At 56.6% G+C, this 57671-nt stretch carries 45 protein-coding genes and 2 pseudogenes (2 of these 47 only partly in view); 20 read left to right on the forward strand and 27 right to left on the reverse strand.

The features are described from left to right. The 3 genes from EOHIBHHM_RS26050 to EOHIBHHM_RS26060 form a co-directional block, all read left to right on the forward strand. Window positions 1-297, forward strand: the 3' portion of a protein-coding gene (locus EOHIBHHM_RS26050; RefSeq protein WP_497259132.1) for a DUF7995 family protein. It extends 195 nt beyond the left edge of the window; only the last 297 of its 492 coding nucleotides appear in the window; the start codon falls outside the window, past its left edge; its stop codon occupies window positions 295-297. Window positions 298-465: 168 nt separating this feature from the next. Then, the gene (locus EOHIBHHM_RS26055; RefSeq protein WP_497259134.1) at window positions 466-729 is read left to right on the forward strand and encodes a DUF7389 domain-containing protein; all 264 of its coding nucleotides are present in this window, start codon (window positions 466-468) and stop codon (window positions 727-729) included. 53 nt (window positions 730-782) lie between these two features. Beyond that, window positions 783-1004, forward strand: coding sequence for a DUF8129 domain-containing protein (locus EOHIBHHM_RS26060; protein ID WP_497259136.1), 222 nt, complete (start codon window positions 783-785; stop codon window positions 1002-1004). 19 nt (window positions 1005-1023) lie between these two features. On the opposite strand, the gene EOHIBHHM_RS26065 is transcribed toward EOHIBHHM_RS26060, so the two are convergent. Beyond that, entirely contained in the window at window positions 1024-1407 is a 384-nt protein-coding gene (locus EOHIBHHM_RS26065) for a hypothetical protein (protein WP_497259138.1), read from the reverse strand. Between the two features lie 135 nt (window positions 1408-1542). On the opposite strand from EOHIBHHM_RS26065, the gene EOHIBHHM_RS26070 reads away from it, so the two are divergent. Beyond that, entirely contained in the window at window positions 1543-1842 is a 300-nt protein-coding gene (locus EOHIBHHM_RS26070; RefSeq protein ID WP_497259140.1) for a hypothetical protein, read from the forward strand. Window positions 1843-1947: 105 nt separating this feature from the next. Then, window positions 1948-2955, forward strand: coding sequence for a DUF6610 family protein (locus tag EOHIBHHM_RS26075; protein WP_497259142.1), 1008 nt, complete (start codon window positions 1948-1950; stop codon window positions 2953-2955). A gap of 84 nt (window positions 2956-3039) precedes the next feature. Here the strand turns inward: EOHIBHHM_RS26075 and EOHIBHHM_RS26080 are convergent, their stop codons facing one another. Beyond that, a complete protein-coding gene (locus tag EOHIBHHM_RS26080; protein WP_497259144.1) occupies window positions 3040-3447 on the reverse strand; it encodes a TRAM domain-containing protein in 408 nt (135 codons plus the stop codon). A gap of 202 nt (window positions 3448-3649) precedes the next feature. Here EOHIBHHM_RS26080 and EOHIBHHM_RS26085 point away from each other — a divergent pair, with 202 nt between their 5' ends. Continuing rightward, on the forward strand, window positions 3650-4576 hold the full coding sequence (locus tag EOHIBHHM_RS26085) for an ArdC-like ssDNA-binding domain-containing protein (RefSeq protein ID WP_497259146.1): 927 nt from the start codon (window positions 3650-3652) through the stop codon (window positions 4574-4576). A 52-nt stretch (window positions 4577-4628) separates the two neighbouring features. On the opposite strand, the gene EOHIBHHM_RS26090 is transcribed toward EOHIBHHM_RS26085, so the two are convergent. The 3 genes from EOHIBHHM_RS26090 to EOHIBHHM_RS26100 are packed head-to-tail and all read right to left on the reverse strand — an operon-like array spanning window position 4629 to window position 5865. Continuing rightward, complete coding sequence (locus tag EOHIBHHM_RS26090; protein WP_497259148.1) at window positions 4629-5153, reverse strand: transposase; 525 nt, start codon at window positions 5151-5153, stop codon at window positions 4629-4631. A gap of 41 nt (window positions 5154-5194) precedes the next feature. Continuing rightward, window positions 5195-5368 carry a winged helix-turn-helix domain-containing protein gene (locus EOHIBHHM_RS26095; protein ID WP_497259150.1) on the reverse strand — a complete coding sequence of 58 codons (174 nt, stop codon included), beginning with the start codon at window positions 5366-5368 and terminating at the stop codon, window positions 5195-5197. Continuing rightward, window positions 5365-5865: a helix-turn-helix domain-containing protein gene (locus EOHIBHHM_RS26100; RefSeq protein ID WP_497259152.1), complete on the reverse strand. Its 501-nt coding sequence runs from the start codon at window positions 5863-5865 to the stop codon at window positions 5365-5367. Before EOHIBHHM_RS26100 ends, EOHIBHHM_RS26095 begins: the two co-directional genes overlap by 4 nt. Between EOHIBHHM_RS26100 and EOHIBHHM_RS26105 the strand changes: the two are divergent. Further along, window positions 5828-6533 (forward strand): annotated as a pseudogene (locus tag EOHIBHHM_RS26105) (hypothetical protein). The gene EOHIBHHM_RS26100 and the pseudogene EOHIBHHM_RS26105 overlap by 38 nt on opposite strands. A gap of 205 nt (window positions 6534-6738) precedes the next feature. Here the strand turns inward: EOHIBHHM_RS26105 and EOHIBHHM_RS26110 are convergent. From EOHIBHHM_RS26110 to EOHIBHHM_RS26120, 3 genes are all read right to left on the reverse strand, one after another. Continuing rightward, a complete protein-coding gene (locus EOHIBHHM_RS26110) occupies window positions 6739-7017 on the reverse strand; it encodes a hypothetical protein (protein WP_497259154.1) in 279 nt (92 codons plus the stop codon). Between the two features lie 119 nt (window positions 7018-7136). Next, window positions 7137-7595 (reverse strand): HTH-type transcriptional regulator Lrp, encoded by a 459-nt coding sequence (gene lrp / locus EOHIBHHM_RS26115; protein ID WP_497259156.1) that lies wholly within the window; start codon window positions 7593-7595, stop codon window positions 7137-7139. 289 nt (window positions 7596-7884) lie between these two features. Next, entirely contained in the window at window positions 7885-8931 is a 1047-nt protein-coding gene (locus EOHIBHHM_RS26120) for a TrmB family transcriptional regulator (protein ID WP_497259809.1), read from the reverse strand. 197 nt (window positions 8932-9128) lie between these two features. Between EOHIBHHM_RS26120 and EOHIBHHM_RS26125 the strand changes: the two genes are divergently transcribed. Then, window positions 9129-11885: a glycoside hydrolase family 97 protein gene (locus EOHIBHHM_RS26125; protein ID WP_497259158.1), complete on the forward strand. Its 2757-nt coding sequence runs from the start codon at window positions 9129-9131 to the stop codon at window positions 11883-11885. Window positions 11886-13193: 1308 nt separating this feature from the next. Here the strand turns inward: EOHIBHHM_RS26125 and EOHIBHHM_RS26130 are convergent. The 5 genes from EOHIBHHM_RS26130 to EOHIBHHM_RS26150 all read right to left on the reverse strand — a co-directional run bounded on the left by EOHIBHHM_RS26130 (window position 13194) and on the right by EOHIBHHM_RS26150 (window position 19742). After that, window positions 13194-13721, reverse strand: coding sequence for a DUF7342 family protein (locus EOHIBHHM_RS26130; protein ID WP_497259160.1), 528 nt, complete (start codon window positions 13719-13721; stop codon window positions 13194-13196). A 451-nt stretch (window positions 13722-14172) separates the two neighbouring features. Continuing rightward, window positions 14173-15114 (reverse strand): isocitrate lyase/PEP mutase family protein, encoded by a 942-nt coding sequence (locus EOHIBHHM_RS26135; protein WP_497259162.1) that lies wholly within the window; start codon window positions 15112-15114, stop codon window positions 14173-14175. A gap of 57 nt (window positions 15115-15171) precedes the next feature. After that, window positions 15172-15804 carry an isochorismatase family protein gene (locus tag EOHIBHHM_RS26140; RefSeq protein ID WP_497259164.1) on the reverse strand — a complete coding sequence of 211 codons (633 nt, stop codon included), beginning with the start codon at window positions 15802-15804 and terminating at the stop codon, window positions 15172-15174. Window positions 15805-15825: 21 nt separating this feature from the next. Beyond that, entirely contained in the window at window positions 15826-17682 is a 1857-nt protein-coding gene (locus tag EOHIBHHM_RS26145; RefSeq protein ID WP_497259166.1) for a hydantoinase B/oxoprolinase family protein, read from the reverse strand. Further along, complete coding sequence (locus tag EOHIBHHM_RS26150) at window positions 17679-19742, reverse strand: hydantoinase/oxoprolinase family protein (protein ID WP_497259168.1); 2064 nt, start codon at window positions 19740-19742, stop codon at window positions 17679-17681. The genes EOHIBHHM_RS26145 and EOHIBHHM_RS26150 overlap by 4 nt, the downstream gene beginning before the upstream one ends. 130 nt (window positions 19743-19872) lie before the next feature. On the opposite strand from EOHIBHHM_RS26150, the gene EOHIBHHM_RS26155 reads away from it, so the two are divergent. Continuing rightward, window positions 19873-20523 (forward strand): helix-turn-helix domain-containing protein, encoded by a 651-nt coding sequence (locus tag EOHIBHHM_RS26155; RefSeq protein WP_497259170.1) that lies wholly within the window; start codon window positions 19873-19875, stop codon window positions 20521-20523. 148 nt (window positions 20524-20671) lie between these two features. Next, window positions 20672-20875: pseudogene (locus EOHIBHHM_RS26160) on the forward strand (transcriptional regulator TrmB); the annotation flags it as partial. 793 nt (window positions 20876-21668) lie between these two features. Here EOHIBHHM_RS26160 and EOHIBHHM_RS26165 read toward each other — a convergent pair. From EOHIBHHM_RS26165 to EOHIBHHM_RS26190, 6 genes are all read right to left on the reverse strand, one after another. Beyond that, complete coding sequence (locus tag EOHIBHHM_RS26165; protein WP_497259172.1) at window positions 21669-22652, reverse strand: ornithine cyclodeaminase family protein; 984 nt, start codon at window positions 22650-22652, stop codon at window positions 21669-21671. A gap of 351 nt (window positions 22653-23003) precedes the next feature. Next, entirely contained in the window at window positions 23004-24449 is a 1446-nt protein-coding gene (locus EOHIBHHM_RS26170) for an aldehyde dehydrogenase family protein (protein WP_497259174.1), read from the reverse strand. A 317-nt stretch (window positions 24450-24766) separates the two neighbouring features. Further along, complete coding sequence (locus tag EOHIBHHM_RS26175; protein ID WP_497259176.1) at window positions 24767-25720, reverse strand: hypothetical protein; 954 nt, start codon at window positions 25718-25720, stop codon at window positions 24767-24769. Further along, the gene (locus EOHIBHHM_RS26180; protein WP_497259178.1) at window positions 25720-27450 is read right to left on the reverse strand and encodes a hypothetical protein; all 1731 of its coding nucleotides are present in this window, start codon (window positions 27448-27450) and stop codon (window positions 25720-25722) included. Before EOHIBHHM_RS26180 ends, EOHIBHHM_RS26175 begins: the two co-directional genes overlap by 1 nt. Window positions 27451-27566: 116 nt before the next feature. Further along, window positions 27567-28700 carry a dipeptidase gene (locus tag EOHIBHHM_RS26185; protein ID WP_497259181.1) on the reverse strand — a complete coding sequence of 378 codons (1134 nt, stop codon included), beginning with the start codon at window positions 28698-28700 and terminating at the stop codon, window positions 27567-27569. A gap of 138 nt (window positions 28701-28838) precedes the next feature. Next, entirely contained in the window at window positions 28839-30497 is a 1659-nt protein-coding gene (locus EOHIBHHM_RS26190) for a BCCT family transporter (protein WP_497259183.1), read from the reverse strand. Window positions 30498-30683: 186 nt separating this feature from the next. Here EOHIBHHM_RS26190 and EOHIBHHM_RS26195 point away from each other — a divergent pair, with 186 nt between their 5' ends. Next, window positions 30684-31457, forward strand: a complete 774-nt coding sequence (locus EOHIBHHM_RS26195; RefSeq protein WP_497259185.1) for an IclR family transcriptional regulator — start codon at window positions 30684-30686, stop codon at window positions 31455-31457. A gap of 238 nt (window positions 31458-31695) precedes the next feature. Here the strand turns inward: EOHIBHHM_RS26195 and EOHIBHHM_RS26200 are convergent, their stop codons facing one another. The 3 genes from EOHIBHHM_RS26200 to EOHIBHHM_RS26210 all read right to left on the reverse strand — a co-directional run bounded on the left by EOHIBHHM_RS26200 (window position 31696) and on the right by EOHIBHHM_RS26210 (window position 35486). Next, window positions 31696-31944 (reverse strand): TFIIB-type zinc ribbon-containing protein, encoded by a 249-nt coding sequence (locus EOHIBHHM_RS26200; protein WP_497259187.1) that lies wholly within the window; start codon window positions 31942-31944, stop codon window positions 31696-31698. Window positions 31945-32066: 122 nt separating this feature from the next. Continuing rightward, window positions 32067-34367: a GH32 C-terminal domain-containing protein gene (locus tag EOHIBHHM_RS26205; RefSeq protein ID WP_497259189.1), complete on the reverse strand. Its 2301-nt coding sequence runs from the start codon at window positions 34365-34367 to the stop codon at window positions 32067-32069. A gap of 867 nt (window positions 34368-35234) precedes the next feature. Continuing rightward, window positions 35235-35486: a hypothetical protein gene (locus EOHIBHHM_RS26210; protein WP_497259191.1), complete on the reverse strand. Its 252-nt coding sequence runs from the start codon at window positions 35484-35486 to the stop codon at window positions 35235-35237. A 123-nt stretch (window positions 35487-35609) separates the two neighbouring features. On the opposite strand from EOHIBHHM_RS26210, the gene EOHIBHHM_RS26215 reads away from it, so the two are divergent. The 5 genes from EOHIBHHM_RS26215 (at window position 35610) to EOHIBHHM_RS26235 (ending at window position 44357) form a co-directional block, all read left to right on the forward strand. Then, a complete protein-coding gene (locus EOHIBHHM_RS26215) occupies window positions 35610-37556 on the forward strand; it encodes an ABC transporter substrate-binding protein (protein ID WP_497259193.1) in 1947 nt (648 codons plus the stop codon). Between the two features lie 117 nt (window positions 37557-37673). Then, on the forward strand, window positions 37674-39893 hold the full coding sequence (locus EOHIBHHM_RS26220) for a GH32 C-terminal domain-containing protein (RefSeq protein ID WP_497259195.1): 2220 nt from the start codon (window positions 37674-37676) through the stop codon (window positions 39891-39893). A gap of 176 nt (window positions 39894-40069) precedes the next feature. Continuing rightward, entirely contained in the window at window positions 40070-41080 is a 1011-nt protein-coding gene (locus EOHIBHHM_RS26225) for an ABC transporter permease (RefSeq protein ID WP_497259197.1), read from the forward strand. Beyond that, window positions 41067-42074 (forward strand): ABC transporter permease, encoded by a 1008-nt coding sequence (locus tag EOHIBHHM_RS26230; protein WP_497259199.1) that lies wholly within the window; start codon window positions 41067-41069, stop codon window positions 42072-42074. Before EOHIBHHM_RS26225 ends, EOHIBHHM_RS26230 begins: the two co-directional genes overlap by 14 nt. 45 nt (window positions 42075-42119) lie before the next feature. Continuing rightward, complete coding sequence (locus EOHIBHHM_RS26235) at window positions 42120-44357, forward strand: ABC transporter ATP-binding protein (RefSeq protein ID WP_497259201.1); 2238 nt, start codon at window positions 42120-42122, stop codon at window positions 44355-44357. Between the two features lie 207 nt (window positions 44358-44564). Here EOHIBHHM_RS26235 and EOHIBHHM_RS26240 read toward each other — a convergent pair whose 3' ends face one another. Continuing rightward, window positions 44565-44945, reverse strand: a complete 381-nt coding sequence (locus tag EOHIBHHM_RS26240) for a hypothetical protein (RefSeq protein ID WP_497259203.1) — start codon at window positions 44943-44945, stop codon at window positions 44565-44567. Between the two features lie 710 nt (window positions 44946-45655). Between EOHIBHHM_RS26240 and EOHIBHHM_RS26245 the strand changes: the two genes are divergently transcribed. Further along, entirely contained in the window at window positions 45656-45925 is a 270-nt protein-coding gene (locus EOHIBHHM_RS26245) for a hypothetical protein (protein WP_497259205.1), read from the forward strand. 52 nt (window positions 45926-45977) lie between these two features. Here the strand turns inward: EOHIBHHM_RS26245 and EOHIBHHM_RS26250 are convergent, their stop codons facing one another. Beyond that, window positions 45978-46976: a transposase gene (locus EOHIBHHM_RS26250; RefSeq protein WP_497259207.1), complete on the reverse strand. Its 999-nt coding sequence runs from the start codon at window positions 46974-46976 to the stop codon at window positions 45978-45980. 114 nt (window positions 46977-47090) lie between these two features. Further along, window positions 47091-49325: a TrmB family transcriptional regulator gene (locus EOHIBHHM_RS26255; RefSeq protein ID WP_497259209.1), complete on the reverse strand. Its 2235-nt coding sequence runs from the start codon at window positions 49323-49325 to the stop codon at window positions 47091-47093. A 184-nt stretch (window positions 49326-49509) separates the two neighbouring features. Between EOHIBHHM_RS26255 and EOHIBHHM_RS26260 the strand changes: the two genes are divergently transcribed. Continuing rightward, a complete protein-coding gene (locus EOHIBHHM_RS26260; RefSeq protein ID WP_497259211.1) occupies window positions 49510-53727 on the forward strand; it encodes a GH32 C-terminal domain-containing protein in 4218 nt (1405 codons plus the stop codon). A 207-nt stretch (window positions 53728-53934) separates the two neighbouring features. On the opposite strand, the gene EOHIBHHM_RS26265 is transcribed toward EOHIBHHM_RS26260, so the two are convergent. Together EOHIBHHM_RS26265 and EOHIBHHM_RS26270 are read right to left on the reverse strand one after the other, a co-directional pair. Further along, window positions 53935-54932, reverse strand: a protein-coding gene (locus tag EOHIBHHM_RS26265; RefSeq protein WP_497259213.1) for an IS630 family transposase whose coding sequence is annotated in 2 segments (ribosomal slippage) — window positions 53935-54443 and window positions 54443-54932 — 999 coding nt in all. Because the reading frame shifts where the segments join, the coding sequence is not laid out codon by codon here. Between the two features lie 892 nt (window positions 54933-55824). Then, window positions 55825-56292: a hypothetical protein gene (locus EOHIBHHM_RS26270; RefSeq protein WP_497259215.1), complete on the reverse strand. Its 468-nt coding sequence runs from the start codon at window positions 56290-56292 to the stop codon at window positions 55825-55827. Window positions 56293-56470: 178 nt separating this feature from the next. Here EOHIBHHM_RS26270 and EOHIBHHM_RS26275 point away from each other — a divergent pair, with 178 nt between their 5' ends. Next, window positions 56471-57472 carry a Cdc6/Cdc18 family protein gene (locus EOHIBHHM_RS26275; protein ID WP_497259217.1) on the forward strand — a complete coding sequence of 334 codons (1002 nt, stop codon included), beginning with the start codon at window positions 56471-56473 and terminating at the stop codon, window positions 57470-57472. Window positions 57473-57544: 72 nt separating this feature from the next. Next, window positions 57545-57671, forward strand: the 5' end (the start) of a protein-coding gene (locus tag EOHIBHHM_RS26280; protein WP_497259219.1) for a hypothetical protein. Its footprint extends 551 nt past the window's final position; 127 of the gene's 678 nt are visible here — the first part of the coding sequence; it begins with the start codon at window positions 57545-57547; its stop codon lies off the right edge, out of view.

The following is a 57671-nucleotide window of genomic DNA, read 5'->3' on the forward strand; positions in this document are numbered from 1 at the left end:
CCAGTCGATTCCGACGAGGGAGCAGAACTCCTTGAACGAGGATGGAGCGCAACAATCGAAGAGTTCGAGCGGAATCTCGAACGAGTGCGAGCCGCCGTCGACGAGTTCTCTACTGAGGAACTCATGCGCGACAAAGAGCTCGCTCGACACGCCTGCTACAATCTCGGAGCCTACCGAGGGCCGTCGCTCTTCCTGTACGATGAGTACGGCGGGGCGATTCGCCATCGCGACCAACTGGATTGTGTCCTTGAATCCGACGATCAGGTGTGGATCATCCCGGCAGATGTCCACTACTGAGCCAGGAATCGCCCGACAGAACGGACCACTATAGTCTTAACCAACAGAGCGCGGGAGCCGCCGTTTCTGTTGGTTAAGGAGATGGCGAACCTGCTGACTCGGTGAGCGCCGAGTGAGTTTTTCGCCCCCAGAGGGGTGCGGGGGACAGAGACCCCTCGCAGTAAACCGATGACTGACGACAACCCAACAGCGACGGAGTCGAATCGAGAGGAAGCAACCCAGACCGAATACGTCGAGCGCAGTGACGTCGGCGTGTCACTGACGGTGAAACTGAAGCGTGGAACGGCGACGCGAGACCAGGACGAACTGACGGCCAAGGTCAAGGCACGAACGCTTGCAGAGGCCCGTGACGACATGGACACGCTGCGAGCGTATCTGCACGACCTCGCCGAAGACGTTCGGCAGATTCAGCCCGACGACGAGGCGGAATAGAGCGCTCAGAGAGGTGGTTTTTCGCGCCTCCAGATGGCTGGAGGCGAAGCTCAATGAGCAACGACTCGGCCGAATCAACAGCATCGACTGGCCTCACACCCGAGCAGCGTCTCGAAGCGCCAACCACCCACCTCGTCGACGCAGGTATCGCGACCATCCACGACATGGCCACGCTTCGAGCCTGTGTCGCCTACGAGAACGCGAATCAACAGCGTGTGCGGATTCTGCGGCGACTCGCAGAGCGGGCACAGGAGATTCAGACAGAAGAGGAATAAGTTAGGTCGATTCCGGAAGTCAATCGTGCCGCAACTCGTTGAGAGCAATCAGCACGTACAGCAAGCCGACGAGGCGTGTCCCCTGATACACCCAGGGTTTCCAGTTGCAGCTGTTGGCGTCGGTGTACGCCAGCGGTGCCGCATAGTCGATATAGGCGCGTGGGGAGACCAAGGCGAGAACCCCGATGAGGCCGAGAAATTTCTTGAATGCCGAATACGAGTCGTCACTGCGCCACATGACGAGTAAAAAGGCAAATCCTTCAATCCGTGCACCAGGAACAACCCATGACCGCAACTCACACTCATCTGGATTGTCGAGTGCAATCTGCTCGGCGGCTTCGATCAGCGCGTCTGGTGCGCAGAGTTCGACGATTCCGATCAGTGTGAGTATCTTGCGGAGCATGACTAAGATTAGTCGTACACCATCATAACACGTCGTCTGTATTCTCTCCTACCGGAGAGGTCTCGTGACCATCGAGGGCAACAACTGGTTCCCGGAGAGTTTTTCAAGCCTCAGAAGGCTGGAGGCTCGATTCAAATGAGCAACCGACCAGACATCTCGGTGCATCGGCAGACAGCTTTTGATGACGACGGCCAGCTCGAAGTGACCGAAACGAGCGTCGAAACCTCGCTCGAGGACTTCGGTGCGGAGGTCGATCATCGCGACCGCGAGTCACGACGTGACCAACCAGCGGCGAGCGAGTTCGGCGTCGACGACCGCCCGGAAGTCACCCGTTCATCTGAGGGCGACCAGTCGACGCTCTTCGCAGATCTCGACGAAAACCAGCAGACGCTTGCCGGCAACGAGGCGGCCGCTCGCTGCTTGTTTGAGGAGTAACCAACAGAGTGGGGCTGATTCCGGTCTTGTTGGGTAATGCATCCCGCGGCGGTATTTATCCGCCCCTGAGAGCTGCGGGGCGGCGGTGCCTCGCAGGTGACTCCTGTGTCCATTCACGACTTCTCCGGCGCAACCAGCGACAGCGCGACAAACACCTACGCCGACGCTCGACAGGCAGAGTACGTGGCGTTTCTTCATCGTGTGCCGTTCGCCATCGACGCGTTGAACCTCGGGTTTCTCACCGGCTTTCGAGAGGACTGTAGCTACCAACAACAGCAGTTTCTCGACCTCGAGTTGCCAGTCGGCATGCTCGATAACGATTTCAGAAATCCAGATCTCGCTCGCTACACGGAGCGCGTCCTCGAACACGAACCCGGCGTCGGTATCATCGGCGACGCCTACGATCGTGCCGAAGCCCAGTCGTACGTTCGGGCGGTGCGAGACCTCCAAGAGCGCGTTCCCGACACAGAGTTCGTCATCGTGCCGAAGTGCAAAGCGACACTTGAGGAGATACCAGACGACATCGTCGTCGGTTACTCCCGTGGCTACGCGGATATTCTGGCACACGAATTTTCTGATCCGGTTGACTGGCGAGGCCGTCGAGTCCACATTCTCGGAGGCAGTCCACCCAAGCAACTCACCGTCATCGACCAACTGACGCAACCGACGCTGACAGGCGACCCGCCTGCCGACATCGTCGGCCTCGATTGGAACGGACTCCATCGCGGTGCGCAGTTCGGCGAGTTCTGGACGGACAGTGGGTGGGACGACAGCGGTCGCGACGCCGACCACCTGACAGTTCGAGCAACGGTCCGGCACGGGCTTGGCCATGTCCGTTCGTTTTGGGAGAGTCAAGGCGTCTGGCCGGAGAGACCAACCGAGCACGCTGACCAGCCACAGTATCAGCGCCCGACACCGGCCAACCTTCACTCATCGGTCTGTACCGAGTGTGAAGACGACGTCTGGACGGGGTCGCGTGGCCCATTCGTCGCGGAGTACGATACTGGGGACGTTTGTGGGTACTGCTGTTACGACTGCTACTTCACCCATCGCACTCGAAACCATCTCGAGGAGGTCATGGGCGAGGCCAGTGTCTACATCCCGCCAGCATAGTATTATCTCGGGTTCCAAGTTCGCTTAGAGCGCGAGTTTCTCCGAGCGTCACCCACATGTACCAAGACCGATGTCCGGCCTCGGTTACTCGTAGTAGGGTTTTCGCTCAATTACATCTGCGAAGCCGACTGACTCGCTCACATCAGTGACTTCCACAGTTACTCGTTCACCTTGTTCAGTGTCAGGGATGATGAGAACGTATCCACGGTCAGTACGGGCAATGCCATCGCCCTGTTCTCCGATGTCTTCGATGTCGACGGTCCGCTGATCCCCTTTCTCAACTGGTGCGAGGTTCTCTCGATGCTGCACCGCTTCGTGGGTTGACGGAGTGTCATCAGTAGTATCAGCTGCAAAGACAGCCACGCGGTGAACATCACCCACTTGGACATCGCCTATTGTCACTTCTTCTTTCGGCACTTCGAGAACGTATGAGCCTCGCTGCTCATCCACCCGGGCGCTGAAGAGGCAAAGTAAGTCATCTGGAATTTGCATGTGTAACTCTCGTCTGAGAGTCTTGTTGCTCTCTCATCTTAACTTGGTGATTAGCAGTAGGGAGGACACGTCTACGGCATCGTTGTGAGCTCAGGTAGTGAGGCACTGAGCCGAAGACTGAGAAACCGCTCCTCGCCGGCGAATTTTTCTGCCCCCGAAGGGTGCGGGGCATTCCAAAACTGGAGTGCTCGCGAGACAACTCATGGCGACGAGTGACTACGCAGCGGTGTCGTTCGACGACTCCGACACCCGACGTGACGAGATGCACAGTACCATCGAACAGTGGATCGACGACCTTGTCGACTCCGTCGACGACGCACAAGCGAGTGCAGAGTTCCAAGCGTGGCTTGATGTGCAACGGCAGTTCCACGACTACTCCTACCGGAATACACTGCTCATCAAACAGCAGTGTCCCGAGGCCAGTCGTGTCGCCGGGTATCGAACGTGGCAAGACGAGTTCGACCGCCACGTCGAGGAAGGTGAGCAGGCCATCTGGATTTGGGCACCCATCATCACGAAGCGGTGTCCCGAGTGTGCAAACTCGCCGAGCTACCACGCCAACATCGCCTGTGAGTACGACGCGACGCCACCCGAGGAGTGGTCGAGAGGGCTCGTCGGATTCAGACCCGCTCCAGTATTCGACATCTCCCAGACCGACGGTGAACCACTGCCCGACCTCGAGACGGCCGCGATGGGTGACGCTGGCGATCTCGTAGACGAGCTGACTGACGCGGCTTCAGAGCTCGGTGTGACGGTGCGAATCATCTCTGCAGAGGAGTGGACCCACGGGAGTGCATGGGGTATCTGCCAGCGACTGAGCCTCATCGACGTCCAGCCACTCGTGGAGGTCAAAGACCGGACGAACGAAGCCGACCTTGCGCGGACGTTGGTTCACGAGTACGCGCACGCGCTGTTGCATTTCGACGTCGACGACGACACCGAGCGGGCGAAACGCGAGGTCGAAGCCGAAGCCGTGGCGTACATCGTCGGGCGGTACTGCGGCCTCGATACCAGTGGGTCGGCGTTCTACCTCGCTTCGTGGGAATCCGACGATGCAGACGTGATTCGTGGGCGACTCGGACGGATCAGTCGAACGGCGACAGAGATCATTGCGTTGCTTGAAGACTGAACCGACGCTGAACCAGAGCTTACTTAACCAACGCAGCTTGGTCTTTCCATCTTCAATGCGACTCACCAAGGTTGAACCCAGCCCATCTGACAAAAGATTTGAGAAGTTCTGGCCGATTTTGCACTGCTCGGAGTGACTGATCGAGCCGCGCTTCAAGCGCGGCGAGATCGGTGGGTACGTAGTTCGCGAGATCGTCGTATTTTACCGATTTCCAGACCTGTTCGACCGGATTGAAATCTGGCGCGTAGGTCGGGAGATACTGGATGTCGATGGCGACCTTGGGAGCCATCGGCCATCCAGGAGTCGTCATCATTCTCGCTGTCGGTTTGTGCGCTGGGTAATTGTCCCAGATCAGAATACAATCCTGCCCGCGTTGGTTGAACGAATCGCGTAACAAGTACGCCATTTGTTCGCTATCAACGCTTTTCTCGGACAACCAGAAGTCCAAGACGGTCGCGCCGGTTTTCGGCGCGACCGTCAGGGTTGCAACTGCACGAATACTGTCCCAGCTGCCTGAATTGCGGTGGATTGGCGTGTGGCCGCGTGGCGACCACGTTCGTCGAACTGTCGATTGCATTCGGACGCTACTCTCGTCGAGAAACACTAGCGCAAGGTCGTTTACTCGCGCTTTTTTTCAAGTGCTGGAATCGTTTCTTTCTCCCAGCGACGAACTGCGTTCGCGTCGCGCCTGCGGGAGCGACGCTCGGGCTTCTGGCAACTCCAGTTCATTCTCTGGAGATACCGCCAGACGGTTGTTTGCCCGACAGAGACGTCGAATTCCTGCTCAATCACTGCTGCGATGCGTTTGAGCGTCCAGAGATCGGTGTCGAATGCGCTTGCGGCCCTTCCTGCAGGAGGGACGCAAGCGCGGCCAACTGCTCATCGGAGAGTTTCGCTGAGGGACCGCCTTTGTGCGGTTTTGCATCGAGTCCCTCGTCTCCCTCACCTTCGTAGGCTTCTTTCCATCGGTAGACAGAGCTGGGCGAAGCACCAACGACGTTAGCGACTTCGTAGGCGCCGTGGCCCAGTCGAAGCAAGGCGACGGCAAGCCATCGCCTCGCTTCTAACTCCGCCTGGCTCCCAACTGGCCGTGTCACAACGAGAGACGTACGCTCTGTGAGGAGAAGTCCCTTTCTAGCCAGGAAAGACCAAAGAGCGCGATTCGATAGCTCATACATTCGCTCAGAACTCGAACGCATTGGCCAGCAGCTGGACAACCCACTCACCGTCTTCTTGATTGGCGGGGGATCGATGGCGTTTCGCGGACTTAAAGAGACGACCAAAGACATCGACCTTATCGTCTCCTCCGGCGATGACCTGAGTCAGTTACAAGCGGTGCTCCTCGAACTGGGATACGATATCGTCCGGGAACCGGACGAAGAGTACGAAGAACTCGGTGCCCAGCGCATCCTCGAGAACGATGATGGGTGTCGCATCGACGTCTTTAACCAGCAGGTGATGGCAAACTGATTTTGTCTCCAGGCATTCGTGAGCGGAGCGAACGGTATCTCGACCCGGGAAATCTCGGGGTCGAGCTCGTGAGTCCAGAAGACATCTTCCTGTTCAAAGCGGTCGCTGGTCGGGTGGACGACATCGAGGATATGTTCTCGTTGATGCAGACCGGCCTCAAGTTCGACGTCGTCGAAGCGGAACTCGAGACGCAGATCGAACTCTTGGACCAAGAACTGTTCGTGACGTACGTCAACGGAGCGTTGACCGATCTCACCGAACAACATAACGTGACGACACCGTTGCACGATCCCGTTTCGGAGATCACTGAGCGCGTCTACGAGGAGCTCGAAGTGCTGCACGCGCTTGACGAACCGAAGCGACTGACCTGCAACAGGAGCTTGACTGGCCTGCAGCGGACGTACGGGAGATTGTGAGACGTCTGGAAGAGAAAGACGCCGTCGCGGTAACCGATGGACGTGTCGAGCATCGCTCAACAACGATTTGACTGCGATGCTGGGTCTGGTAGGAAGGTAAAGCTGAGCGGCCGAGAAGGCAATTATCTGTCTGCTTGCTATTGTGTTCGTTGAGCACGTGAATCGGAAGCGCCTAGGCCCTAGGTGACCACACCCTCTGTCTGTTGCACGCAGTTTCCGACAACCTCCGGGGAGGAGATAGAATGACTGTCTGGACCCTTTTGCTAACTCCTATACTTAGCGCTCGTTGTACGCCTCCCGCAGCGCGATCGCATCTTTCGAACTGAGGCGATACCCCTGCAGTCGCAGTTTCCCAGTCTGAGTTTTCACGATTATATCACCGGCGCCCTGCAGATCTTCGGCACCGGGCTCATCGAGAATCACCCGCGAGTCAGTGTTCAATGGCAGCCGGAAGCTGATCCGACACGGGAAGTTCGCTTTGATCTTCCCCGAGACGATATCCGCCGAGGGGCGCTGCGTCGCGAGGAAAATCACGTAGTCGTGGGCCCAGCCCACCTAAGCGAGGCGCGTGACAGCGTCTTTGAACTTGTCTTTCTCATCGCTGTGGTTTGGTGGGGGATGTTCATTCATACAACCCATGATCCATTTTTGATAGCCTCCTACGCCTAAAGGCGCTACTTGTCGGTGTCGAGGTCGAACTGCTGGGTGTCAACAACCGCGTCGAGGACTACACTGGTGTTCGAGTCGCGAATGTCTGCATCAGTGAGCACAGTCTTGATTTGGGCGTTCATATCATCTGTATCGTGGAATTTGCCGATAGCAATCGCGTCGTAGCTCCCAGTCGTTTCGTAGACTGTGCTTATTTGCTGTTGAGCGTTAAGACGATCGACAATCTCCGGTAAAGCGTTTCCGTCGACTTTGAGCTGGAAGATTGCGGTGACGTCGTAGCCAACGGCTTCGTAGTTGATCTGGGGAGTATATCCGTCGATAATCTCTTCATCCTCCAGATCTCGGAGATGATTCGAGACGGTCGTTACTGACACGTCGAGCTCATTGGATAACCCTCGAAGACTCGCACGCCCGTCATCAAGGAGGCCATTGAGTAGTTCTTTGTCCAGATTTTCGTATGCCATTATACCACCCATACACACAGTGCCATTTGGAGTTGCCGAATGTGTCATTTAACGGGGTGACTCACAAGTTGACTGGCAACCACTTTCTGACTCAATGACACGGGAACAACGGGGCTTGCCACTCCCAGCAGACCTACCCGCCATAGTCCATGAGCATCCCACAGATGCTCACCGAGGTGGCTGTTCAGGGAAACTGCAAACCTGGAAACTCTCACATGCAGGATCCCCGCGTTGACGAGACACGCCGTGTCTCGTTCTGGGGACATCTTCAATCCCAAGAGGACGTCACTCAGTCGTTCTGTCGCAAAGTGATGTAGCCACCCTCGTAGTCCTCGATGAAGGGATCCGGGCCGCCAACGCTCACTTCCCCCTTCTCAGTCTCGATCAGGAGGTTCATCTGGAGCGAGAATTCGTTCGTCATCGGATCGACGAGTCCCTGCCGAACGCGGGTCACTGGCCCAGAGAGCACCTCCCCATCGCTCGTTTCAATATCCGCCCGAAGATCGACGCCCTCGTTTTCGTGGAGCGCGGTGTGGAGAACTGCTTGCCGGAACCAACTGAACGTCTTCGGAAGCGGATATGGATCCGTCACCAACAGCTCCGCGGATGCCGGCCAGAAGGTTCCAAGAAACGTCGAGAGGACGGTCCCGGTCAGCCTCGATCGAACGACCTCGACCGCATCCGCATCTGCATGTGACCCCGAAACAAGTCCAGGATCACCGATAAGAGCCGTTTCGTCGTCGGACACATAGAGCAGTGGAACCTCTTCGTCCCAACAGCGAACGACGTCTGCAGAACCCACAACCTGGCTTGCATCCATATCAGACAGATCGGCGTCGCCGATCAACAAGAGGACCAGTACTCCTCGGTCGACGGCATCTCTGAGCTCGGGTTCGACTTCCGAAAAGAAGCGTTCTGGAACCGCGAGAATGACCTCCGTTTCGGCTTGGGAGATCGCGCTCTTCGTCCGTCTGATCGCGGTCTCACGCGACTTTATCATCTGCACTTCGGCCGTCTCAAGGCGGGATTGGGTAAATCGCTCTTCCAGTAGAGGGGTGATGGAGTCGATTTCGTCGGCCAGTCGCCCCATTGCGGTCGAAGGAGAGAGTGGGCGGATCGTCGTCGGCGACGCGTAACTGTTGACCTGAACTAGGCCTCGCTCTTCGAGTCGCTCAGCAATCTTGTAGACTGCCTGTTGGGAGACATCTGCATTCTCCGATACGGTCCGTACTGTCGCTTCTCCCTGATCTAACAGCGCCAGATAACTCTCAACCTCTTTCTCTGAGAGTCCGAAGGCAGCGAGTTTCTCTTTGAGTTTGGAATCGTCTCCGTCCATCACTACCGCTACAGTAGGCAGTCGTGTGTTGATAAAGCTGCTACGAGACGGCGAGTATCGGTCGCTGTCGTGGGTCTCTTTGGGGACCCGCTCTTCAGAACCCCCCACTGACTGATTGCACTCTTATAAATACTGAAAATCTTAAACAACCAGTTTAAAACTAATCTATATTGTGTGGGTGTCACAAACGAAGAGTGATGACACCAGACCCAGACAAAATGAGCCAGTTGAGAGACGCCGGTTTTACCCGACGAAACCTGTTGGCCGCCGCTGGTGCTGCTACGGTCGGTATCACTCCCAGTATCGCAACAGCGAACACGTCTCCCATCGAGAACAATCGAGCGACCCCCGTGCAGGCGGTCGAGTCTCCGGACGGTCGACTACAGGTCGAGTTCGCGCTTCAGGACGGAACTCCGACGTACGCTGTGAGCTACGACGACCGCTCCCTCGTCGACCGTTCCGCGCTGGGGTTCCGTTTTGCCGACATCGCCCCAATTGGAGAGGATGTCGTAGTGACGGGGATTCAGCGACGGAGTGAAGACACAACGTGGGAGCCTGTTTGGGGAACAACCGATTCAGTTCGGAACCGCTACAACGAGCTTGTTGTCGGGATAGAGGAACAAAGCGAGCCGAAACGATCACTCACACTGCTGTTCCGAGCATACGATGACGGTGCCGCATTCCGATACGTGCTTCCCAAGCAGGAGGGGCTTGATGAGTTCACGATCACCGACGAACGGACGACGTTCCGGTTCGCCGATGACTTTACCTGCTGGTGGATACCGGACAACTACGAGAGTTACGAGGATATCTACCAACAGACCGCTTTGAGTGACATCGAACCGACGCCCGATGTCGGCGCCGAGGTCGATGGGGTGAACACACCCCTGACAATGAAGGTCGACGAGGACCTCTACATGAGCCTTCACGAAGCAGCCCTCACCGACTACGCTGGAATGACCGCGACTCGAGTCGACACTTGTCCCTCCGTTTTCGAGTCCACGCTTGTCCCCTTACCCGACGGGACCAAAGTGAAGGCGGAAGCGCCTCACGCCTCTCCGTGGCGCACCCTCACTATCGGTGAGACTCCGGGCGACCTCGTCGAATCGAAGCTCGTTCTCAACCTGAACGACCCCTCGAAGATCGAGGACACGTCGTGGATCAAGCCGTCCAAGTACATGGGTATCTGGTGGGAGATGCACATCGGCAAAGCGACGTGGGCACCCGGACCGGACGTCGGTGCGACGACTGAGAATGCAAAGCGGTACATCGACTTCGCCAGCGAGCACGGGATCGGTAACCTGCTCGTCGAAGGATGGAATGTCGGCTGGGAGGGCGGGTTCGACCAATGGAGTAATCCGCCATACACGTTCGACTTCACGGAATCGACGAACAAGTACGACCTCGAAGAGGTCGTTCAGTACGGGGCCCAACAGGACCCAACAGTCGACGTCGTGATACACAACGAGACCGGTGGCGGGGTCGGAAATTACGAGGCACAACTGGATGGGGCCTACAGCTACTACGAAGAGCTTGGAATCCCATCCGCAAAACTTGGGTATGTAAGTGCCGAGGGAATGCTCATCGACGGGGAGCTCTACCCGCATCACTCCCAAGTGATGGTGAACCACCATCAGCACGTCGCGAAGACGGCCGCCGAGCACGAGATTATGCTCAACGTGCACGAGCCAATCAAACCGACGGGCAAGCGCCGTACGTGGCCGAACCTGATGACTCGAGAAGGCGTGCGAGGTCTCGAGTACGAAAACGCGAGCCCGCGAGGGAACCCTCCGAATCACACGCTCGTCGTCCCCTTCACGAGAATGCTCGGTGGCCCAGTCGACTACAACCAGGGCATCTTCGATGTCAAGCATGCGGAGTACGGCGGAGACACCAGAGTCCACAACACTCGTGCCCGCCAGTTGGCACTCTACGTGATCATGTTTAGCGGGCAGCAGATGGTCGCCGATCTACCGGAGAACTACGACGACTTAGACGAGTTTGAGTTCATCGAGAACGTTCCCGTCGCCTGGGATGAGACGAAAACCGTGAATGGTGAAATCGGTCGGCACGCGACGTTCGCACGCCGAAAGGGAGACGAATGGTACATCGGGAGTGGGACTGGCGAAGCACCACGTGCTCTCGAGATCCCGCTTGACTTCCTTGACGACGGCGGCCGTCCCTACGTCGCTACGGTTTACACTGACGGACCGGAAGCTGATTTCAATACGAACCCGACTGCGGTCGTAATCGACGAGTTCGTAGTTGACTCGGAGGACACGCTCGTGGCCTCGATGATCGAAGGTGGCGGTCAGGCAGTCCGCCTCCGTCCGGCGAACGGGCAAGATCAACAAGACCTTGCCCGGTACCGGCCTCCGAACTACGAGTACGACTCCTTCGTCGTTCCGGAGAACGTAATGGCCAGTGAATCAGTCACGGCCCTTCTGGAAGTTACGAACACTGGGAGCGTGGTCGGCGGAGAAGAACTCCACCTCTACGTAGATGGAGAGGAGAGCAAGACGAGGTTCACTCGCGTGCCCGCTCACAACGAGGAGCAGATCGAGTTTTCGGCACAGTTCCAAGAACCGGGGACCTACGAGGTCGCCATCGGTCACTCTCTGGATGACATCATCGCCGCTCGAACTGTCGAGGTGACGCGGAAGTCGCCGGAATTTGAATGGCTCGCGTTCGACGGGTTCGAGGCACCTGAAACGATCGAGCGGGGAGAAACGTTTGAGGTGAGTGGGACCGTCACTAACACGGGTGGTGACGAGACGATTCAGGTTCTAGAGATGACCGTTGACGCGGACATCGTCCGGGCGAAACGGATTGATCTCCAATCGGGAGAGAGTACAGATGTATCCTTCCAATATACGCCGGAGGCGGCAGGCGAATACTCAGTTGCCGTCGAAGATCGTGGCCCCTGGACTGTCACTGTCTCCGACCCCGAGTAGAGAGAAGGCAGTATTAGAGCACCTGAGTCAACGGTAGTGTCTGGAAGTCTTTGTACGGTCCACTGGGATACATCACTGCTACGCGTCAGTTCTCAGGGTCACGCTGAGAACGGTGAATAGAAACGTGTTACTCGGAGTCCCTCACTCTGAAGATATGAGCTTCCTTCCTGAATTTCTGTGGGAGATGACTACTCGGAACATAAGTCGACGCATCTTTTCACTGCGGTGGGCCAAGAGGGGGGTCTGAAGGGCGACGACTCCTTGGTGCGGCGCCACTCGCAATGTACCCTTCCACGGCGAAGAGCCCCATCGAAAGGAGAATGAGCGTACCAGAAGCGTGATTCCCGTATACAGCCACGACAGCTGGCGGATTCCAACGGGGTTGGTAGCGAGCAGATAGTTGAATCACCAGAAGATACTGGAGGTGGCACGTGGGATGTCAGCGCTCATACTGAGCCACAGAGTGACGCCAAAAAACAACCCGCCGAGAAGCCCGGTCACGAGCCCAGAAATCGCGCGTGTGTGCCATCCCCCACTGGTAAACCGTCCAGTAACAAGTCCTCCAATCAGCCCAATCAGGAGAGATAGAACGAGCCCCACCCACATGAGCGCCCCCGGGAGTGAAACGAAGTTAGCCATGAGGATCGCCAGCATCTCAGCCAGGACACCGAGAGCAATAGCAGCACTACGTCTCATTGTCGACTCGTACTTCTGGGATGAATACCACCCACGGGAAGCAGGAGACGGAGTCCACATGGTCGAATCAGCTTCCAATTATCGACGTGGATCAGCATCACACTAGTGGTAAGCTTCCATACTCGAAAAGAAGTAGTGCTAGCGCCTGATTCTCTCATCTTCACGACTGGTTTTGAAATACCAATTCAAGTCGCTCAAAAACTTCCCATAGAACTCGTACCGGCTGCAAACTCCCAAACGACACCGCCTCATACTCATACGACTCACCTGATGACTCACGCTCTTGGTAATGCGCCCAGCCGTCGACGTGCGGATTCGGTTCGTGATGCCATCCGCAATCGAACCCACTCTCATCACTGTAATGAAACGAGAACTCCGGCCTTGCATCCTCACTCTCACCCGCAAACCACCGCACAGTCAATACCCCGTGGTTCATCGACCCACCAAACACTGACGGGTCAAGATCCGCCTGAACACGCGTGAACAACGATGGCGGATGTCCCTGAGCACTTGTGACACCAGGGTGTCGCCCCATCGTTCGACGTAACTCCAGCAACACAGCGTGCGACTGCTCTCCAGCGTCATATCCGCCATCCGAAACAAACATTACAGTCACACTGATGCAGACGTCGCTCCAGAGTCAGTATACTCTGAGTAGTGCTTGATAGCATCCTCAACCAACCCAAGTCGATACTGAACAAGATCCCAGTCACTCGCAACCTCTCGGAGTACCCGTGTCTCCTCAGCTGACTCCGTCTGTACAGCCTGCTCCCGAAGTGCCTCACTCGATTCAACACCGTATTCCTCACTCCATGTCTCCACCTGCTCCTGCAGGTCAGCTCTGAGTTCGATGAGTTCATCTCGTGAACGAGAGTCGAGTAAATCTCGGAGTCCTCGCAGGCGCGTGTACAGTGGATCAGGGCGGTACCGGACAGCGGTGCCTCCTGAAACGGTCTGTAGGACGTTCATTTCGACGAGGCGTTCCAAGTGGTCGCGTGCAGTGTTCCCTGCAACGAGGGCTTGATCAGCGATCCAGTCAGCCGACTTCGGTTCATCAAGCGTGACGGCTATGCTGCGAACTCGGTCGAACGCACTCGTATGTTGTTTCCATGTTTTCGCACCGGGTGCGTCGTTGGTCATATCCCTGTATTGCTGGCCAAACACAATAATTCTATGGTGAGTACAATAATCTGCAAAAGAAATGGTGTGACCCTTAGTCTTCTCTCTCGTGGTCCCAGTGATTTAGGAGTTGGACACTCCGAATTATCGCCTGTGAAGACTGCGCTCCCTGCAGAACACGAGTTCCTGCAAAGCGCGTCGTCGAAGCAGGAAGCCCCATCACCAGACGTCTCCGACTTCTGGTTAGCAGTCAGAACTCAAAGAGTTCTGACGACACCCCCAACGAAGCAAAGTCGGTCGTAGAGTAGGGTGGGGTAGTTCACTACGACGACTGTTCCCAGTTGAGCAACGATCGAATCGACGTGGGAGGGTAACCAGTGACGCAACCCGCTCCGGATACAGCGGCAAGACAGCGAGCGTCGTCAAAAACCCGTTTCGCAAATACACGACGTCGATGGTCCGCTACCAACGACTACGCGACGTCGTCGCCGAGCGACCCATCGTACTTCTCCTGTTCCTCGTCAGGGAGGTACTGTTCTTCCCACTCAACCACATCGGGGAAGCCGGAGAACTCGTGAAGGCTCTCGAACGGTTGCTCGTTGAACTCATCATCGATACGACGCATCGCTGCTACAGGATCGGCAGCGAACGCACTGAAGTCAGCATAGACGTTCGCGATGGTCGAGAGCGTCGCAGCGATGGGGAACAACACGATGTCGAAGCCCCAGTCGTCTAACGCCGACAGGTCGACGTATGGCGAAGAGCCAAGGTCACCGACGAAGTTGTAGACGAGTCGCCCGTTGACCTCTCGGCCGATGCGACGCAGTTCGTCCTCGTCGGTGGGGCCCTCTACAAATGCCACGTCGGCACCAGCGTCGAGGAAGTCGTTGACGCGGCCGATGGCCTCGTCGACAGACCCATCGCCGGTCCCACGAGCGTCGGTACGGGCGATAAGAACGAATTCCTCACCCCGCTCGTCCCGTGTGTCAGCTGCGGCCGCAATTTTGCCGACGGCTTCCTCGCGCGGGATGACCTGCCGTCCCTTCGTATGGCCGCACCGTTTGGGGAACGTCTGGTCTTCGATGTGAATGCCGCCGACGCCGGCCTTGATGTACTCGCGAACCGTCCTGATAACGTTAGTCGCGTTGCCGTAGCCGTTGTCAGCATCAGCGATAAGCGGGACACTGATGCGTTCTTGGATGTTCGCGGCGTTGTCGATCATCTCCGGCATTGTGATGAAGCCGGCGTCTGGGTAGCCAATTTTCGACAGCGACGTTCCGTAGCCGGTCATGTAGATCGTGTCAAAGCCAACGGCATCGGCGACAGCAGCCGTGAGTGGATCGTGAACGCCGGGGCAAACCAGCAGTTCGTCGCTATCGAGGTGTTCTCGAAGCGCCGCGCCGGAGTCGGTCATTCCCACTCACCTCGAGCACGGGTGGGAGTGTGGTTCGATGCAATCTGGATGTCAAAGTCAGTATTCATTGTTTGAGAGATGGTTGATCACGGCGTCGGTTGTCACGACGTCGCCGTATTTCGCGTCGATGTCGAAGAGGTTCGCTTGGTGTGGTCCATCGGCGCGGTCACCGACCGCGTCAGCCGGGACGATGGTTCGATACCCATGCTGAAGGCTATCGACGGCTGTCGCACGAACACAGCCGCTGGTCGTGACGCCTGCAAGGACGAGTGTATCCACGCGGTGTGTCGTCAGTTCTGTCGCGAGGTCAGTGCCGAAGAACGCGCTCGCGTATTTTTTGAGAATGACGCGTTCGTCACCCTCGGGTGCGACTCGATCGTCGACTTCAACGGCGTCGGTACCGAGTCGTAGTTCCCGAAGCGCGGGTACTTTCTCGATGAACCGCCCAGCGTCGCCGTAGGACTCTTCGAACGCGACAGTTGTGAAGTACCGCGGAAGGTCGTATTCGCGGAATGCAGTGAGGAGGCGAGCGGTCTGCTCAAGGACCCCGCTCACGTCAGACCCAAGTTTAGTGGTCGGGTCGGTGAAGGCGTTAATCAGGTCGATGACGAGAAGTGCGGGTTGGTCACCAAGGCCGACGCTCGATCCGAACGCGTCGGCATCGTACTCGGCGGAATGTGGTGAGTTCATAGTGGGGATACTACCGATGGCTCAGCTGTGTCGATTCTTGAACGAGCGGCGTTCATCGCTAATCTGTTCCCCAAGGGTATCCTCATCTGGGAGTGGGCCATAGTCGAACTGGTCGGGTTCATCACGCGTCTCGCGGATCTCAGTGCGTCGATCCGCTGTTGCGCGCTCGTCCACTGTGCCGTCGTCTGCAATGACAACGCCATACTCGGTCTCAGCGGCCGATTGAGAGACAAGTCCACGATTTACTTCACGGGCGACGACATTGGGATCGCGGTCGAGGGGATCACCGAGGCCACCACCGCCAGCGGTGCTGAAGACCAGTTTGTCTCCCGCTGCCACTGCAACGTTCTCGACTTTTGATGGCAGATCCTCTTCGGTCCCGTCTGTCCGAATCAGCCGCTTCTCGCTCGTCTTGGCGTGCTTGCCCCCGTCAACGCCCCAGGGGTACGTATGCGCACGGTCGTCTTGGAAGGTTATCGCACCATCCTCCTCGAAGGTGAACACCTTCGTGATACCGTGCCCACCGCGGAACTCGCCAGAACCACCGGTGTCAGCCCGTGTGCTGTACTCGTCTATCGTCAGTGGGTAATACGCCTCTTGATACTCCGCAGGAACCGTTCGGAACAGCGGCCACCACGAGTGGCCATCGAGGCCATCGCCGCCTGGACGAGCCGGGATGCCGCCGTAGAGAATTTCGAGCATCTGGAAGTCGTTGCCCTCCGAGTCGGTGCCGGCGTAGACGAGGTTTGGTGAGGTGCCGTAACTCCCCGCGACGGAGAAGCCGTCGATGAGTTTCGAGAACGTCGCTTGCAAGACGTCGAACTGCCGAGCCATCAGCGGCAGTCGGTTGCCGAGTGCGGCTGGGAACTCCGGTTGGAGGACAGACCCCTCGGGGAGTGTGACCTCGAACAGATCGTAGTAGCCGTCGTTGAATGTGAGGAGGGGATCGAACGCCATGATGAGAAAGACCCCCGTGAACATCTTGAACATCTCCTCGTTCAGGAGGAAGTTCACTGTCCCCGGCACTTGTGCGTCCGTACCGGTCCAATCGAGGTACACCGTGTCTCCGTCCCGATAGATCTCGAGATGGAGTTTGATGGGACCGTTCCCCATCCCATCGTCATCCACGTAATCTTCGAACGTGTAGCGCTCGCCCTCGGGGATGAACTCGTGGATGAGGTCGATCATACCGTCGCGGGTTCGATCGAGAATGGCATCGCAGGCTTCGAGGTACGTCTCCTTGCCGAAGCGGTCACAGAGTTCGACGATTCGCGTCTCGGCAGCTTTCGTCCCCGCCGCGAGTGCCTTGATGTCTGCCTCCGCATGGTCAGGAAGTCGTGTGTTGTGGACGAACACATCAAGCAGTTCAGCGTCGATGTCGCCACGCTTGTAGAGTTTGACTGGTGGGAGGCGCATCCCCTCCTCGAAGATAGTTCCTGCCTGCACGGGCATACTGCCAGGTGTCTTGCCACCGACGTCCATCAGGTTCCCCCATTGGCTGGAGAAGCCGACGAGGTCGCCCTCGTAGAAGATGGGTCGCAAGAGAAGCATGTCCGGCGTGTGCGAGACTGCACCGGCGCACATGTAGGGGTCGTTGGTGGCGATAACGTCCCCCTCTTCGAGGTCATCGCGTTCGAATGGCGAATTCTCGAGGATGGTGTCGATAGCCGACCCGAACTGGCCCATCACCATCCGCCCCTGTGCATCGGCGATAAGCGGGAACTGGTCGGACTGCTCGCGGATGACAGGACTGATGGCCGTTGTCTCGACGACTCGGTCCATCTCGTAGCGGGTATTCGATAGCGTGCTCTCGATGATATCGAGTGTGGTCTGGTCGACGTCGTGGTCGCCGACGAAGTCTGGTGTTGCGTCGTTCATTGGTCTGCACCTCGAGTAATCTCGATGTTTCCATAGCGGTCGATAGTCGCGACGTGGTCCGGTTGGACGACGACTGTCGAATCATCCCCCGTGACGATGGCGGGGCCCGCAAGCTCGTTCCCCGAACGAAGTTTGCTGCGGTCGTAGATCGTCGTCTCGTAGAATTCGTCGTCGAAGAACACGTCGTTGACACCAAGTTCGGCCTCGCTTGGGTCGGCGTCGACTTCTTCGTGTTCCTCGATGGTGACGCCTTGTAACGTCCCTTTGCCGACAACGCGGAGGTTTGCGATTTCGAGGGGGGCGTCGAGGGAGAACCCAAACTGTCGGTTGTGACGGGCCTCGAAGTCGTCTTTGATCTCTGCGAGTCCGGTTTCGCCGCGGAGGTGCTCCACGGTCACCGGAATGGACATCTGGATATCCTGCCGGAAGTATCGGCAGTCGGCGAAGTAGTCGAACGCGTGGTTGTCTTCCCCGACACCCTCTGAGCGGAGCCACTCGCTTGCCTCCGCTCTGAGTGCCGAGAGCGCGTCGTACACGTCTTCGCCGTCAACGTCCGCTTCGGTCTCGAGATACGTTTCGGCGAACTCGTTTTGGATGTCCGAGGTGAGGAATCCGAAGGCGGACATCACACCTGGCCCCGGTGGAATAATCAGTGGGTACGCACCCATCACATCTGCAAGTGCATTCGCGTGCATCGGTCCTGCGCCACCGAACGCGACGAGTCCGAACTCTCGAGGGTCGTACCCGCGTTCAACGCTCACGACTCTGAGCGCGCTGTGCATGTTTTCGTTGACGATATCGAGGATGGCTTGTGCAGCCTCCTCAACTGTCGTGCCGCGTTCCTCGGCGATGGTTGCCACAGCATCGTGGGCAGCCTCCCTGTCAAGGTCCATTCGCCCGCCGAGTTGCACCGACGGTGGGATCCGCCCAAGGACAACGTTTGCGTCCGTTACTGTCGGATCCTCACCCCCCTGCCCGTAACACGCCGGACCTGGGTCCGCACCGGCGCTCTCTGGGCCGACCTGCAACGATCCGTTCAACTGGACGCGAGCGATGGAGCCACCGCCCGCGCCGACCGTATTCACGTCCACAGACCGTGAGGTGAACTCACGATACCCGACCTTTGTCTGTCGTGTTGTCTCGGGTGTGCCGGCCTCGACGAGCGAGACGTCGGTCGATGTGCCGCCCATATCGAGCGTCAGCACGTCTGAGACACCTTTTTTCGAGGCGATGGTCGCTGCGCCAACGACGCCGCCACTGGGACCCGATAGCGCAAGTTCGACTGGTCGTTCCTTCGCGGCGCCACTACTCATGAGACCACCATCTGAACGGACAACGTTCATCGTCGCTGACGACCCGGCCGCAGCCAGGGAATCATCAAGATCATCAAGGTAGTCGATGACAGTTGGGCGGGCGTAGTCGTTGATGACGGTCGTCAGCGTCCGTTCGTACTCGCCGTACTCAGGGACGATTTCGGAGGAGATCGAGACCGGTAGGTCGGGTGCTTCTTCGGCGACGATGTCGCGGACGCGTTGTTCATGGACCGGGTTGAGATAGGAGTTGAGCAGTGCGACAGTGAGTGACTCGACGCCCGCTGCATCGAGTTCCCGAACGGCCGTTCGAACCGCATCTTCGTCGAGTGGTTGTGTTTCCTCGCCTGCTGGAGAGGTAATCCGACCGGCGACCCCCCGAGTGTCTGTGAGATCAGCAAGTGGGTCTGGTTTCTCCATTCCCATCCAGCCATACAATGGGCCAGGTGTCCACGCACGTGCGAGATGAAGGATATCCTCATGTCCAGCTGTCGTAATCAAGCCGACGCGCGAGCCCGTCTCTTCTAAGAGCATATTCGTCACGACCGTCGTGCCGTGGAACAACAAGTTGAGCTCCGACACAGATGTGTTCGCCTTCGTCGTCGCCTCTTTGATGCCGTGCAACACACCCTCTGATGGGTTTGCCGGTGTCGAGAGCACCTTATCTATCGTGAGTTCGTGGGTTGCTTCATCGAACACAATAACGTCCGTGAAGGTCCCACCAACGTCGACGCCGAGATTATGTGTCATGTGGTATCGTACATCAGGAAACTCGAGAGGTTGGCCGGTAAGGATTGTCCCAACACGTGTTGGTTCGTTATATATGGACGCCGGACGTGATGACTCACTCTCTTGTCACGCAGCTTTTTAGACATGGGCTGTGTTCACAACCCACCCAGCGATGTTTACCGCGACCGTGCACTTCACCCAGCATCGAGAGTGTGTCCTCCGCCGACTCACCGCGGATGTGAAGACGCCAATTCCCATCGAGATCGAGGAGATACAGAACGGGCTCGTGACGTTCGTCCTTCGCGCCGGTTCGCACGCAGACGAATTTCAAACGGAATTAGAAGCGACTGACCATGTCAAACATGTCCGGCGGCTGAACGATGACAATCTTCTCGTAACAAAACCATCCTGCGGTGCTTACAGTGCTATCTACCAAAATCACGGGACGCTTCGTCGGTCAAACACCGTCTCTGGCCGCCAGCGTGAGTATCACGTCCTCGTCTTCCGACGTGAACATCTGAAGGATATCCTCGACGACTTATCGAGTTTTGGGACGGTTACGCTCGGGAAACTGAAGGAGTTCCGCGGCAACTCGGAGTCGCCATTGACTGAACGACAGCGCGAAGTCACGGCCGAAGCCCTTGCACGTGGTTACTACGACTGGCCGCGGAAAATAACAAATAGTGAACTCGCCGACGAACTGAACATTTCTCGTGCGACACTACACGAACACCTCCGGAAAGCGGAGCGAACCCTCCTTTCGGCGTCATTACCCGACGAGTACAGGCGAACAGGCACCTAGCAAAAAGAGATCCAGACCGACTGTGCTTGGGGGACGTGATAGACCGTAGGTTAACGACGTCATCTGCGGACCCCCGCTCAGAAGATGAGGTGCGAGCGTAAATCAAGCCGAACAGACCGGGTCAAGTGACTCCAATGAAGAGCTGATAGCTATCGCGGACCTTCTTGAGAAGGGCTTGGTCTACACGGAACGCGACGTCTACTGGAAGCGAGTCGTTCCCTCGAATGCACGGGCGGTCGAAATATACCAAGATCGCGTCCGCCAGCACTCCTACATCGACTTCCCCGAGTTGTTGACGGGCAAGGCGCTCAAGGTACTCTATTATAAACGACACCGGACAGTCGAAACACTTGGAGGGGAGGTCAGAACTACTAAGATTCCAAACTACTCAGTCGCTACCCTCTCGAAAGAGGCCGTCCAGGAACTCGTATCCAATTCACATAGAAATAATTGGAGTGGATGACGATATCGACGAGCTTGAACAGTTTTTGATATTGCGTATTTTTGTATATATACCCATAGAACGCGATATATCGCGGAAGCCAGGAATAGATCTACAATATAGGTAGTACCGTAGAAGAATATTTCATATCCATTTTTATATAAGATATATACTCATATCTGTAGGGTTCGGCATACATAATCCCTAATTCGTCCACAAATCTCCGCCACTACATTCACCAGACCATAGATCCAATTACAATTGTAGTACATGCTTGTCATGCATTTCCCACCCAACGATCGCTGAACGTCATCATGAACACTGTCGAATCTCGGCTGCAAGATCTCGGATATGCTCTATAGTAGCTCGTACAACTGTCTACACACAATTCGTGTTCGATTAAGGCCGTGGGTGGCGAATTAGCGGTTACTGAGATCTGAGCAAAGATCCCAAAACGGCTGAGTTCAGCCGTTCATGCAAGCACCAAATATTACTCTCAGTGTTAACCGAACACCGATGGTCTACACACCCGACCGCACGACAGTGGTCGGGTGTGTGATGACCTGCACTCGTTACTATATAGTGGCCTGACTAGGTCAATAAGAGCATCCAGCTCTCATCGTCGCCGGAGGGGAGCATCTCCTGTGACATGCGCTTATAATCAAACCATGTAATATCGGCAGTGTCGAATGCGAGATATTCGTCAGGTGAACTCGAACTCTCCCGGATCATTTTGCTCGATCCTATGCTCGTGGACGTGTTCGGCGAGCGCGACATCAAGCGAGCCCATGCCAATTGGAACGAAAAGGATCCGGTCGTCAGTCTCAACGGTGCTTACGTAGGCGTCTATGAGTACCTCACCGATTGTCGCGTCTAACTCGTCTTGCGTCATCTCATCACGATCAGCCATGTCTGAGAGGGCACCGCGCTGAAGACACTGCTCAACATCGTCAACGATGATATGGTCGGCCGCGAGGATAGTGTCGTCAGGCAGTTCCCTGTATGAGCCGAGTGCGATGACGAGCGCGTCATCGGTGAGCCACGCTTCTTCTAGTACCGGGGTCTTCGAGTTCGTGACCGTTAAGATGGCGTCGTTTGCAGCGACTGCTTCCGGGTCCTCACAGACGGTGAGGTCAGCGTCAAGCTGCGGACGGAGCCGAGTTGCAAGGTTGCGGGCGCGTTCACCGTTGGTATCGAAGATACTGAATTGGTCGACTGTGGTAAGCATATCAACAACCCGGAGCTGGAACTCGGCCTGAAAGCCGGCACCGAAGACGCCGATCGACCGTGGCGTCGTCGGCGAGAGGTGGTGTAACCCGACAACAGACTGGAGTGCGGTCCGTATGCCAGTCAGGTGCATTCCCTCCATAACTGATTTGAACTCGCCGCGTTCGAGATCGAATAGGAGAATACGCGAACTGATCGGCATTTCGGTCTCGGCGTCCCAAGTCGCGACGGCCCACTTTGTTCCGGCGACACCGAGCCAGTCGACATACGCTGGCATGTTGATTGAAAACGCGTTCAGATCCGGCCATTCACCGTCATCGCCGAGGTGCATTGTCAATTTCGGCGGATTCAAGACTCGGCCGTGGGCGGTCTCAATATACGTCTTCTCAACACACTCAAGGGCGCTCTGCAGGTCGATACATCTTTCTACGTCGTGTTTTGAGTACAGTTTCGTGGCCATTCGTTAGTAGTGCTCCATGATTCGATTGTGGTTATTATGTATTTTATCTCTGTGAGTGTCTGGTCCGGGGCTCTACAAACTGGCGGTGGTCAGCGGTCGTCACTCAGAGTACACGCTTTTAGTCCGCCCCTCTGGGCAATCTGTAGCTACATGAATCACAGACGAATAATTTGTCGTGATATTCTTCCAGGTAGGTGAGTGTCGTGTCGCACTGTGGACATCGCATACAGACTCGTCTACAATCGACAATAGGTTAAATCTTTATACGGCAATTGTCGAAATTCGTTCGTCCTGAAAGGACGGAAAAGCGTGTGCTAGAATTCTTTCCGAGCGTTCAGTCACTCCGTTTCCTTACGGATCCGTTCGGTAGACAACCTTCTCGTGGGTGTAGAACTCGTAGGCACGCTGGCCCATCTCCTTTTGTGTTTCTGCGGATGAAGCTTTCATGCCGCCGAAGGGCAGCTGAATCTGTGACCCGGTCGTGGTGCCGTTTACCTTGATGACCCCGGCCTCAACTTGCTGGGTGAACGCCCGGGAATGTGCCATGTCACTGGTGAAGATGCTTGCTGAGAGACCAAAGTCGACATCGTTCGCGACGGTAACGGCTTCCTCGAAGTCGGAAACCTCAATGATGGCAAGGACGGGGCCGAAGACCTCCTCTTGGGCGATGCGCATCTCAGAGTCAACGTCAGTGAAGATGGTCGGTTCGACGAAGTAGCCAGAATCCAGTCTTTCGGGGCGCTCCCCGCCAGTGAGTAGAGTTGCGCCCTCTGATTTTGCGACATCAATGTAGTGGAAATTCGATTCATCCTCTCCCTCTGAGACGGCCGGCCCCATATCAGGGTCGTCCATTCCCGCGCTAATAGAGAGTGCCTCCGCACGGGCAACAACTGCTTCCGACAGCTCGTCAGCGACCTCCTCATGGACAATTAAACGACTGGTTGCGGTGCACGCCTGTCCTGTTGCGCCGAATGCACCGGCAACCGCGGCGTCTGCGGCGGCGTCAAGGTCAGCATCCGGCAGCACCACGAGTGGATTCTTTCCACCCATCTCTGTTTGGACCGGGATGCGGTCGGCAACCTTATCCGCGATGTGCTGACCGGTGTTCGTGGACCCGGTGAAGGAGACGCCGTCGACACGCTCGTTGGTCGTGAGTTCGTCGCCAACAGTCGCGCCAGACCCGACAACGAGATTCACGACCCCGTCAGGGAGCCCAGACTCTTCAAGGAGCTCGACAAGTCGCTTCGCAATTAGCGGAGTTTCTGACGAGGGTTTGAACGCTACGGTATTCCCTGTCGAAAGCGCTGTCGCAAGTTTCCAACTCGGGGTGGCGATCGGAAAGTTCCATGGCGTCACGAGGGTCACGACGCCGAGTGGTTCCCGGAATGTATAGGTGAACGTGTCGGGATCGTTCGAGGGGATGGTGTCGCCGGTTGCAGTCCGCGCATAGCTGGCAAAGAACCGGAATATCTCAGCTGCCCGGGCGACCTCTCCGCGGCTTGAGGAGATGGGCTTACCCTCCTCGCGGGTAAGCGTCTCCACGAGTTCCTCCTGGTTGGCCTCGATGCGGTCTGCGACGTCGTAGAAGATGGGTTCGCGCTCGGCAGGGGTCGTCTGTCCCCAGGTTTTACTCGCCTTGTCGGCTGCCCTCACCGCGTGTTCGGCCTGTTTTTGGCTCGCACCGGAGAACGAGACAATAGGGTCGTCGGGCACTGTCGGGTCCCGAACTACAATCTCATCTGTACTCTCACCGTCGATCCACTCGCCGTCAATGTATTGCATATCGGTTTCTGTCATGGGTGTGTTCCGTGTCTATCGCTTCTCACACAGCATCCGCTGGGGGCCACGAGAACAGAGCAAACCGCATACGTCACTGCGCGGGTAGCGCCCAGATCGTCGACCCAAGTGGCTGACGTCGGGGCTCGTCCGCTATGCGGTCGTACCACCCTCGTGGTCAATGCTGCGCAAACCAGTTTCTCTGACTGGTGTTATCAATGTGCACAATCTCCGCCCACCTAAAAATTTCGATGTGATTTGGAGAGGTCGATTCAGGCGTTCGGCAGTCACTGAGTCAGCTCTCACGTACAAATCGATGGGCGTGGAGACGAAAGCCATCAATCGTTCAGGCCGAATCCAGCACCTTGCTCAGACCCTTCGAAGGGTGGCGTGAGCACGCCTGTGTTGTACTCGAAAATGTCCTCCCAGACGCTGGGATTCACCTCAACGCCTTCGTGCATTAGTGTCTTTACCTGTTTTTCGATGTATTCTGGGCGAAACACCTCAGAGAACTGTTCCTCTTTGTTGTCGACGAACTGCGTGACGAGTCGCTGACTGTGCTTAGAATAACGCGGGTGAGACGGGTCGAAACAGAGCAGCGCAACCCCTGGTTCAGCGACTACCTCGGGAGACGCAGCCGGCTCGGTGGCGCGCTGTAGAACCCGTTCGAGAAGTCGTTCGTCTGCAACCTCAGTGTTCTCGTCGGCTTTCGCATCGAAGAACGCCTGCATCAGTAGGCTGTTCTGCTGCTGGTGATGCCTCGACTCGACGAGATTCCGAATGTCGATTAGACTCGCCGGGGGCGCTGCAAGTGACGCCTCCGCGATTAGCGGCTTCCAGTCGGTCGGGGTACCGAGGATGGTCCCAGAATCGGTTCCGTCGGTGTACACGAGAACCGATATCAGATCTCGTTCAGCGGCCTTGTACGCTACGTGGCCAATGGTCGGGAGACTCGTGTCATTCGCATTAATGGTCGCGTAGGCAAGTCCAACGCCATGCCGGTCAACCTGTGAGGATGCGAGGTCAAGGAGGGGATCACTCGCGACGATGCTCGGTTGAGTCTGACCGTCGATCACTGACACTGTCGCGCTCTGCTCCCGCAAGCTGAGTTCCGAGCGGTCACACATTTCGAGTTCTCCAAGGAGGTCGTGCAGTGCTGTGAGTCCCGTCCCCCTGTAGGCTTCAGTCCACCAGATGGATTCCGCGTTCGCCCGGGCAGTTCCCTTCGAGAAGTCCGCGGCCGCAAAGCAGCGCTCGGCGAGCTGCAGCACCTCCCTGATGCTCACCTGCATCAGCCTTTCACCTCTGGTTTCGCCTGCGCTGGTTTTGGTGGGTATACCCAGTAGGAATCCTCGCCAGCTGCAATTTCATCGGGGAGCGGGGCACCCTGGAAGAACGTCCCACGGACCCACCCCTTGGATTTGGGGTGTGCTTTTTGGATGCCCCAGATAGCCTTGAGACAGGAGATATAGTGCAGTGGGACAACATCAGCATCGAGCGGGTTGTCACGGACCTCTGCGTAGGCGAGACTGTGAACGGTCTGAACGCGCTCAACAATGTAGCGGTGTTGAGGGTGTTCGAAGAGGAACTCGGCGACGGTGTCGGTTGAATCAAATGTCTCCAGGTCCGCTTGGAGTCGCTGGACTTGGCGAGCGATGTCAATCTGGAGTTCATACTCCTCATAGTCGTCTTTCCCTCGCACACCCAGACGCGGTTCCTCGTTCTCGATAGACCGGTACCAGAAGTAATGAGTGGCGTCCGGGGCAGATAGGTCGACGTCAAGCGCCCACTGGTAATTTTCGGTGAGGAGCGAGCGAAACGTCGAGAGCGACACCGACGGCTCGACGTCGTTCTTCTCTGAGACAGTTAATGTGGACGCTAATCCCTCACAGACATCAGGGTGGACGTCGATAAGAAGCGAGTGCAGAACCTCTTGGGTCTCCATCGTGAGTTCGGATTCAGCCCACTCACACAGTCGCGTCCACAACGGCTCGTCGCCTGCGCTACGGTCCAGTTGCGTAACGACCTGATAGACTTGCTCCAGTTCGTCGGCAATGCGGTCCTTCGAGGTGAAAAAGTGTCTGGTGTCACTCTCGTCCTCGTCGAACCACCGCTGGGCTTTCTCGACGACGTACCCGAAGCGTTGGACGTCTTCTGGGTCCGGGTCGATAGCCTTTGCCCGAGCGAGTGCAACCTCTCTGGCTTGGAGCCAAGCGTGGAGCAGCTGCGGGTGCGTGACGACGTGTTGAATGATTCCAATTCCAGATGAGTTGCCCGTCCCGAGGTACCGCTTGATGTCCGGACAAAGCGTGTTCGCGTCTGGGTTCCGCGCTTTCGCCATCTGCTCTGCGAGGTCGTAGCCAAAGACTCGAAGCAGGTAGACAGTGAGCATCTGCGCCATGTACGGTCCCTTCAGCGGATGGTCACCGTCAAGCGCCTTGAACACTTTTGTCCCATTCAGTCCGTTACCGTAGTAGCCCGACGAACGCATTAAATAGCCACCCTGAGCGAGTCGGTCGATGTCGGGTTGATCGCCTGACACCAGCGACTCAACAATGTGGTCGAAAAAGCGCGAACTTCGGTTCGCCCGCGTCCAGATTAGCACATCGGGGGTAGCCCGTCCTCGCATCACGTGCGGGAGCTCTTCGCGCTGGTGCTGGATGAGCTCCTCGGACACCTGACCCTCACAGAGGAACGCTCGAATATCCCAGTTCTCGGCGATGATGCGGGCCGAGTTTTCCTCTTCGCCGGTATCTCTGGAGAATACGACGAACGAGAAGCGCTTCGACGGGGTCTCGATGCTGTAGATGGCGCGCCCGTTACCCGCACGGTCGAAAGACAGCTCCGTCCGCGTTATTTCCCATTGCTCGGCAACCATCTTATCGACCAATAACCGCGCGAAACTCAACCGTGTCTGCTTCAGCGAGCCGAGCCGCTCGGGCTGCATCAACGTCGACGGGTCGCGGAGGGAATGTACGTCGAATTCCCCTGTCTGTTGATCCGCATTCATTCTAGCTTCCATTCTCGGTTCACTCCATTAGTATCTTTTGTCATAGTTAGTGGCTGACGTGGCTGGAGGCCGCACGCCCTCCTCACGATTATCACGTCCGCTGTGCAACACCGCACGGAACTCGAAGGTTATCGTGAACGCTCCCAGAACGTGAGGAAATTCTCACCGAGGATGTTCCCGGCGGCCTCGGGGAACCGTTCCTCAAGTTGCCTTCGAATAACGGGCCAGTCCTCGTACGTCTCGAACTCCCCGATGCCTGCCGCAATATTGCGCTGTTCGACCTTCTCGCGGTCGAACCCGAGCTCTACGATGTGGTCCTTGTAGTACTCAAGCAGTTCACCGGGGAACCGCGAATCCGCCGGGTAGAAGTCCGTCCCGAGGCCGACATTGCCCGCTCCCATAATCGAACAGGCATGGGCGAGATGTTCGAGGAAGATGTCGAGAGTTGGGTTGTCAATGCCGGGGGCGATAAACCAGGGGAGCGTGACGATGCCCATGTAGCCGTCGGCGGCGGCCAGTGCTTCGATCTCCTCATCAGACTTCCCGCGGTAATGCTGAGAAACTGCTTGGCAGGTCGCATGGGTGACTGCGACTGGTTTATCCGAGTACGCGACGGTATCGAGAGTCGTTTGCTTGCCGCAGTGAGAGACGTCTACGATACCACCAAGCTTGTTGATTCGGTCGACGGCTGCCCGTCCGAACTTCGAGAGGCCACCGTTAGCTGGATCGTTGCAGCCGGTCGCGAGTCGGTTTTGATAGTTATACGTGAGCTGGAATATCCGGACACCCTCGTTGTAGAGGACATCGATCTTCTCGAGAGATCCGTCGATTGCGGCCCCTACATTCTGTGTGTTCAGTATGATTCCCACGTCACCGTCAGCGGCGACTCGTCGTGCCTCCTCTGGTGAGGTCACCTTGTGAAGCCAGTCGGCCGCGTCGAACCGCGACTGCCAACGTGCGAGGTCCCGTCGCTGGCCAGCACGTTCTGAGACCGAGGGGTCGTGGGTCCAGGGCGTGACGCTGAGTAGGTCGACGCCTGCGGTCTGGTAGATCTCTTGTACTGCTTTGCGGAACTCGGAGTCGGTCTCGAACCGACGGACCTCGTGGTCCCAGATCGCCTCCCAGGACTCGCCCTTTGAGTACCCGTTGGCGACCAAATCCCTGACTGCGTTGTTCACGTCGTTGACGTCACCGTACGCTCTGATCACCTGCTCCCAGGGAGCAGATGACGTATAATCGAATACTGGCCGTTTGTTCTCCATGGATCTATGTCGAAATGTGTGTTGTGTCAATTTTTGGCACACGATGCTTGTGGCGCTGAACCGTTCCAAGAGACGTCTCTGTTCTCCATCTTGAGGTGACGTACGTGAGAGACGTAGTGTCTATAATCAATCCCATATTTAGTCGTCGGAACTTCCGGTCACCTCCTCGCTGACGCGTGGGGTTGTTCCCTCCGAAGTGTCAGGGCTCCGAATCCATGACTGATCGCTATCGAAGACAAGACTCGTGTGGTCCCGCCCGAGTTCTCGGAGGAAGACGAACAGCGACAGTACGCAAACGATGGCGAACGGAGCACCAGTAATGATGACGGACGATCGAAGTGCGCTCGCGCCACCGAGAACGACGAGAATCGACGCGATGACGCCCTGCAGGACGCCCCAGAAAACGCGGTTGAGGCTCGAAGGGTTCTCCTTCCCACCGGTCGTCAACATGGCCACGGCTAGCGTTGATGAGTCAGCCGAGGTCGCAAAGAACGTCACGACCAAGATGAGGAACAGCGGCTGCCAGAGTTCACCTAGGGGCAACGCACCGAACAGGGCGTACCCGGCGACACCGTTACCGAACTCGGAAACTGCGCCGAGGATGTCGGCGGTCCCGGTCTGTTGGAGCCACATCGACGTCCCACCGACGACAGTGAACCAGACGACCGAGATGAGCGTCATCGCGATCAGTGCGGTGAACAGTACCTCGCGGATGGTCCGTCCCCTCGAAATGCGTGCGAGGAACAGACCGACGAACGGAGCCCACGCGATCCACCAGGACCAGTAAAAGACCGTCCAGAACGACGTCCAACCCGTTCCTCCATCGATTCCGACGCCGGTGAACAAGCTCATCTGGAAGAAATTCTGGACGTATGTCCCAATCGCCAGTGCACCAGTGTTCAGCACCGCGAGTTCGGAAATGCTGGGCAGCAGGATACCACCGACAAACGTTGCGATCAGGAGCAGACCCATCATCCCGATATTAAAGTCCGAGAGCCGCCGGATTCCACGATCAACGCCGGCGACTAGTGAGATAGTGAAGATAATCGTGATTCCTGTAATCGCAAGCACCGTTTCTAAGTTGCCAAACTGGAAGCCGGTGCGGTAGGTGATGCCGGTCAATATCTGTGTGGCAATGAAGCCAAGGCCGGTTGCGATGCCGCCGAGCGTGGCGACGACCGCCAGGGTGTCGATGGTTCGGCCGACAACACCGTCAAGATTGTCGCGTCCAAGCAGCGGCATGAGGACCGTAGAGGTCCGGAATGGCGCGCCGTAGTTGTAGACATAGTACGCGACTGGAATTCCAATCGCCAAGTATCCACCCCATGCGGAGATGCCGTAGTGGAAAATGGCGTACGCGAGCGCCGGTACCATCGCACTCTTCGTCCCCGCTTCGGCGACTGACCCAAACACCGGTGGCACAGAATTGTAGTGCGTTAGCGCTTCAACGGGGCCGAAGAAGACGATGCCCGCGGATAGGCCCGCGGAGAAGAACATCGCCAGGTACGAGAAGTAACTGTACTCCGGTTTCCCGTCGCCGAGTTTGATTCGACCGTACGGGCTGACCATCAGATAAACACAGACGACCAGCATCAGGAGCATCGACAACAGGTAGAGCCAGGCGAGTCCCTCTCCGAACACGCCGAACGCGTTGCTAATTTGGTTTGACACCCACTCTGTTCTGAACGCTGCTAGTCCGATGAAGATGAACGTGACAAGCGCCCCGAACACGAACGGGATCGGATCGATTTCGTCTATGAACCGTCTGAAGATACCCGGTTCAGTTGATTGTGTCATGATTGGACACGGTACATCATGTTTATTCACTACATGTATAGGTTGGGGTCGTGGCAACGTACCACGACCAATCACCGCAGATGAAACAACAACTGGAAGCCTCTAATTCTACCGATGGGAAATAGATATTCTGCAATACTGAATAGGCGCCGTAGTTTTATACGATCCTCGCTCGAAAATGCTCACATGAGCACAGATGAGGGGCGTGAACCCGGCACGGTCGGCGCGACAGAAACATCCTTCACCATTATCGAATTGCTGCGGGACAACGGAGGTGCAACGGTCACCGAATTGACTGAGAAACTCGACTGGTCGCCGAGTACAGTCCACAACCACCTCAAGACGCTCAACCGACTAGGTTACGTCGACAAGGAAGGGAATACGTACTATCTCGGCCTGAAGTTTCTCGACCTGGGTGACATTGCACGTGACCGGTGGAGCCTCTATCAAGTCGCCAAGCAGGAACTGGACGAACTCGTTTCGGATATCGGTGAGCACGGTCAAGTGATGGTCGAAGAGATGGACCGCGGGGTCTACATTTATCAAGCGAAGACCGAGCGAGCAGTGCAGACGGACTCGCACATCGGGACGACGGTCGACCTACACGCTACGGCAGTTGGGAAAGCCTACCTCGCCCATCTAAGTGAGGAGCGACGGTCAGACCTGCTTGACCGCTTGGAGCTCTCCGAACGAACGCCCTCGACGTACACCGACCGTGACGAACTCGAGGACGAACTCAAAACTATCCGCGAACAGGGGTTTGCATTCAACGATGAGGAGCGCTTCGTCGGCATGCGGGCGGTCGGCGCGCCAGTGGTTGGGCCAGAGGATCGAGTGCTTGCGGCCCTCAGCGTCTCCGGGCCGGTCACTCGGATGAATGGTGAGCGGTACCGGGAAGAGATTCCGGAGAAAGTTATGCAAGCAGCCCACATCATCGGAATTCGGGCGACCTACTCGTAGTCGATCACCACTCTTTGAACTGTAGGCTGTTCTTATAAGGAATGGTAGCTGATCTCGTTACATCGATAGTAGTGTAATGTCAAGTAGGTGGCTGCGAGAGTGAACGATTCTATAGACATTCGAACACCTATCCAATTACTTGGAGCATTGAGTTCCAGTCTCTCAGTAATGGGTACCCTGATTTCTCTTCAAGCCCGAAGCATCTCACCCATTTTGAGTCCAATTACATTTCTAAATACTAATCGGGATTTATGACTGCCTCGGTACTATCCCAACATATAATTATAAACATATTATCTTGTGTGATTTGTGTGGCTGGTGCACCCACACGAGATTCCGAGTTGCGGTCGCCCTCGTTGAACCCCGGCTTCTCGGGACCCCGATCAATCGGCTGTTCGTCAAGCACGAGTCCGCACTCGTCACACAACACCTCTCCACTGTCTTGAACGAGTGACTGCAGTGAATTATTGTTTAGAGACACATCCATGACACGGATTCTAAGGACAACGAGACGGAGTTGTCCGGTTCCGGGGGCCCATTCCTCGTCCTTTCGCTCGATTCGGTCAACTATGACCGATGGCGCGCCCTGAAGCGATCCCAGATACCGTGCTACAGCCCGATTCCTTCCAGCTCCCAGATTTGCATTGATTCTACGGTCACGTCCCCGTCTGCCCAGAGGGCTAGCTCAGCTGCCCCCGGCCAGGTGGGATAAACTCGGGTAGTGATGCTTCTGTGTGATTGGGCGTAGCACTCGACCATCGACTTATCCAGGAACAAGTGTAGTCTCAGGGTATTCCCATTCAACTCAAGCTCCCCGCTGTGGATCAGCGAGCTCCGCTCCGCTAAGCCAGATCGAACGTCGAGGTCACTGCTGCTCTCCTCGCGGTGGGTGTAGATACGCTCACGTTCCTCGTTGTAGTAGATGAGCGTCCGTTCTTTGCCATCGGGGTTCTTCTGAAGCTCGATTCCATACTTCGATGCCCCGTCTGAATTGAGCTCGAGCGAAATCTCCAGAGTGTCTCCTGCAATTCCGGTCAGTTCCTCGTTGGTCGACCGCAAGGTTTGGTCGGATACGTCGACAAGTTTCTTGTCACGCAATGAGGTGAGCTCCTCGATGGGGTCGATTCCGAGCTGGTCGTCATCGGTCAGGTACAGCTCTAGCGGGAGTCCCCCGTTGTGCGCCCACCCGGCGTCGAAGTGGTCCTGTGGTCGCCGCTGGTCTTGGGCGATGGTGAACAGGATGCAGCGACCTGTCTCCGGATCTCGCATCGCACTCGGCCCCGTGAACCCAAAGTCACCGTAGTCGATTCGCTGGGGCTCTTCGTTGTCGGGAACGAACCGGTAGTCGTCTGTATCCCATTCGCCGAGCCAGTAGTACACCTCGACGTCGGCACCCGAACCGACCGGGCTAATGATGAAAACGTACTTCTCTTCCCCGTTGCTGTCTTCCCCGAGCGAAAGGAGGATTGGAAGCTCCCAGACGGTCCCTAGTTCGGGGTACTCGTCGTAGTCGGTCTGGAAGAGATGGCCTTTGAGCTGCCACTCGTCTAGGGTATTCGATTCGTACACGAGAGCGGTCCCACCCCCACCCCGTACTCCAGCCCCGACGAGGCAGAACCAACTCCCGTCTTCATGCCAAATGTACGGGTCACGGAAATCGTTCTCCCGTAGCCCGATTCTGCGCGGCTTCTCAATAATGATCTCGTCTGTTTTTTGCCACTTGATAAGGTCGGGGTCGGTAGGATCGGCCGGTGTCGCGGTCGACACGACTTGGTCCGGTGTGTTCGCCATGTTCCCCGCAGTGTAAAATAGCACGGGGTCGCCATCCTCGGTGTAAGTCGCGTTTCCGGACCAGATGCCGTCAGAATCGAGGTCGCTCGGACCCGGGGAGAGTGCGACGGGGAGGTGACGCCAGTGAACGAGGTCGTCGCTGGTCCAATGTCCCCAGTGAATATTCCCCCAGTACGGCCCCTTGGGGTTATGCTGGTAGAACAGGTGATACTGTCCATCGTAGTACAGTGGCGCGTGTGGTTCGTTCATCCAGTGTCCGGGAGCGATGAGATGATACTCGGGACGGTGGCGATCCTCGTTGTAAAGAGAAGGGTCCAAGCCGATTTCCTCAAACCCCACATTGGGGATTTTATCGTCGTGTTGTGAGCAAATTCGCTCATAGTGCGATGCGATTTGCTCCGCTGTCAACGCGCCCTCGTAAAGTGCCAGCTCGTCGACCAACCCGTTGAACATATGCATGTAGAAGACATCGTCGCTCGTCTTACCCTGACCAGCCCTGTAGGTCGGTTGGTTACTCTTGCCAATCGAGAGAGGAACGTCCGCGTGGGTGATGGACCTCGACTCATCGAGGCCCTTCGAAGCAGCCTTCGAGCCATTCACGAAAACCGAGAGAGATCTGTCGTCACCATCGAAGACACCAACAATGTGCGACCACTCGTATGTCGGAACACACCCTGAATCAGACGATACCTCGGCTGTATCAGTACCTAATCCGACCCGGAACGAACACGACCCGTGGGGGCCGAGTCCGAACTCGAACCCCTGGTCTATCGAGAGTGCGTGTTGACTGACAACGGCCTCTAGACGGTCACCTTCTCCAATTCCGTGTGACCGTGGTGCGACCCATGCCTCGACGGAGAGTTTCTCCTGACTGTCTCTCAGGCTGTCAAGGGCTGTCTCGATACTGGTCGAGTATCCATCAAATAGAAGACAAGAATTTCGAACACCCTCGTGCCACTCTGGCGAACGATCAGGCTTGTATTTAGCCTCTGAGAATACGTACTCGACCGTAGCAGTCGTTCCAGACCTGGCTTCTGAGACTTCTGATCCTGAACCTTCGTCGAACGACCACCGAGCGACCGGAGTTACTCGCGTGTGAGTGTCGCTATTGTCTGGCATACCTAAGCTTTCACAAAGGTTCTACTAATAGATGAGTGTTCTCTGAGAACCACAACTCACCAATGTGTTGCTATATTTGGATTCACCAGTGTAAAGAATCCGAGGGTCCGAAACTTATCCACAACTCACGACACCAGCCTGCATTTATTGTGTACTGTGAAAACCAACGCAGGCGTAATCCACGTACCGAGTCTCTCTCGTAGACAGAGAGTGTGTTAATTCACTTGCTCACCGATGATTTTAGTCAACACTGAGGCATTGGGAAAACCTCTGCCGGGAATGTACACTGACCGTATGAACCACAGAGTTGACGTGCTACTGCAGTTGTAACACGTGGAACCGGTCCAAAAGTGATCTCACCGTAGGCGCGGCACGGAGTGTGAAACGCAAAGATTGAATCTTGTTCTGAAAAACCAGTACATAAGCAAGAATGTAATGATGGCCTGCGTTGGCCATCTCGGGGCGAGTATTAACTGCACCTCACGGGGCTGCGAAATAGACAAACAGTAGTCAGTGGAACTCAGTCGACTTTAGCTACGGACTTCCGAGTCAGCCCAACGGTGGATGTCGGTTGACGAGCGTGCGTTACGATATTAGTGCTGTAATTAGTGGCCTGTCACTGTAGAACCATCCTCTGTGGATAGACAACTTCCTCTGATGAGTGAAATATCTTGATAGGAACGATGCACCACCCTGGTTAATCGATTGGTAGGCATAAACCGGCGAATTGGGGCTTAAAACAGGTGTATTGGGTACGGACCGAGAATTTTCACAGTACCGATTAACGACATTAGCAATCATGCAAGATGTGCTTTCACAGATAGTGTGAAAATTATACTGCGTGTCCGCTAGCGAACTAATCATCTTTCAGAGCCCCTCAAACTCCTCTGACTGTTTATGTTTTCGGCATCGGTACAGAATGTAGCTAATCGGAATCAACACCCCGGTGAAGATCACGAGGTCGATTCTAATTAGGACGGCTGCCGCCGAGTTTGGGTCGACGAAGGGAAATGTGACGATAGAGACGAACAGCAGGAGCACCGCAATCACCAACATCAGGAAGAATTGCGGTCTGAGGTCGCACAACGATTCCCAGACGTCGTCCGGTATTTGAACCATACTCCCAGTGTGCTTGCCCCGCCCGCATAAATGTGACCCGAGGGAGCGATACCATGGGAAAAACACCAGACTGGTCCACAATTTTCTATGAGACCGACATTACCATCATAAATTATAAGTAATTTGACCCCAGATGTCATTGATATGGCGAAGCATGACAGCAATGAAGAGGCTAGTGGTGGGTTTGCCCACCGCCGACAGATCCTGAAAGGGCTCGCGACAGCAGGCATCGCTGGGTTGGCGGGATGTAGCACAGATGGCGGTAGGATCACCACTAGCGATGGAAGCAGTGGAGGTGGCGACGGCAGCAGCACAGCCGCCCAGGCAGGCGGCCAACCACGAGACAAATATCTGAGTGTGCAGATGAACACCCGGCCCGATCAGGTCAATTACAACCCGTTCGGGAAGCAGGCCATGGGGCCGCTCGCCAAGATTGTCTTCGAGATCGGTGCCAAGTGGTACCCTGACGAGGAGAAGTGGGTCCCGCTGCTTATCGAAGACTGGGAGTACCCCTCGACGATCAGACAGGGAGAGACTGTCCAGTTCAACCTACACTCGGATACAACGTGGGTCAACGGTGACCCGTACACGGCGCAGGACTTCGTCGGTCAGATGCTCTGGCGGAAGGAAAACAACGATTCCGTCTGGGAGTTCATCGAGGGCGTCGAACAGACAGGCGATCACACCGTCGAAATGACGTTCGCACAGAAGATCGACACCCGACTGTTCGAGAACGCACTCATCGGAATGGGTGACGCCCCGACAGTGTGGAACTTCAAGTATGACGTCTACAGCGACTACCTCGAGCGGCTCCAGAACACGTCCGACAGCAAGGAGCGTAACGCTATCCTTCAAGAAGTCTCGAATCTGAACTTCTCGCTTGATGAAGCACTGGAGAAGGGCCTCGCGAACGGCCCGTTCAAACCGAAACAGGCGTCGGCGACGAAGCTCATCCTCGAGAAGTACGAAGACTACACGAATCCGCACATCACGGCGGACGACTTGAACTTCAACCTCATCGAAGGCCTGCCGATTGACTCTCCGCAGAAGAAGCTCCGATCGCTCCGGAACAATGAGGCCGACGCGCTCCACAACACGGCCTTCACTTCGGCACAGAGCGATCAAGTCCCCGATCACTACGAGGGTCTCACCTACTTCACTCACAGTGGGGGTGCGTTCTGTTTCAACTGCCGCCGCGAACCGTTCGACAACCGCAAGGTCCGGTGGGCACTGTCGAACGTCTGGCAAGCAGGACACCCAACGCTCATGCAGAACCTCCCACTCTCGGACAAGAACAAGGACACCGTTCCGTTCTCGGCCGGGATGTCTGGTCCCCTCATTGATAAGTGGCTCGGTGACCGCAAAGACGACTACATGCACTTCGACGGTGGGACCGAACGTGCGGCAGAACTCCTCCGTGGCGAGGGCTTCACTAAAAAGAATGGGAAGTGGTACAAGCCCAACGGTGAGCAGTTCACAATTACGTTCAAGGGAGCGTCGTTCCACAGCAACCGGACACAAACCGGCGCTCAGTTGCTCACAGACTTCGGTATCGAGACGAAGGCGCTCGTTCAGGAACCCACGACATGGTTCAGTAAGACGACTGCTAACCGCGACTACGATATCACGAACTGGTGGGTCGGCCAATCGGTCGCAATCCCGTACCAGGGTCTGTACGGGACGCTCGTCAATTCCGCGTGGGTGACAGCGTATCCGCTCGGCGTTGAGTCTGTCTCGTCATGGGAAGGTGAGAGCACGAGCGAGTTCATCGTGAAAGTCCCGCCCATCGGAGAGCCCGAGGGGAAACTCCGTGAGGTCAACATCAAGGAACGACTATCGAAGCTCGCAGCCGCTCAGACTGAGGAGGCGAAACGCCCACATATCCAAGAGATTGCCTGGGTATGGAACTGGATGGACACGTACTGGGGTCCGTGGCTGCTCTACCTCGCTTCGGAGTACTACGACACCAAGGATTGGCAGTGGAAGGACAAAGAAAACCCGATGATGCAGGCACCGACCGTGCAGGACTGGCCGCTACGGCTCGGCTACCCCAAGGCGAAGACAAAGTAATTCAAGACATAAACGCGGACCACACATACGACACGCTGGATCGACACAAGAGACAACTCACTGGGAAGCGATTCCAAATCCCAGAAGCACTCCCCACACATTTCGCACGTGAACACAATGGACGATAACGGAACCAGCAGTCACACTGTTGGTTTTCTAACGATCGGTGAGATTACCGCCGAACAACAGTACGCACAGACATTCCTCGACTCGTTCGCAACCGTCGAACTTCTCGCGTTCGACGACATCGGGTCGAAGGAAGACATCGCCGATTACGACCTGCTCTGGTGGCATCGGGACGCCCCCGTCTCGGAGGAGACCCTGTCCGCCGACGCTGTCTCGGCGCTTACCACGTACGTCGAAGCGGGTGGTGGACTGTACCTAGGGCTGTATGCTCTCGATGCAGTCGACTTGCTGGGTATCGACCCCCACCCGCCGGACCACGTCGAAGCGACGTACGTCCCCAACCACACCTTCGGGCAGCAGCCGGCTGGATTCCTCGTCAAATCGCGATTTGAGGAATCGTCGGTCTTCGCTGTATTCTCCGACCGCCGAGTCCACACGCAGCGCTCACGGAAACAGAGTGCACCGAGGCTTGCCTATTGCGACCGGGTTCCACGAAACGGGGATGTACTGGCCAGTAGCGTCGTCGGCGATGAAGACAGACCAGCCGAAAACTCGATTATTGCTTGGAGTCCGGGTCGTGGCCGCGTTCTCGGTGTCGGTCAACATCTGGTCTTCTCGGAACTTTCCGAACCATACGAGGATACCGTCAAGGCACTTGTCTCGGGGATGGTCTCTCACCTCGGTGACTCCGAAGCGGAGGAGTTCAACGGTCGCCCGAAGACATCAGACGAACTCGCCGAGATACGGACCGAACTGGAGACCGACCACCACCGACCGTCGTACCACTTTACGCCACCAGCGAACTGGATGAACGACCCCAACGGTATCGTTGAATACGATGGTACCTACCATTTGTTCTACCAGTATAATCCCGTTGGTCCGTACCACGGGTCGATCCACTGGGGACACGCGACGAGCGAAGACCTCGTCTACTGGGAAGACAGACCGGTGGCGCTGACACCCGACCCTGACGGTCCGGACAAAGATGGATGCTGGTCCGGGTGCACCGTCTTGGACGACGGTCAGCCCACCTTTGTCTATACTGGTGGAAGTGACGGCGACCAGACACCGTGTCTCGCGCGTGCAACCGACGACTCACTCGACGAGTGGGAGAAACACCCTGGTAACCCTGTCATCGAGGACATCCCCAACGAACTCGGGATACTGTCGAACAACGAGTGGAACGCGGAGTTCCGCGACCACGACGTCTGGCAGGAAGACGGCACCTGGTACCACCTTATTGGAACCGGGCTTGAGGACGGCGGTGGTGCAGCTGTGCTCTACACGTCCGACACGCTCACCGAGTGGGAGCTCGTCGGCCCGCTTCTCGTCGGCGACAGATACGAGGACGGCCCGCTCTGGGAGTGTCCCGAACTTCTCGACTTTGGCGAGAGTCAGGTGCTGCAAGTGTCGAACTACGACAAGGTGGTCTACTTCGTTGGGACCTTCGATGGCAAGTCGTTCGACCGACGGTCGGACGGGACGCTCGACCACGGGAACTACTACGCTGCCCAGTCTATGCCTCACGGTGAGGATCAGTACCTGTCGTGGGGGTGGATTCGCGAAGACCGTGACGGTGCGGCACAGTGGGACGCCGGTTGGTCGGGTGTGATGTCTCTACCTCGCGTTCTCTCATTCGGCGAAGACGACACACTTCGCGTGCGACCGACACCCGAGATCGAGACGCTCCGTGGGCATCACCAATCGTTGCCGAAGCAGACACTGACCCCCGAGGACAGCGTACACGCGGAGACCTCGGAGTCTGCGTTGGAGATACAGGTCACGTTTGAACTGCACGACGCCGAGGCGTTCGAACTCGTCGTCGGTGAATCTCCCGACGGAGCGGAACGAACACCTATCCGGTACACCAATGAGAATGAACTGGTGGTAGACCGGTCCACATCTAGCGAGTCCGAAACGGCCTCGACGAACCCACAGCGTATTCCGTCCCTTTCGACGGACGATGGACTGATCACGTTGCACGTTTTCGTCGACGGATCGGTCGTTGAACTCTTCGCCAACGAGCGAGAGAGCCTGAGTAGCCGTATCTACCCCACGCGAGAGGACAGTACTGATGTTTCGTTGAACGCCGTCGAGGGAGACGTAGCGATTCACAGCGTCGACATCTGGGAACTGGATTCGGCGTTCTCTCCCCACAAGGAGAGACAGGCGTATCAGCACGCGTCACTCACAAACAGCGGGACGGACTGACAATGAGTCACTATCCGATAGCAGCGAGGCGAACGTGGGGGGTTCGACAGGCATGAGTGTCCCCTCCCGTCATGTTATCTAGCGCACCAGTAATTTTATGTTATAGTGTATGAACAATGAGAACGTTCGAGGGAAGTCACAGAAGGCGTGAAAAATCTGAGCAAGACTGGTAATCTATGAACTACTACGTAAAGCGGTTGGGACGGTCACTACTCACACTAGTGTTAGTTATTACAATCACCTTTGGGTTGACGCGGTTGATGCCCGGAGGTCCGGTCGAGTACATGCGAGCACAACTTCGAGCCCAGAACCCGAATCTCTCGACCGAGGAGATCAATCAGATGGTTCAGGCGTACGTTGGCGTCAAACCCGACGAGCCGCTGCCGATACAGTACCTCAACTACCTGGCACAGGTGCTGCAGGGCGACCTCGGTCGGTCGACCTTCTACGACCAGTCGGTAGCATCGATCTACGCGAATGCTATTCCTTGGACGTTGTTCGTCCTCGGGACGGCACTGCTGGTGACGTTCGTGATCTCAGTTACGCTTGGCGCCCTACTTGCGTACAAAGAAGGAAGCAGAATCGACACGGTGGTTAGTTCAATCTCGGTCATCATGAACTCGGTTCCGTACTACATCGCCGCTATCGTGCTCATCGCCGTGTTCGTCACGTGGCTCGGGTGGTTTCCCCTGTCGGGACGGAGCAGTATCGACATCGCGCCGGGATTCAATATCCCGTTCATCTTGGACGTAACCAAACACGCGACCTTGCCGATGCTCTCGGTCATCCTGACCGGCTTCGGAGCACAGACGCTCGGTATGCGCGGAAACAGCGTCCGCGTTCTCGGTGAGGACTACATTCGTGTCGCGCGACTTCGTATGCTCCCCACTCATCGGATCGCCCTACGGTACGTCGCACGGAACGCCATCCTCCCCATCTACACTGGGTTCATTATCCAGATCGCGTTCATCCTCGGCGGCTCGGTTATCCTCGAGGAGATATTTCGGTATCCTGGTGTCGGGTTCTACTTCTTCAACGGCATCAGTTCCCGTGACTACCCGCTGATGATGGGCGGCTTCCTGCTCATCTCGGTAGCCGTCGTCATCGCCGTGCTCATTGCTGACCTGACCTACGGGAAGCTTGACCCACGTGCGACCTCTGGAGGTGGCGACAGTGAAGCGTACTGACGACCCTGCTGTCCACGACAACTCGGACGCAGCTCGAGCCGACGGTGGAACTCCAGAGATTCCACTGACCAGTGTCTCGGCCGAGGAAGTGACGCGGACAGACCGCCTCGAAGACTACTTGGCACAGCGCTACGAGACGTTCCTGCTCGCTTGGTCGGACTGGCGGTTCAAGCTCGGGTTGCTCGTCGTCGTCACCTTCGTCTTGATGGGTACCGTCGGCGTGGCGCTTGTTCCTAAGCCGGCGTACTCGGACGGTGGCAAGTGGGACGCGCCGTTCGAGGGGACCGAGAACGTGTTCGGGACGAATCAGTTCGGACAGGACATCCTGGCGATGCTGATCCACGCGACGCCCGCGATGCTCCTAATGATCATCGGTGGTGCCATCTTTGCGACTGGTATCGGTGCACTCGTTGGTATCGTCTCCGGCTACAAAGGTGGTCGGCTTGACGAGATCCTGATGACAATCTCTGATACGGCGATGATGCTCCCGGGCCTGCCGCTTATCATCGTCGTCGGTGCCATCTGGGAGCCGACGAACCCGTTCATCGTCGGGATTTTGGTGTCGATCAACGCCTGGGCGGGGACTGCACGTGGACTGCGTTCGCAGGTCCTCACTATCCGTGAGGAGTCCTACGTCGAAGCTTCACGGGTGATGGGCGTTTCTACTCCCTCTATCCTCCGCAAGGACATCACACCCCAGCTCCTGCCGCTGATTCTGGTGAACTTCGTAATGTCTGGACGGGGTGTCATCTTCAACTCGGTGGCACTCTACTTCTTGGGTGTCCTGCCTGTCGAGAACGTGAACTGGGGTGTGATGCTCCAGCAGGCGTATGAATCGGGAGCTGTCACGTCGCCTACCTTGTTCTACACGATTCTGTTCCCACTGTTGACGATCGTCATCCTCTCGTGGGGCATGATCATGCTCTCGCAGGGGCTCGACAGGGTCGTCAACGTTCGGGTACGTGCCCGACACGAAGGAGGGCCCCAGGAATGACGAGTGGGATCGCTCACAGACAGCCAACGACATCGGAGGGAAGCTATGAGTAAAACAATCCAGCACCAGATAGAATCGGACAGAAACGAGGAGACAGTCCTCGAGATACGGGACGCATCGGTCACGTTCGACATGGACAGGGGAACTTCTCGCGTTCTCAACGACGTGTCGGTAAACGTGAAGCGAAACGAAATCCTCGGCATCGTCGGCGAGTCGGGAAGCGGGAAGTCCATGTTTGCCGACTCAATGCTGAACGCCGTCGTCGAACCCGGAAATCTCTCGGGAGAAATCATCTACCACCCCGAAGACAGTGACCCGGTCAACCTTGCGAACGCAGATAGGGATACGATGGAGCAGTACCGCTGGAAAGAGGTCTCGATGGTCTTTCAGGGAGCGATGAGTTCGTTCAACCCCACACAAAAAATCAAGGACCACTTCACCGAGACGATCAAGGCTCACGGCTACAGCCTCAGCGAGGGGATGGCGCACGCACGAGAGCTCCTTACGAAGCTCCACCTGGACCCCGACCGGGTGCTGAAGTCTTACCCACACGAACTCTCTGGTGGAATGCAACAGCGGGCGCTCATCGCACTCTCGCTCGTGTTGAAGCCTCGCGTCCTCGTGATGGACGAGCCAACGGCGGCACTTGACCTGCTTATGCAACGGTCGATCCTCGGACTCCTCGCCGAACTTCAGGAGGAATACGGGCTAACGGTCGTCTTCATTACGCACGACCTGCCGCTCGTTGCTGGGCTGGCAGACCGTATCGGCGTCATGTACGCCTTTGAGTTAGCCGAGATCGGCCCTGCAGACCAGATGCTTGAGAACCCAGCCCACCCGTACACACGCGACCTGCTCAATGCGGTGCCGAACCTGAACACGCCGCTTGACGAAATGAAACCAATCAAGGGATCCAGTCCTGATCCGGTGAGCGACCACACTGGCTGTCAGTACGCCTCACGCTGTTCGCTCGCCACCAGTAAGTGTCACTCGATCGACCCGTCGTTCGAGCAGGTGAGCGATGATCATGAGTCGGCCTGTTTCCACTGGGAACAGGCACGCGAGGAGATTCCGATGGCGATTCACGACGAGACGTCAGTCTCCGACTTCCAGGTTCAGGGGAGGCAGTCGACAGACCCGGTCGTCACCCTCGATGACGTCGACGTCCACTTCGAGAACAAAGATGGGTTCCTCTCGCAACTGCGTGGAGAATCGGAGACGGTGTACGCGGTCAATGAGATCGACCTCGAGATCTACGAGAACGACGTCGTCGCCCTTATCGGTGAGTCCGGCTGTGGGAAGAGTACGCTCGGAAAGACGGCGATTGGTATCCAGCGGCCAACCGATGGATCGCTTGACTATCGCGGACAGGACGTGTGGGAGACCAGAGATGGGGGAAGTGGTGACATCTCTTTCAAAGAGATCCGTCAGTCACTCCAACTCATCCATCAGGATCCCGGGAGTTCGTTGAACCCGAACATGAGTGTCGCCAAAGCACTCGCAGAGCCACTCAAGCAAGCGCAGTCGGACCTCTCGTTCAAGGACCGTCGCGAGCGCATCCTCGGGATGCTAGAGTACGTCGGGTTGACCCCGGCGAAGGACTACGCCGAGCGGTACCCCCACCAGCTCTCTGGCGGCGAGAAGCAGCGGGTGGCCCTCATCCGGGCACTGTTCATGAACCCCGATCTCATCTTTGCCGACGAGGCCGTCTCGGCGCTGGATGTCTCACTACGCGTGGAGATGATGGATCTAATGCTCGAACTGCAGGACCGGTTCAACACCTCGTACCTGTTCATCTCGCACAACCTGGAGAACGCTCGCTACCTTGCGGGTAAAACCGACGGGCGTATCGGCGTGATGTACCTCGGGAACATCGTGGAGATAGGGCCGGCCGAGGAGATGATCGAAAACCCGAAACATCCCTATACGAAGGTCCTACGGTGGTCAACGACCGACGTTGACCCTAACGAGAACGTCGAGGAGCCGCCAATCCGAGGCATCGACATTCCCGACCCGGTCGATCCACCGAGCGGGTGTCCGTTCCAGACGCGCTGTCCGAAGGCCCGCGACCACTGTACACAAGAGACACCTTCGCTGGAGGCAAGCGGTAGAGACGGCCACCAGGTCGCATGTTTCCGTGAACAGAATGGTGACCATCCGTACTGGGACAGCGAACCAGTCGAAGACGTCGACCTCGAGACAGACATCTTCGGTCCCGACCTCCCACCGGCGGCGCGTCCCGAGGCCGACACGGAATCCGGTAGCCAGCCAGCAGACGACTGACGACGTCATTCGATTCCGTTTCGGGTCGTCCGAGCCTGTCAAACCAAATACGCCATGCTCTCCCTCTTGTCATAGTGCGTCTGTTCTCCCGCCCGACTCGATTCCACATCTCGATGGCCACGCGTTAGTTTGGGCGTTAAACGATACTGTAGGCTCACATCGTTTTTATGACCGGTAGAGTGAATAATTGAGGAGATGGTGACGCAGTCAGTCGGCGTGAAACTCGGAGAGTTCCTCAGCGTTCCCTTTGTCGTCCCAGATACGACGAAGCAGTTCGACGAGCCGCCGTGTCCGCGGTGATATCTCGTCGTCATTAGGTTCGGATGACTCGGCAAGAACGTTCTCAGCATAGCCATGGGGAAGCGGCATCGACTCTATCGCTTCACGAACTTCGAACGTGTACGTGCCATCGTCGTCAGTATCGACCCAAGCGGCCGTCGCGGACGTCGCGTCGTACTCAATGGTGTACGTCTCGCCCTCGAGTAGTTCGTACACGTCCGTGAGTGGGCCGATATCTTCGGGACCAGCTGGCCCGGCGAGGTACACGCTCCCGTCGGCGACGCGTAGCAGGAACTCTGATTCAGACACACCTGGGTAATGGAGCTTGACGATATTCATACTGTGGGTAGTCGGGGAGTTCTGGTGTGCTCACCGCCGCACGAGACACGGTGCGTCAACGTCACGTACCGGTGCGCCAACCCTCACAGGCATTCGCCACGAGACTGATACCGAACGCGACGAACAGGCCAACCGTGAGGTAGAGATAGGGCCTGAACGCGTTCGACACCGAGACCAACTGCGGCGAGGACCGTCTAACTCGTTGACTCGAGCTCATCCGATACGAGGCGATGAGCCAGAGTCATCGACAAGAAGGCAAAGCACAATGGCAGCCTCGTGGAGCAACTGAACGGCGAAGATGACGACAGCGTGTTGCTCAGTTCGTACGCTAGAAACGAACCACTGTAGGCGAGTGCACTGAACGTTAACTGGGAACGTGGCCGTACGGTGAGGCTTCCAACACCGACGAACACAGTCGCCTCCACCTGAGAACTCCTCAACATCGCCTAGTCTATCTGGTCTTTCCCGGAAAGAGATTGACTAACGTCTCTCCGGCGACGAGTACATCGTTCATACAGAGTCCACGGAGTGAGGAGCATTGGAAACCGCAGGAAATGAGGTAAGTCGATCGATGCTGCTTCGCTCGTGAACTCGTGAGTAGATTCCGACTCGGTTGGGTACCATGAAACGTTCGACGACCAAAATTAATGTAGTAAGAGCACACATTGCAAGTCGAACATATGGTTACCAACGAGTCACTAGACCAACCGGCCGGTTCCCAGTTTTCGAGACTTGTCTCGGAGTACAGACCGATCCTGTACTTCGTCGGCAGCGTACTCGGGTTCCTGTTTGCAGGCTACGCAGTTGACATCCTCGCTGGACCGCTGAACAAATCTACGACCCTCCTTCATCAAATATCAGGATTGCTCGCGGCCGTTGGGCTCGTCCTCGCTGTCTGTGGTGTCGTGGTTGGCCTCCTGTGGGCTGGACTGTTCATCTCGAAGCGGTGATTCGTCGCGATATTCCGAGATACGATGGGAGGAGCGTGTCATAGAATTCTCCTCATACCCTGAGCATCTCCCGTCCCGGATTGTCTCCTCGTTCGTCGTTGGTGATTGCGACGACGAGTCGCAGGCACAGCGCCAGAAACACTTGCGCTCGCGCGTGAACGCGGCCTCGGGCGCGGACGTGCCCGAGGCCGCAGTCCTTGACCGCATCGTTCGTTCGCTCAACCTGTGTCCGGCGGCTGTACGTCTCCTCTAACACCGATTGCTTCAGCTGAAGATCCTCGCTGTATTCCCCTATTTGATCTTCAACCCTGTACTCGATATCGAGCGGCTCATCGGTGTTTCGCGGATTGTACGGCGCAACGGGCACGACTCCTGCGTCCAGCAGGAAGTCGTGCCACTGGAGTGTGTCGTAGGCACTGTCGCCAATCATCCAGATCGGTGTGTCAACGGCGAGCGCGTCACGCGTGACGCGCATCGCCGTCTCTTCTGAGGCTTGTTTCGCCTGTGTGAATTCCGCTGCGATAGGAATCTTCGCTCCTGTCGAGACGATTGTACAGCCGAAGCCGTAGTAGTGCTCTTCAGCCGTCGAATCGTAGTTCCATGATGCTTCATTATTCCACTGAATCGCCTCAACGTGAGTTGAATCGATTCGATACGTAGAGTCGAGCAGGCCCCAGAGGGCGGCCTGCTCGACGAGGTGGTCGAACACATCGTCACAGACCTGTTCGAGGTCAGTGAGGAAGCGATCGACCGCGTCTCGCGACGGCGGTCGATCGAAGCCACAACAGCGCCAGACGAGTGGATTCTGCAGTTCGCGCGTGATTGGACGAGTACCGTAGACGTTCTCGTAGTAGCAGTGCAGAAAGCCTCGGAAGAGTTCTGGTGGCTGGTGTACTCGTGTTCGCCCCCTGCAAGCGGGGGCGAACACGACGTACTCACGCAGAAATTCGAACTCAAGATGTTCAAACAGCGGGACGGTCTTGGTCGCCGCGGCATTCAAGAAGTCGTCGACCGAAGCTACGTTTTGCAGGGCTTGGGTTTTGTTGGACACATTTCCCTCGCCCTGCCACCTCGTACGTGACGCTTTCTATGACACGCTCTGGGAGAGGTACGTACTGAAGAACAGGATGGGAGGGCTGCAGGAGAAAGAACGGTGAATCGACGCTCAAAACGCCTCTATTTCTTTGTGCGCCCTGAGGTACGACCGCAATTGTTCGACAGTCGGCACTGACTGGTGCTGTTTGTAGTAGCCACCAAGAGCAGTTGCGAGCGCCAGTGTACCCTCTTCAGAAAGACCCTCAGTTAGCCCGATTCCGAATCCGGCAGTGAAATGATCCTCGATAGTCCCTTCCTCTGCGGGGTTCGTTGGGTGTGGCAGGAGTATCTTGTGTGACCCAGTATCGGCCGCGAGTATAGACTCACGGGTCGTCGTGATTGCAAATCTTGAAATGTCGAGAGACTGACGGAGTTCAGTAGCGACCGTCGGTAGGGCCCGTTGCGTGTCGGTTTCGTCAAGGAACACGCCGGCGAGGTGCTCCGCATCATCGCGGGTCGCCACTACAGTCACATTGATCACGTCGTCCAGCGCACTCAGGGAGTCGATGTCTGAGCGGAGCGTTGTCTCTCTCAGATGATCGACGCTCGATATCGTAATCAGAATGTGTTCTGGTGGCTTTGAGAGTTCGGGGAACACTTGCTCGCGAAAGCCCTCCCAAATGGTCGATATCTGGGGGAGGAGTGCCCATCCGCCGATGCTGACCACGTCCGTACCGTTGAGGAATTCAATCATATCGACCAGTGGGACGTACTCACAGAGTGTCTCCCAATTCAGCGCTTGATGCGTTCGGGAGTCCGTGAACAATACCTTGCCGTCTTCGAACTGGAGGTATTCGGTTGCCGTTGGCTGCCCCAGACTCAGCAGATCGATGCCACCAAACGTGTTGGTGAACTCCTGACGGACCGGCTGACCGAAGTATCCGATGAGTTGAACGTCGTATCCGACTGAGGACATTGATCGCCCTGCATGCGCCGTGTGCCCCCCAGGAACACGCTCGCTCTCGGCCCACTCGAACTGGAGTGTCCGCTCGGCGAGGGCCGCCCGGGTGAACATCTCCCGGATGGTATCGAACTCGCCGATCTCGTCGTACATCCGCTGACTCTTCCGCTCGCCGACGAGCGTTCGAATATGGTCGATATAACCGTCGAAGCCGACGAGTGCCTTCGCCGGCGAGAGTTGTTCCGGTAACTCCTCCAGACAGGCCTCAAACGTGGCGGCAGTCTCTTCTCGGAGCGCTTCTACGGTTCTATCGTCACGCTCGTACAGATCTATCTGGTGGGCTTTGAAATCCTCATCCTCGGACTTCCAGTCGCCGACAGTAATCTGTCGGGTGGTCCCGTTGTCACCGTGAGTCAGTTCGAGTTCCAGATACGCGATGTCGTCGTATTCGGAGTAGGTAAATCCGGTTAGGACACCAGTTCTGGTCACCTGTTCTCCGGAGATGTTGTCGTAGCCGTCGAACGTCACCGAGAGCGACTCAAGTGGGACGTCGTTTGCGAATGTCTGGAGGTCGGCGAGACAGTCCCGTAGGCGGAAATACTGCGCTGGGAGTGTGGGAACCTCACCGTTACTGTGCGGCGTGAGAGCGGTCGCGAGCGGCCAAATAGAGTCGGAGAGAAATCGGTCGAATAGGAAGGAGAGTTCCGAGTTTGTGATGTAGTACCCTTCTTGATCACCGCCACCGGAAACGGGTGGTTTGGGCCAGAAGAACCCGCGACTCCGGTCGACAGTGAGGACGAACGGTTCACTCCGCGACGTCCCACGGATGTGTGTCGTCACATGCTCAATCTGACCAGTACGGAAGAGTGACTCCACGTCGATGCGGTCTGAATTGGTGTCTGAGACAACCAACCGAAGCTGGACGCCGTCCATGTCGAGCAACGCATCCTCGAACTGACGCAGTCGGTCCGGGGAGGTGAGTAAGAAGACGGTGTTCTCTGCGGAAGCAAAGAGTTCAGAGACGTACTTCTCGATGGTCGAGGCGTTCTTGAACTGTGCGACACCGCTCTCGATGTCAGAGACGGTTTTGTGCAGTTCGTCGAGCCGGTCCTGCACACGTCTGATCTGGTTCTGGATGGGTCCGAGCGTCTTGTTCGGCTCGATAGCGTAGGCTTTCTTTGGGTAACTGTCGTCGAGTTCGATGAATTGCCGGCTCCGAAGGGTGTCGACAATGTCGTAGACACGCTGTTTCGGAACCCCGCTTGCCTCGGCCAGCTCTTTCATCGACTGTTTACCGTTCTGAACGAGTGCGAGATAGACGAGGGACTCGTACTCCGACATATCGACGTTCCGTTGCAAGGACTCTCTGATTGCAGGTTCGTCTATATTGCTTGGGTCGCTCATGAACCCTCGTACAGACCCCACAATGATAGTCTTTTATGGCATAATACGCTCCAAATTCACTGTCACTGGGAATTTTTCTAGCCTTCGCTTGACATCGAACGCGAAAGCCGTATTAAGTTCATCGATTATATAGAATATTATAATTAATTTTATATAGACACTAATTGATAGACATATTAGACACATGAGACAGAGTGACACGGGTAGCACTAGCAATATTACTCGACGGAACTGGCTAAAACTACTCAGTATCAGCGTTAGCTCAGCGAGCGTTGGAAACACATTCAGTGGTACCGCGACGGCCTTGGACTCATCGCTAACAATCGGCAGTTGGCCTTTCGACCGAGGAACTGGTGACCACGTCGCTGAAACCATTGGAGGACATAACAAACACGTCGCGTACAAAGATGATGACGACCCGTTGTGGTTCGATGGGGCGGCAACACATAGCCTTCTTTTCGACGGGTACACTTCGTGGGCAAGTTGGTCATCGACTGAACTTGCACCGGAGTTCGGTCAGGAACTACCGTCACTGACAGTTGCTACGTGGATTGCCCCCCGCTCTCACGGCTCTGAATCACCGCACATTGACCCAGTCATCGAGAAATGTGACCGGGGAGTGCAGGCTGGGTTCACATTCGGCGTCGACAACTTCGGACACTGGACGTTCCAAGTCGGCACGGGAGACGAGTGGCACGGAGTATGGGTAGAGAGTGGTGAGGTGATCGACGTATACGAGTGGAACCATCTTGTTGGCGTTTTCGACGGAGATAACGGGGCGCTTCGTCTGTATAAGAACGGTACACTCGTCACCGAAACAATGACGCCAATCGGTACGATTACTCCGGCGAGCGTGCCGCTCAAAGTCGGGAGAAACGCGCAAATGGATTATGTTGGCGAGGATGGGGACGGCAGGATCTGGAAACAGAATATGTTCAACGGCGCAATTAGTAAGCTCGAGGCCTACGACACTGCCCTGAGCAGTTCAAATGTGAGCGGAAAATACGATTCCGAGGTGGATGAGTTGCCTGCGACAGGGTATCAAGAGCTAACGGTCAATCCTGTGCAGTACGAAGACGATACATTCCGACCGGAGTATCACGCAATCGCACCAACTCACTGGATGAACGAGCCACATGCCCCGCTGTACTTCGACGAGAAGTACCACCTGTTCTACCAGCACAACCCGAAGGGGTCCTACTGGCGACAGATTCACTGGGGCCACTGGGTCAGCGACGACATGGTTCACTGGAACCACGTTGAGGAGTCGCTCAGACCCCAGGAGGGGATCGACCCCGCAGGTTGCTGGACCGGCGATGCCGCACTCGACGCGAACGGGCACCCGAAGCTGTTCTATACGGCCGGCCTTGAAGAGAACACCGCGAAACAAGCCGTCGCCGAGGCAACATCGACGTATCCCAGCGACGGCGACTCTGCGCTCACCGACTGGGACAAACAGGGGGTAGTCATGCGCCAGCCCGACGACCCTGGCCTGCTGGACCACGAATTCCGGGATCCGCACATCTGGCAGGAGAACGGCGAGTGGTATTGCTTGGTTGGGTCCGGCCTCACGAACGACGGTGGTGGCGTCACTCTCGGCTTTCACTCGGCGGACTGTGAGAACTGGACCTACGAAGGACGGGTGTTCCAGTTGGACAACCCGAACGACTACCCCTATCTCGGTGAGGTCTGGGAGATGCCGACGCTGCTCCCCGTTGGCACGGATAGCAACGGTAACGAGAAACACGTCCTCTGTATTAGCCCCGGCGGCGGCAACGCCGACGTGGAGGTATGGTACTGGATTGGAAGATGGGACCCGGCGACGTTCACCTTCACGCGCGACCACCAGAACCCGCGACTCATCGACGAAGGCCAGTTCCACTTCACCGGTCCGGCCGGGTTCGTTGACCCCCAGACCGGTCGGTCAATCCTGTTTACGATCGCTCAAGACCACCGCAAAGAGACACTGTGGCACGACTCAGGGTGGGCACACAACGCCGGTACGCCGATGGAACTCCGGCTGCGCGAAGACGACCGTCTCGGGATCTCTCCGATTGCCGAAATGACGAACGCCCGCTCGGAGAAGCTCCTCGAGATGAACAACGCCGATCCGGCGCTCGTCAATGACGCACTGGAGAACCTCGACGCGACCACCGTCGAACTCCGACTGGAGATAGAATCAAACGGTGCGACCGAATACGGGTTCTACTCGCACAACTCGCCAGATGACGAGGAACGGACGCTCATCTGCTACGATGAGTCGACTGGTGAAATAAAGACCGACCGGACGGAGACAAGCGACGACTCAACGTTGATGGCCGCCGAGAAAGACCGGAGTAGTCTCACGACACAGGGACCAGCCGACATTGGGAACGAGAACCTGCGATTGCGGGTATTCATCGACAAGTCCCTAATCGAGTGCTATGTGAACAACATTAAAAGCGTAACCACGCGCGCGTATCCATCCCGAAACGACGCGACAGAACTGCGGCTCTATCGCGACGGAGATATCACGGTCAAATCCATCGAAATTTGGGAGATGGAAGATATCGAGAACGGGACTCCCGCAGCCGAACCATACCAGACAGGGTTCCACTTCGCGCCCGAGAACGGCTGGATGAACGACCCCAACGGGCTCGTGTACCACGACGGGACCTACCACCTGTTCTACCAGGCTGGCGAGTCACACCGACGATGGGACCACGCTACCAGCACGGATCTAGTCAACTGGACCGAGCAGGGCACCAAGATACCCGATACTAGCAATATCCAGGCGTATTCCGGTGGCGCAGTCGTCGACGAGAACGACACGGTTGGGTTTGACGCGGGCGCAATAGTGGCGATGTACACCGGCCATCACGACGACACCGGTGAGGAGGACCAGCGTCTGGCCTATAGCACCGACGGCGGCGAGACCTTCACGAAGTACAGCGGGAACCCAGTGCTCGACGAGGATACCAAAAACTGGCGTGACCCGAACCCGTTCTGGTACGAGCCGACCGGGAACTGGCGGATGGTCATCGGACGCGTCGAAGAAAACGGTACGGACCGACCGAAGGGGATCGAAATCTACGAGTCGGACGACCTCAAAAACTGGACCTATCTGAGTACCTACCAGCTAGAGGTTGCGAATCCGGAGTGCCCGGACCTGTACAAACTCCCGGTCTCGAACACGAGCGAGAGCCGCTGGGTGATGACTATCTCCGCCGGGACGGACCACGTCGAACATCACGTTGGTCACTTCGACGGAACAACATTCACCGCCGATAACACGGTGTACGCCGATTCTGGACGTGATTTCTACGCCGCCCAGACGTGGAGCAACGAACCCGCGACAGACTCGCGACTCGGACTCGCCTGGGCGAGCAACTGGGACTACGCAGCGAAGACGCCCGAGGAGGGTTGGAAGGGCGTCCAGTCGTTCCCCCGTCGGATTACGCTCCGTGACATGGGGGGTGAAGTTGTCCCCATCCAACGGCTCGACGGTGCCATTGAGTCGCGCCGCCACGAACTCCTGACCGACGTCAGTGACGAACCGCTCTCTGCCAACGACAACCCGCTCGCGGGAATCGACGTCAGCGGTGATATGTTCGAACTCCTCACCACGATTGATCCCGGTACTACCGACACAGTGACGCTGAAATTGCGAAAGAGCGGTACCCAGGAGACTCGCATTCGGTACGATGTCGGCATGGAAGAACTGTATGTCGACCGCAACGACGCGGGCGTATTCTTCGGGGACACGGATAAAGACCTCGCGAGCCAGCCAGTCGCGCTACGTGACGACGGGACGCTCAAAATCCGCGTATTCGTCGACCGAAGTGTCGTCTCGACGTTCGCAAACGACGGTGAGAAGACCATGACGAACCGAGTGTATCCAGATAGCACCAGTGTCCGTGCGACGATGACCGCAAGTGGTGGAACTGCAACCGTCAAGCGCCTCAGAGCCTGGAACTACTCGGAAGGAATCGTCGACGGCGCGACGTATCGTATCGAGAACCGAAACAGCGGGAAGGTTCTCGAAGTCAACGAGGCCGGCACCACAGACGGTGACGCGGTCCAGCAGTGGGACTACCTCGGCCTCGACCACCAGAAGTGGGTCGCCCACGAGGTAGCCGAGGGCGTCTACAAGTTCGAGAACGTCAACAGCGGGAAGGTTCTCGACATCGTCGACGCCAGGACTGCGGACGGCGATGAGGCGATGCAATGGGAGTGGTGGGGTGGCGACAACCAGCAGTGGACTGCCGGTAGAACATCCGACGGCTACACCCACCTCAGAAATATCAATAGTGGTAAAGTTCTCGACATCGTTGACGCCGGAACGGCAGACGGTAACAGAGCGATGCAATGGGAGTGGTGGGGTGGCGACAATCAGCAGTGGTCTTTCGAGCGCATCCACTGACGATCCCAGGGCGTCTCTCTTGTTCCGAACTCCCGAGCGATAATCGCTGGATAGGGGAATGGTGCTCCCGTAGCTGTTCGCTGCGCTGACCCGCTCGCTCCCAATTTTGCACGACGGTTGTCAGGACATCCTCAAAAAAAACCTGGCCTCGAGACTGCACGCTACGGAGGGGGTGAGATTTGCCGAGACGCTTCGCTATAGTAGTCGTCAGAAGTAGTTACTCATATCTAGAGTAGAAAGTCGGTCAAGTGTAGTGTCGATTGCTGTGTTGAGTTCGTCGAGAGACTCAAAGAATCGGTTGCCAAAAGCGTCTTTCAGTTGTCTCCAACACTCTTCAACCGAGTGGAACTCCGGTGAGTACGCCGGCAATCTCACGAGGGCGAGGTCGTCACGGGCCGTCAGGTCCGTGACGGACGACGCCCGGAAATACGGTGCGCCATCGAGTATGACAATCAAATGTTCTTGGAATTCGTCACACAATGCGAGAATGAAATGCTTCGCGTGATCGGCAGTTACGTACTCCTCGAATCGTGAGAAGAAGCGATCACCGTTCTCGGTGATCGCGCCGAGTAAGCACGTCCAGTCACGTTGGCCAGAGAGTTTGACCAATGGACGCGTGCCGCGCGGAAACCACGCGGCACGCGGCTCAACCTGCACGGATGTCTTGGTTTGGCCGATACAGACTACCGTGGCGTCCAGCTCTCGTCGCTTTTTTTGAGTTCGTCGTGAAACTCGTCTCGGTCTTCAGGCTCGGCTTCGGCGGCTGTTCGACGTGGTTTTTGGTAACTTAATCCCGCTTCTTTCATCAACCGCCGACAGCTGGGGAGTGAGTAGTTAACGTCGAACGTCTCTTCGAGGAAATCGGCGAGGAGCGCAGGCGTCCACGCCGGCGCGTCGATCCCTGCTTCAGGTGGTGGCTGCTGAAGCATTTGTTCCAACTGCTTCTGTTGTTCTTTAGTGAGCTTACGTGGTCTTCCTGACCGATGATCGTCCTGAACAGCCTGCTCAAGCGGCTCTGTTTCGAGCCGCTTGAGCCAGCTGTAAATCGTTCGTCTCTGCACACCGTACCACTCGGCAAGTTCAGTTTGTGTGACGCCGTTTTTATACGCAATCGCTGCGGTAAGCCGTTGTGTCGGCTTATTTCCTTCAGCTTCGTTGAGCACTCTTTGAAGTTCCTCAACAGAGATTTCGTCAAGATGGTCCATGAGTAACCACTAACGCTTGGGTAGAAAGTTCTAACGTCTACTATAGTGGTAAGCTTCTATACCCTAAAGGAGGTGGTGCTAGCGCCTGAGACTCTCATCTTCACGACTGGTTTTGAAATACCAATTCAAGTCGCTCAAGAACTTCCCATAGAACTCGTACCGACTGCAAACTCCCAAACGACACCGCCTCATACTCATACGACTCACCTAATGACTCACGCTCTTGATAACGACTATGAATACCAGCAGTGGCGGGACAGAGACAGTATCAAATCGAAGTATCACAGCCTGACCGGCGACGAGTGAACAATGAGTGTTGGTTCTTCGATGCCCATTCGAACCTTCGAGACGAGGAGATCGGCAGAAAATCGAGAACGGATCCCCACCCCACGTTGCCGTCGTAAATCCGACGTCAGTGGATTCGCTGGAGCGTGAGGCTACGGTACTGAAATTGGACTCAATCATCAACATGGGTATGGTGCGCTGTTCGATTCGGGAGGACCACGCGTGAGAACCACTCCCTGTTGAGCATGATGAGGTGGAGAGGGGGGTGCGTCCAGTGAAAACGCGTGCGCGTAGACTCATCAGTGCAATCCGCAACGAGCTGTCTGAACTCGCAGGACGGTCGGTGTCGACGTCCACACTCGCTATTCGGAAATGTGTGCGCTCGGTCTGAGCGGCACTGGACATGGGGTATAGTACACGCACCAAACAGAGCGGTTGACTGTTACTCAACTGTAGGCAGTCGGAGTCAGCCACTCGAGCAGCCGACGACGACGGATCCCCCACCGTATCCGCATAATCGCGCATCCGACGGTGACCCTCAGTCTGAGTCCCCCACCCCACCGTGTCCGCATAATCTGGCTGCGAACACCGTAGATCAACACACGAGCTATGCAGGCGTTTTTGGCGCAGAGCCGACGCCATACGCGTACGTGTAGGTACAGATCAATAGAATGCCACCGAGGGCGAGGACGTTTGTCAACCACTCTGTGACTGTGAACACACCGATGAGCGAAACCGGCGCGATGAAACACAACCCGATACTGAGCCACTTCGCGCAGTCACATCGAGGTCTGAGGAGATCCAACTCTTGCTGCTTCGACTCACGCTTGAAGAGTGGCCAGTAGGCGCCACAAACAGCGCCAATACCGCCACTCATCACCGAGATGAGGGGGAGAAACTTTGGGTGCCAAAAGAGAAGCGTCTCTATCGATAGTGATGTCAGTGCCATCGTGACGAGGACAACCCCGCTGCCAACTGTGATATAGAGGAGGTACACAGTTATCGCCCCCTGCAGAGTCGTGTATAGTCGTGTCAACGGTGATGGTCGGGATGGAGATATTTTCTTTGCAGCCATACTATGTTAACAATGACCATGATTATGGTCTTAGTTGTTTTGTATAGAGAGTGAACATGATGCAGGAGTGAGTTACAGACACACGTACTAACCCCAGAGGATACCTTGTAAGAGAGTATCGGAACTATCGGAAACGACCCGCTTCCGTTTATTATTCTGTATCTCAAACACATCACCGATGATAACCGATGCTCGGGTACTGCAGTCAGAGTTCATTCCCAGAGAGGTCGAGCATCGAAATCAAGAAGTCAACCACCTCTCGAATGCCCTCCGTCCCATCATGGATGGTCAGAGCGCCGAAACCAGTCTTTTGACCGGACCCTCGGGCGCAGGCAAGACCTGCATCGCTCAATATACGGTCGAACGACTTCGTGAGAACGTCCTCGATATCAACTCCCAATATATCAACTGCTGGCAAGACTATACGCGTTTTCGCGTGCTCTACCGTGTCTTAGAAGGCATCGACAACACGGTCGACATCCACCGCCGATCGACACCCAAGGACGAGCTCCTCGAACGTCTTCACCAGTATGACGGCCCCCAATACGTCGTCATCCTTGACGAGGTCGATCAACTCGAAGACAAGAGTGTCCTGTACGACCTGTACCAGACACAGAACGTCTCGATGGTCCTGCTCGCGAATCGTGAGAAAGATCTCTTCTCACAGTTGGACGGCCGGCTCACCAGTCGGCTTCAGACCTGCACCCGTATCCCATTCGAAAAATATCACCTCGACGAACTAGTTTCGATCCTTGAGGCACGATCGCGATGGGGATTATCGGAAAACGTTATCGGAAAGCAAAAGCTGGCCCTGATCGCTGATGCAGCGGCAGGCGATGCACGGGTCGCAATCGGGATCCTTCGCAACGCCGCTCGCCGGGCCACTCAGCAGGGCGAAGAGACGATTACGACCGCCATTCTGGACGAAGCAATCCCCGGTGGCAAGCACGAAGTGCGACAGAAAACAGTCAGTAAACTCAACCAGCATCAGCGTACCCTCTACGAGATTTTACAGAATGAGGGCGAGCTGAGTCCGGGCGAACTCTACAGCACTTACACCAACGAAGTAGACGATCCAAAGACGAAACGAACCATGCGAAACTACCTCTCGAAAATGGTGCATTACAAGCTCGTTCTCGCTGATGGCGAGAAACGTGCTCGGACGTATCGAGTCCGTTGAAATCGGCTATCGGAACTATCGGAAACGGCCCTGTCGGACATATGTATCCACCGACTGAAAGATAGAGGTGTGATGACCCACCGACCATCCGACAGGCCCGAGTTGCCGACGCTCGACGCCGGCGTGACACTCCTCGAAGCAGACGAGCGTGCAACAGGCGCGTTGCAATCGCTCGTGCTCGATCACATCCTTCTGGAGA

The organism is Halogranum roseipondis (assembly GCF_059695585.1).

Bases quoted from the DNA above. Each gene is read 5' to 3' on its own strand.
- EOHIBHHM_RS26275 (WP_497259217.1), top strand. From the start codon at position 56,471: ATGATAACCGATGCTCGGGTACTGCAGTCAGAGTTCATTCCCAGAGAG.
- EOHIBHHM_RS26055 (WP_497259134.1), top strand. From the start codon at position 466: ATGACTGACGACAACCCAACAGCGACGGAGTCGAATCGAGAGGAAGCA.
- EOHIBHHM_RS26205 (WP_497259189.1), bottom strand. From the start codon at position 34,367: ATGCCAGACAATAGCGACACTCACACGCGAGTAACTCCGGTCGCTCGG.
- EOHIBHHM_RS26180 (WP_497259178.1), bottom strand. From the start codon at position 27,450: ATGGAAGCTAGAATGAATGCGGATCAACAGACAGGGGAATTCGACGTA.
- EOHIBHHM_RS26225 (WP_497259197.1), top strand. From the start codon at position 40,070: ATGAACTACTACGTAAAGCGGTTGGGACGGTCACTACTCACACTAGTG.
- EOHIBHHM_RS26145 (WP_497259166.1), bottom strand. From the start codon at position 17,682: ATGAACGACGCAACACCAGACTTCGTCGGCGACCACGACGTCGACCAG.
- EOHIBHHM_RS26065 (WP_497259138.1), bottom strand. From the start codon at position 1,407: ATGCTCCGCAAGATACTCACACTGATCGGAATCGTCGAACTCTGCGCA.
- EOHIBHHM_RS26060 (WP_497259136.1), top strand. From the start codon at position 783: ATGAGCAACGACTCGGCCGAATCAACAGCATCGACTGGCCTCACACCC.
- EOHIBHHM_RS26220 (WP_497259195.1), top strand. From the start codon at position 37,674: ATGGACGATAACGGAACCAGCAGTCACACTGTTGGTTTTCTAACGATC.
- EOHIBHHM_RS26135 (WP_497259162.1), bottom strand. From the start codon at position 15,114: ATGACCGACTCCGGCGCGGCGCTTCGAGAACACCTCGATAGCGACGAA.
- EOHIBHHM_RS26130 (WP_497259160.1), bottom strand. From the start codon at position 13,721: ATGACCAACGACGCACCCGGTGCGAAAACATGGAAACAACATACGAGT.
- EOHIBHHM_RS26260 (WP_497259211.1), top strand. From the start codon at position 49,510: ATGAGACAGAGTGACACGGGTAGCACTAGCAATATTACTCGACGGAAC.
- EOHIBHHM_RS26175 (WP_497259176.1), bottom strand. From the start codon at position 25,720: ATGCAGGTGAGCATCAGGGAGGTGCTGCAGCTCGCCGAGCGCTGCTTT.
- EOHIBHHM_RS26245 (WP_497259205.1), top strand. From the start codon at position 45,656: ATGGTTACCAACGAGTCACTAGACCAACCGGCCGGTTCCCAGTTTTCG.
- EOHIBHHM_RS26080 (WP_497259144.1), bottom strand. From the start codon at position 3,447: ATGCAAATTCCAGATGACTTACTTTGCCTCTTCAGCGCCCGGGTGGAT.
- EOHIBHHM_RS26170 (WP_497259174.1), bottom strand. From the start codon at position 24,449: ATGACAGAAACCGATATGCAATACATTGACGGCGAGTGGATCGACGGT.
- EOHIBHHM_RS26210 (WP_497259191.1), bottom strand. From the start codon at position 35,486: ATGGTTCAAATACCGGACGACGTCTGGGAATCGTTGTGCGACCTCAGA.
- EOHIBHHM_RS26070 (WP_497259140.1), top strand. From the start codon at position 1,543: ATGAGCAACCGACCAGACATCTCGGTGCATCGGCAGACAGCTTTTGAT.
- EOHIBHHM_RS26270 (WP_497259215.1), bottom strand. From the start codon at position 56,292: ATGGCTGCAAAGAAAATATCTCCATCCCGACCATCACCGTTGACACGA.
- EOHIBHHM_RS26255 (WP_497259209.1), bottom strand. From the start codon at position 49,325: ATGAGCGACCCAAGCAATATAGACGAACCTGCAATCAGAGAGTCCTTG.
- EOHIBHHM_RS26125 (WP_497259158.1), top strand. From the start codon at position 9,129: ATGACACCAGACCCAGACAAAATGAGCCAGTTGAGAGACGCCGGTTTT.
- EOHIBHHM_RS26100 (WP_497259152.1), bottom strand. From the start codon at position 5,865: ATGTCTTTGGTCGTCTCTTTAAGTCCGCGAAACGCCATCGATCCCCCG.
- EOHIBHHM_RS26200 (WP_497259187.1), bottom strand. From the start codon at position 31,944: ATGGATGTGTCTCTAAACAATAATTCACTGCAGTCACTCGTTCAAGAC.
- EOHIBHHM_RS26165 (WP_497259172.1), bottom strand. From the start codon at position 22,652: ATGGCCACGAAACTGTACTCAAAACACGACGTAGAAAGATGTATCGAC.
- EOHIBHHM_RS26120 (WP_497259809.1), bottom strand. From the start codon at position 8,931: ATGGACGGAGACGATTCCAAACTCAAAGAGAAACTCGCTGCCTTCGGA.
- EOHIBHHM_RS26150 (WP_497259168.1), bottom strand. From the start codon at position 19,742: ATGACACATAATCTCGGCGTCGACGTTGGTGGGACCTTCACGGACGTT.
- EOHIBHHM_RS26195 (WP_497259185.1), top strand. From the start codon at position 30,684: ATGAGCACAGATGAGGGGCGTGAACCCGGCACGGTCGGCGCGACAGAA.
- EOHIBHHM_RS26140 (WP_497259164.1), bottom strand. From the start codon at position 15,804: ATGAACTCACCACATTCCGCCGAGTACGATGCCGACGCGTTCGGATCG.
- EOHIBHHM_RS26090 (WP_497259148.1), bottom strand. From the start codon at position 5,153: ATGCAATCGACAGTTCGACGAACGTGGTCGCCACGCGGCCACACGCCA.
- EOHIBHHM_RS26185 (WP_497259181.1), bottom strand. From the start codon at position 28,700: ATGGAGAACAAACGGCCAGTATTCGATTATACGTCATCTGCTCCCTGG.
- EOHIBHHM_RS26235 (WP_497259201.1), top strand. From the start codon at position 42,120: ATGAGTAAAACAATCCAGCACCAGATAGAATCGGACAGAAACGAGGAG.
- EOHIBHHM_RS26190 (WP_497259183.1), bottom strand. From the start codon at position 30,497: ATGACACAATCAACTGAACCGGGTATCTTCAGACGGTTCATAGACGAA.
- EOHIBHHM_RS26085 (WP_497259146.1), top strand. From the start codon at position 3,650: ATGGCGACGAGTGACTACGCAGCGGTGTCGTTCGACGACTCCGACACC.
- lrp (WP_497259156.1), bottom strand. From the start codon at position 7,595: ATGGCATACGAAAATCTGGACAAAGAACTACTCAATGGCCTCCTTGAT.